Source organism: Desulfovibrio sp. JY, from assembly GCA_021730285.1.
Lineage (GTDB): Bacteria > Desulfobacterota > Desulfovibrionia > Desulfovibrionales > Desulfovibrionaceae > Solidesulfovibrio.
The window spans coordinates 514,541-572,211 of the sequence record CP082962.1; the positions used below are offsets into that span (position 1 = coordinate 514,541).

At 58.6% G+C, this 57,671-nt stretch carries 47 protein-coding genes, 1 tRNA gene and 1 pseudogene (2 of these 49 running past the window's edge); 30 read left to right on the forward strand and 19 right to left on the reverse strand.

The window, feature by feature from the left end; genetic code table 11:
• On the forward strand, window positions 1-1,446 hold the 3' portion of the coding sequence (locus K9F62_02205) for a sensor histidine kinase KdpD (GenBank protein UJX41535.1). The gene continues 1,224 nt to the left of window position 1, outside the view; the window shows 1,446 of its 2,670 coding nt (coding positions 1,225-2,670); its start codon lies beyond the left edge, outside the window; the stop codon is at window positions 1,444-1,446.
• Window positions 1,433-2,128 carry a response regulator transcription factor gene (locus tag K9F62_02210; GenBank protein UJX41536.1) on the forward strand — a complete coding sequence of 232 codons (696 nt, stop codon included), beginning with the start codon at window positions 1,433-1,435 and terminating at the stop codon, window positions 2,126-2,128. Before K9F62_02205 ends, K9F62_02210 begins: the two co-directional genes overlap by 14 nt.
• A 464-nt stretch (window positions 2,129-2,592) precedes the next feature.
• On the opposite strand, the gene K9F62_02215 is transcribed toward K9F62_02210, so the two are convergent.
• The 8 genes from K9F62_02215 to K9F62_02250 form a co-directional block, all read right to left on the reverse strand.
• A complete protein-coding gene (locus K9F62_02215) occupies window positions 2,593-3,630 on the reverse strand; it encodes a restriction endonuclease (GenBank protein ID UJX41537.1) in 1,038 nt (345 codons plus the stop codon).
• Window positions 3,631-3,918: 288 nt separating this feature from the next.
• Complete coding sequence (locus K9F62_02220) at window positions 3,919-4,152, reverse strand: hypothetical protein (GenBank protein ID UJX41538.1); 234 nt, start codon at window positions 4,150-4,152, stop codon at window positions 3,919-3,921.
• Between the two features lie 467 nt (window positions 4,153-4,619).
• Window positions 4,620-5,093, reverse strand: coding sequence for a hypothetical protein (locus K9F62_02225; GenBank protein ID UJX41539.1), 474 nt, complete (start codon window positions 5,091-5,093; stop codon window positions 4,620-4,622).
• A gap of 100 nt (window positions 5,094-5,193) precedes the next feature.
• A complete protein-coding gene (locus tag K9F62_02230) occupies window positions 5,194-7,272 on the reverse strand; it encodes a restriction endonuclease subunit S (GenBank protein ID UJX41540.1) in 2,079 nt (692 codons plus the stop codon).
• Window positions 7,269-8,711 carry a type I restriction-modification system subunit M gene (locus K9F62_02235; GenBank protein ID UJX41541.1) on the reverse strand — a complete coding sequence of 481 codons (1,443 nt, stop codon included), beginning with the start codon at window positions 8,709-8,711 and terminating at the stop codon, window positions 7,269-7,271. The genes K9F62_02230 and K9F62_02235 overlap by 4 nt, the downstream gene beginning before the upstream one ends.
• 3 nt (window positions 8,712-8,714) lie before the next feature.
• Window positions 8,715-11,165 carry a DEAD/DEAH box helicase family protein gene (locus K9F62_02240; GenBank protein ID UJX41542.1) on the reverse strand — a complete coding sequence of 817 codons (2,451 nt, stop codon included), beginning with the start codon at window positions 11,163-11,165 and terminating at the stop codon, window positions 8,715-8,717.
• Window positions 11,166-11,957: 792 nt separating this feature from the next.
• Window positions 11,958-12,233, reverse strand: a complete 276-nt coding sequence (locus K9F62_02245; GenBank protein UJX41543.1) for a hypothetical protein — start codon at window positions 12,231-12,233, stop codon at window positions 11,958-11,960.
• Entirely contained in the window at window positions 12,230-13,372 is a 1,143-nt protein-coding gene (locus K9F62_02250; GenBank protein ID UJX41544.1) for a hypothetical protein, read from the reverse strand. The genes K9F62_02245 and K9F62_02250 overlap by 4 nt, the downstream gene beginning before the upstream one ends.
• A 554-nt stretch (window positions 13,373-13,926) precedes the next feature.
• Here K9F62_02250 and K9F62_02255 point away from each other — a divergent pair.
• From K9F62_02255 to K9F62_02320, 14 genes and pseudogenes are all read left to right on the forward strand, one after another.
• A pseudogene (locus K9F62_02255) lies at window positions 13,927-14,148 on the forward strand (hypothetical protein).
• Window positions 14,149-14,187: 39 nt separating this feature from the next.
• Window positions 14,188-14,385: a hypothetical protein gene (locus K9F62_02260; protein ID UJX41545.1), complete on the forward strand. Its 198-nt coding sequence runs from the start codon at window positions 14,188-14,190 to the stop codon at window positions 14,383-14,385.
• 29 nt (window positions 14,386-14,414) lie between these two features.
• Entirely contained in the window at window positions 14,415-14,792 is a 378-nt protein-coding gene (locus K9F62_02265; GenBank protein UJX43106.1) for a hypothetical protein, read from the forward strand.
• 661 nt (window positions 14,793-15,453) lie between these two features.
• The gene (locus tag K9F62_02270) at window positions 15,454-16,905 is read left to right on the forward strand and encodes a hypothetical protein (GenBank protein UJX41546.1); all 1,452 of its coding nucleotides are present in this window, start codon (window positions 15,454-15,456) and stop codon (window positions 16,903-16,905) included.
• A gap of 192 nt (window positions 16,906-17,097) precedes the next feature.
• Window positions 17,098-17,301 carry a hypothetical protein gene (locus K9F62_02275; protein UJX41547.1) on the forward strand — a complete coding sequence of 68 codons (204 nt, stop codon included), beginning with the start codon at window positions 17,098-17,100 and terminating at the stop codon, window positions 17,299-17,301.
• Between the two features lie 157 nt (window positions 17,302-17,458).
• Window positions 17,459-17,959, forward strand: coding sequence for a hypothetical protein (locus K9F62_02280; protein ID UJX41548.1), 501 nt, complete (start codon window positions 17,459-17,461; stop codon window positions 17,957-17,959).
• 694 nt (window positions 17,960-18,653) lie between these two features.
• The gene (locus tag K9F62_02285) at window positions 18,654-19,280 is read left to right on the forward strand and encodes a hypothetical protein (protein UJX41549.1); all 627 of its coding nucleotides are present in this window, start codon (window positions 18,654-18,656) and stop codon (window positions 19,278-19,280) included.
• A 98-nt stretch (window positions 19,281-19,378) separates the two neighbouring features.
• Window positions 19,379-19,807, forward strand: a complete 429-nt coding sequence (locus tag K9F62_02290) for a hypothetical protein (GenBank protein ID UJX41550.1) — start codon at window positions 19,379-19,381, stop codon at window positions 19,805-19,807.
• A 120-nt stretch (window positions 19,808-19,927) separates the two neighbouring features.
• Entirely contained in the window at window positions 19,928-22,006 is a 2,079-nt protein-coding gene (locus tag K9F62_02295) for a hypothetical protein (protein ID UJX41551.1), read from the forward strand.
• A gap of 1,947 nt (window positions 22,007-23,953) precedes the next feature.
• Window positions 23,954-24,331: a hypothetical protein gene (locus tag K9F62_02300; GenBank protein UJX41552.1), complete on the forward strand. Its 378-nt coding sequence runs from the start codon at window positions 23,954-23,956 to the stop codon at window positions 24,329-24,331.
• Between the two features lie 272 nt (window positions 24,332-24,603).
• Window positions 24,604-25,161 carry a tyrosine-type recombinase/integrase gene (locus tag K9F62_02305; GenBank protein ID UJX41553.1) on the forward strand — a complete coding sequence of 186 codons (558 nt, stop codon included), beginning with the start codon at window positions 24,604-24,606 and terminating at the stop codon, window positions 25,159-25,161.
• A gap of 233 nt (window positions 25,162-25,394) precedes the next feature.
• Entirely contained in the window at window positions 25,395-25,622 is a 228-nt protein-coding gene (locus K9F62_02310) for a helix-turn-helix domain-containing protein (GenBank protein UJX41554.1), read from the forward strand.
• On the forward strand, window positions 25,623-26,720 hold the full coding sequence (locus K9F62_02315) for a site-specific integrase (GenBank protein UJX41555.1): 1,098 nt from the start codon (window positions 25,623-25,625) through the stop codon (window positions 26,718-26,720).
• A gap of 76 nt (window positions 26,721-26,796) precedes the next feature.
• Window positions 26,797-27,147, forward strand: a complete 351-nt coding sequence (locus K9F62_02320; protein ID UJX41556.1) for a hypothetical protein — start codon at window positions 26,797-26,799, stop codon at window positions 27,145-27,147.
• A 211-nt stretch (window positions 27,148-27,358) separates the two neighbouring features.
• Here K9F62_02320 and K9F62_02325 read toward each other — a convergent pair whose 3' ends face one another.
• Window positions 27,359-31,171 carry an SIR2 family protein gene (locus K9F62_02325; protein ID UJX41557.1) on the reverse strand — a complete coding sequence of 1,271 codons (3,813 nt, stop codon included), beginning with the start codon at window positions 31,169-31,171 and terminating at the stop codon, window positions 27,359-27,361.
• A 489-nt stretch (window positions 31,172-31,660) separates the two neighbouring features.
• A tRNA-Pro gene (locus K9F62_02330) sits at window positions 31,661-31,737 on the reverse strand.
• 142 nt (window positions 31,738-31,879) lie between these two features.
• Here K9F62_02330 and K9F62_02335 point away from each other — a divergent pair.
• Both K9F62_02335 and K9F62_02340 read left to right on the forward strand, forming a co-directional pair.
• Window positions 31,880-33,412: an SDR family oxidoreductase gene (locus K9F62_02335; protein ID UJX41558.1), complete on the forward strand. Its 1,533-nt coding sequence runs from the start codon at window positions 31,880-31,882 to the stop codon at window positions 33,410-33,412.
• Window positions 33,409-33,891, forward strand: coding sequence for a GNAT family N-acetyltransferase (locus tag K9F62_02340; protein UJX41559.1), 483 nt, complete (start codon window positions 33,409-33,411; stop codon window positions 33,889-33,891). Before K9F62_02335 ends, K9F62_02340 begins: the two co-directional genes overlap by 4 nt.
• A gap of 524 nt (window positions 33,892-34,415) precedes the next feature.
• Here K9F62_02340 and K9F62_02345 read toward each other — a convergent pair.
• On the reverse strand, window positions 34,416-35,519 hold the full coding sequence (locus K9F62_02345) for a CofH family radical SAM protein (GenBank protein ID UJX41560.1): 1,104 nt from the start codon (window positions 35,517-35,519) through the stop codon (window positions 34,416-34,418).
• A gap of 90 nt (window positions 35,520-35,609) precedes the next feature.
• On the opposite strand from K9F62_02345, the gene K9F62_02350 reads away from it, so the two are divergent.
• From K9F62_02350 to K9F62_02370, 5 genes are all read left to right on the forward strand, one after another.
• Window positions 35,610-36,149 carry a hypothetical protein gene (locus tag K9F62_02350; protein UJX41561.1) on the forward strand — a complete coding sequence of 180 codons (540 nt, stop codon included), beginning with the start codon at window positions 35,610-35,612 and terminating at the stop codon, window positions 36,147-36,149.
• Window positions 36,150-36,160: 11 nt separating this feature from the next.
• The gene (locus K9F62_02355; protein UJX41562.1) at window positions 36,161-36,718 is read left to right on the forward strand and encodes a hypothetical protein; all 558 of its coding nucleotides are present in this window, start codon (window positions 36,161-36,163) and stop codon (window positions 36,716-36,718) included.
• 261 nt (window positions 36,719-36,979) lie between these two features.
• Window positions 36,980-37,198 carry a hypothetical protein gene (locus K9F62_02360; protein UJX41563.1) on the forward strand — a complete coding sequence of 73 codons (219 nt, stop codon included), beginning with the start codon at window positions 36,980-36,982 and terminating at the stop codon, window positions 37,196-37,198.
• Between the two features lie 24 nt (window positions 37,199-37,222).
• A complete protein-coding gene (locus K9F62_02365; GenBank protein ID UJX41564.1) occupies window positions 37,223-38,056 on the forward strand; it encodes a prolipoprotein diacylglyceryl transferase in 834 nt (277 codons plus the stop codon).
• Window positions 38,057-38,571: 515 nt separating this feature from the next.
• The gene (locus tag K9F62_02370; GenBank protein ID UJX41565.1) at window positions 38,572-38,979 is read left to right on the forward strand and encodes a MucR family transcriptional regulator; all 408 of its coding nucleotides are present in this window, start codon (window positions 38,572-38,574) and stop codon (window positions 38,977-38,979) included.
• A gap of 186 nt (window positions 38,980-39,165) precedes the next feature.
• Here the strand turns inward: K9F62_02370 and K9F62_02375 are convergent, their stop codons facing one another.
• Window positions 39,166-40,320, reverse strand: coding sequence for a response regulator (locus K9F62_02375; GenBank protein ID UJX41566.1), 1,155 nt, complete (start codon window positions 40,318-40,320; stop codon window positions 39,166-39,168).
• Complete coding sequence (locus K9F62_02380; GenBank protein ID UJX41567.1) at window positions 40,313-41,527, reverse strand: HDOD domain-containing protein; 1,215 nt, start codon at window positions 41,525-41,527, stop codon at window positions 40,313-40,315. Before K9F62_02380 ends, K9F62_02375 begins: the two co-directional genes overlap by 8 nt.
• A gap of 222 nt (window positions 41,528-41,749) precedes the next feature.
• On the opposite strand from K9F62_02380, the gene K9F62_02385 reads away from it, so the two are divergent.
• A complete protein-coding gene (locus K9F62_02385; GenBank protein UJX41568.1) occupies window positions 41,750-43,153 on the forward strand; it encodes an FAD-binding protein in 1,404 nt (467 codons plus the stop codon).
• 541 nt (window positions 43,154-43,694) lie between these two features.
• Here the strand turns inward: K9F62_02385 and K9F62_02390 are convergent.
• Window positions 43,695-44,132, reverse strand: a complete 438-nt coding sequence (locus K9F62_02390; protein ID UJX41569.1) for a hypothetical protein — start codon at window positions 44,130-44,132, stop codon at window positions 43,695-43,697.
• Between the two features lie 41 nt (window positions 44,133-44,173).
• Window positions 44,174-45,550, reverse strand: coding sequence for an SH3 domain-containing protein (locus K9F62_02395; protein UJX41570.1), 1,377 nt, complete (start codon window positions 45,548-45,550; stop codon window positions 44,174-44,176).
• Between the two features lie 134 nt (window positions 45,551-45,684).
• On the opposite strand from K9F62_02395, the gene K9F62_02400 reads away from it, so the two are divergent.
• Complete coding sequence (locus K9F62_02400; protein UJX41571.1) at window positions 45,685-46,455, forward strand: M48 family metallopeptidase; 771 nt, start codon at window positions 45,685-45,687, stop codon at window positions 46,453-46,455.
• A gap of 15 nt (window positions 46,456-46,470) precedes the next feature.
• Here K9F62_02400 and K9F62_02405 read toward each other — a convergent pair whose 3' ends face one another.
• Window positions 46,471-46,821, reverse strand: a complete 351-nt coding sequence (locus K9F62_02405; protein ID UJX41572.1) for a hypothetical protein — start codon at window positions 46,819-46,821, stop codon at window positions 46,471-46,473.
• A gap of 131 nt (window positions 46,822-46,952) precedes the next feature.
• Here K9F62_02405 and rnr point away from each other — a divergent pair, with 131 nt between their 5' ends.
• Window positions 46,953-49,175: a ribonuclease R gene (rnr, locus tag K9F62_02410; protein ID UJX41573.1), complete on the forward strand. Its 2,223-nt coding sequence runs from the start codon at window positions 46,953-46,955 to the stop codon at window positions 49,173-49,175.
• On the forward strand, window positions 49,172-49,621 hold the full coding sequence (locus K9F62_02415) for a hypothetical protein (GenBank protein UJX41574.1): 450 nt from the start codon (window positions 49,172-49,174) through the stop codon (window positions 49,619-49,621). Before rnr ends, K9F62_02415 begins: the two co-directional genes overlap by 4 nt.
• Before the next feature lie 128 nt (window positions 49,622-49,749).
• Here the strand turns inward: K9F62_02415 and K9F62_02420 are convergent, their stop codons facing one another.
• A complete protein-coding gene (locus K9F62_02420; GenBank protein ID UJX41575.1) occupies window positions 49,750-51,042 on the reverse strand; it encodes an ABC transporter substrate-binding protein in 1,293 nt (430 codons plus the stop codon).
• Window positions 51,043-51,752: 710 nt separating this feature from the next.
• On the opposite strand from K9F62_02420, the gene K9F62_02425 reads away from it, so the two are divergent.
• Genes K9F62_02425 through K9F62_02435 form a run of 3 tightly spaced genes read left to right on the forward strand, consistent with a single transcriptional unit; the run spans window position 51,753 to window position 55,861 of the window.
• A complete protein-coding gene (locus tag K9F62_02425) occupies window positions 51,753-53,765 on the forward strand; it encodes a response regulator (protein UJX43107.1) in 2,013 nt (670 codons plus the stop codon).
• A 55-nt stretch (window positions 53,766-53,820) separates the two neighbouring features.
• Window positions 53,821-54,498 (forward strand): response regulator transcription factor, encoded by a 678-nt coding sequence (locus K9F62_02430; GenBank protein UJX41576.1) that lies wholly within the window; start codon window positions 53,821-53,823, stop codon window positions 54,496-54,498.
• A complete protein-coding gene (locus tag K9F62_02435) occupies window positions 54,485-55,861 on the forward strand; it encodes a HAMP domain-containing histidine kinase (protein UJX41577.1) in 1,377 nt (458 codons plus the stop codon). Before K9F62_02430 ends, K9F62_02435 begins: the two co-directional genes overlap by 14 nt.
• A gap of 832 nt (window positions 55,862-56,693) precedes the next feature.
• Here K9F62_02435 and uppS read toward each other — a convergent pair.
• Together uppS and frr are read right to left on the reverse strand one after the other, a co-directional pair.
• The gene (gene uppS, locus K9F62_02440) at window positions 56,694-57,398 is read right to left on the reverse strand and encodes a di-trans,poly-cis-decaprenylcistransferase (GenBank protein UJX43108.1); all 705 of its coding nucleotides are present in this window, start codon (window positions 57,396-57,398) and stop codon (window positions 56,694-56,696) included.
• A gap of 11 nt (window positions 57,399-57,409) precedes the next feature.
• A protein-coding gene (gene frr, locus K9F62_02445; protein UJX41578.1) for a ribosome recycling factor crosses the window boundary here: on the reverse strand, window positions 57,410-57,671 show its final stretch. It continues 293 nt past the right edge of the window; only the last 262 of its 555 coding nucleotides appear in the window; its start codon lies off the right edge, out of view — the gene reads right to left on this strand; it ends in the stop codon at window positions 57,410-57,412.

Consider the following 57,671-nt stretch of genomic DNA (forward strand, 5'->3'; position numbering starts at 1 on the left):
TGCACGGCGGCCTGCTTCGGCATGTACCCGCATCTCGAACTGGCGAACCTGATCATGGTCTATCTGGTCGGCGTGGTGGCGGCCTCGGTCTGGTTGTCGCGGCCGGCCTCCATCCTGGCCTCGTTTCTCAGCGTCCTGGCCTTTGATTTCTGTTTCGTGCCGCCCCGCTTCAGCTTCTCGGTGTCCGACGTGTCCTATCTGGTCACCTTTGCCGTCATGTTCCTGGTGGCCATGGTGCAAAGCGGCATGGCCTCGCGCATCAAGACCCAGGCCGACAGCGCCGTCCAATTGGAACGCCAGGCCTCGGAGTTGAGCGATTTCTCGCGCAATCTGGCCATGACCCGCAAAGCGGCCAACCTCCTGCGCGTGGCCCGGGAACATATCGCGAGCATCTTCGGCTGCACGGCGTTCGCCCTCCTGCCGGGCGACGACGGCAAGTTGGAAAACGCCTTCGTCGCCGAGGCGCACGAGGCGCTGGCCGACAAGGACGTGGGGGTTGCTCAATGGGTCTTTGACAATGGCAAGCCGGCGGGCCTGTCCACCCAGACACTGGCCGAAGCCGACGCCCTGTACCTGCCCTTGGCCGGGACCGAGGCCGTACTCGGTGTCATGGGCCTGCGCCCCGATGATCCAGGAGCGGCTGACGCCTTGGAACTTCCCGACCGCCGCCGACTGCTCGACGCCGTGGTGCGCCAGACGGCCCTGGCTCTGGACGTGGACCGGTTGGAAGAGCGGGCCAAGACGACGCTGGTCGAAGCGGAACGGGAAAAGTTGCGGGCAGCGCTGCTCTCCACCGTGACCCACGATTTCAAGACGCCCCTTTCCGCCATTGCAGGTTCGGCCGAGAGCCTTATGGTCCTCGGCGAGGCCGCCACGGCCGAGGTGCGCCGTTCCCTGGAGGAGAACATCGCCCAGGAAGCCTCACGCCTGGAACGCTTGGTGGACAACCTGTTGCGCATCGCCGCCCTGGAATCCGGGTCCGTCGTGCCGGACATCAAGCCGATTCCCCTCGAGGATGTGGTGGGCAGCGCCCTGGCCCGTCTCGACGCGACGCTGTCCGGCCATGCGGTGCGCCTGGACATCCCCGGCAACTTGCCTCCCATCCCCATGGACGAGGTGCTTATGGAGCAGGTGCTCATCAATCTGCTGGAAAACGCGGCCAAGCACACCCCGCCGGGGACGGAAATCCTTGTTTCCGCTGCTATTCGCGGCCAGAAGGCCGTTATCGAAGTCCGCGACGCCGGCCCGGGTCTACCGCCGGGCGATCCTGAAAAACTCTTCGAACGGTTTCAGCGCGGCGACAGGGTCAGCTCCTCCGGGTACGGACTGGGCCTGGCCATCTGCCGCGCCGTGGTCAAGGCGCATGGCGGCTCCATCACGGCCGACCGAAACAGCCCATCCGGGGCCGCGTTCACCGTCATCCTTCCCCTGTATGCGAACGAATAAGAAAACCATCCTCATCGTTGACGACGAGCCACCCATCCGCCGCTTCCTGACGCCGTTTCTGGAGGCCGAGGGCTACGCCGTCATCGAGGCTGGCTTGGGCCGCGAGGCCCTTTCCCTAATCGCGTCCCATGAACCGGACGTCATCCTCCTCGACCTGGGGCTGCCCGACATGGATGGGGAGGAGCTGTTGCGCGCCCTGCCCATGTGGGTCCGGGCCAAGGTCATAGTCCTGTCCGTTCGCTCAAGGGAGCGGGACAAAGTGACGGCCTTGGACCTCGGCGCATCCGACTACCTCACCAAGCCTTTCAGCCTAGCGGAATTGGCCGCGCGAATCCGGGTTTGCCTTCGGCGCGGGGGCGATGACGGGGAGTCGCCACCCACTCGCTACGTGTTCGGGGATTTATGGATCGATATGGAAGCCCATACGGCGGGCCTTGCGGCACAAGACCTCCACCTAACCCCGACGGAGTTCAAGTTGCTGGCCTACTTGGCCCGTCATGCCGGCAAGGTTGTCACCCATGGGCAATTGCTCAAGGCGGTCTGGGGCAAACAAAGCCAGGGACAGGAGCATTACGTGCGCATCCACATCCATAAGCTGCGACAGAAAATCGAGCAGGATCCTGCCCGCCCGCGCTATCTCCGGACGGAAACCGGCATTGGCTATCGGTTTACAGATGGATAGCGAAGACCATTTGGGATTCTGCTTGCTGTGGCCTCGCAGAACTACTGACCTGCCCGGGCCTTTTCGGACCATCTGAAACTTTAGAAGGTCGTTCTCGACGATGAAGAGGGGAGAGACCCAACGGTTGACCACCGACATTTGTGGAACCGACCCCCTGAACAACAAAAATGGGGTCGCTAGCATTTTTTTCAACTATCTATAATTACAAGATAAATACTTACACAAGGAGAGGATTTTAACCTCCGACCCTCTGGACCCCATGGGCCGGGCACCTGATCTGCGAGTTGAAATCATTGGATATTTTTAGGAAATGATAACATTTTTCCGACATACCCTGCCTGGCGACGAAGGGAAACGGTTCTCCAGATGTTATCCAGATTGCAGCGTTATCCATGGGGGAATTTGTGCAAAAATAGTTCGCAAGGATTTCACAAACTCCTCAGTATATAGCCAGCTATGTACCATCACTGATCTTGCGGAGTAACAGTCCATATCCGTTTTAACGGAAGCTCGGCCTTCAAATCTGCATCGAGTTTTTCATACGTTGAGAATAACTGCTCAAGTAATTCCTTCTGCGACCAAAGCCTTACTCGGAAGAAACTTGCGGCGAGTTCCTTTTGTACATTTGGCTTGAAACCTCCCCAAGACACGAAGAGTCCCTCCGTGGCTCCGAACTTGGTGACAGCTCCCAGCAACTTGTCGACGGTCGGCCGGTCGGTAGGCGTCGAACCAGACTTCACCTCGACGCAAAGCCGTGGCTGGCCAAATCCATGAGGACCGGCCCCGGCAAGAATATCAGCTCCGCCATCGGCCCCTTCCGGGCTGCGATAGGTCGTGTACCCCTGGGCTTCCAGAACAGCCTCGACAAGCCGCGTCAGGTCATGGCCCTTGAATTTCGCCTCGATGGCGCGGGCAATTTGGTCTCGTGCAAGCTCCTCAAGGTCCGCCGGACCTTCGGCGACACCCTCTTCATCCGTTGCCGTCGGCTGTACGGTCGCGGCCCGCAAGGACTCCGGCTGCCAATTATTGGCGCGCATGGCGTTGATGCGGGCTTCGGCGTCGTTGCGCTGCACCCGGCAAATCGTCATGAACGCACCGAAGGTGTAGAGGATGTCCTGACTGAAGCTCGACCGGGGAATAGCCTCGCCAACCCATTTCACCGATCGCCAATGGTAATACGGGTTCGGACCTTCTGGTTCAAAATGGTAATCGCTAACGACTTCACCGATGTAGATCACCCGTTGGGATTTGAAAGGAACTGCAACAAGATCGCCTTGCTTGATTTCATGGGCAAAAGGCCAAACTTGGCTCGCCCAGTTCTGGATCGTCCTGGGTTTGGCATCAGGATAGATACGCCCCATGAGATCAATAAGTTCCTTTCGCTCATGCAACTTGCTGAGATCGGCATCAAGTCCATCCCATGTTACGTAAACACGATTTTCCTGAACAAACTTTTGTTCGTATTCACCGTGGGAGCCTGCACGAACCAACCAAATTGCCATAGTATCCCTCTATTGTACATTTGCCTTGAAGCCTCCCTAAGACACGAAGAGTCTCTCTGTGGCTCCGAGCTTGGTGACCATTCCAAGCAACTAGCCTCTATTTTAAAATAATCATATTAACACCTGTTCGACCAATTGTAGAGGTATCAACTAGAACAACTGGAAGACCGACTCGTTCCAAGAACTTAGAAGTCCAGTCACGATGATCTTTATTCCGGAAGTTTTCTCTTTCATAAAAAAAGCCAACATAATATATCGCCCTGACAGTGTTGTAAAAACCAGCCTTCTTCAAACTATATATTTTTTATAATCCTTAGCCATACCGCCCAGACATGCTCCTCGACAACGGTCTACTTTTGTTTCAACCATCAAGTACTTATTCTTTGCGCATCGGGGCTTCCTTATAGCAAAATCAACTCTAGCATACATTTTTTCTATGGCTGCATTTTTTCTCACCGAATAAGTTTCTTCTCTTTTAACCTCCACCGTATTATTGTCGATTAAATACCTATAGAGCTCCATCTGAAGCCATCCTTCCCAGTCATTTATATTACGAGCTCGTAAAAACGAAAGCATTTTCCGCATAGACCTATTTTAAAAAAAATTATAGAAAACATCTTTTACAAACTGAGAATCTCTATCCATTATAATTATGCTCCTTTAAGCATGGAACCATCATTGGCATTGAAGAGTAACAGTCCATATCCGCTTTAACGGGAGCTCAGCCTTCAAATCTGCATCGAGTTTTTCGTACGCCGAGAATAACTGCTCAAGCAATTCCTTCTGCGACCAAAGTCTTACTTGAAAGAAACTCGCGACCAGTTCCTTTTGTACATTTGGCTTAAAACCGCCCCCAAGAGACGAAGAGTCCTGCAGCGGCTCAGAACTTACAATCAGGCAACCACATAGTGGCTATGTCAACTACAACACAGCAACTCACGCCACAATTCACAGAAAACTAGAAGACAATATATTTTCTTATAATTTTTCTATGAAGGACTATGCCTAACAAATCCCCTTTTCACCCAAAGGACAACCAACCCTAACAGGTATAGTACCGCTGGCACTAAAATGATTCGAAGCACTCCTATCATTATCTTATTTTTTATTGCATCTCTCCATTTTTTGACTTCATGAGGATAATTATTTATCATATTTAGGAGTTCAGTTTTTGCTATAGAATTCTTTAATTTATTACAGTCCAATACAAGTATTTTCAGTATATTTTCTTCTGACATGTTTTTTGGAAAATCGAGATTTGGCGGCTCTACACTTATACCTTCTTTCTTATTTCTTTCCATGTCTGCAGCAACAAAAAAAACAATATCCACTTCACGAAGAATATCTTCCAGGCGTGGCCGCTTCAATTCAACAGCAGAGTTATATGCTGCATATGAAATAAACAATGCATAGCCAACGGAAACAACAAGCCACAACCGTTGCCAACCATTAAGGTTTTTCATTATTCCTCAAACACCCTTCTAAGCATGCCATTTGGTTAGCTTCACTGACAAACCCTCGACATGACAGCTAGTAAGCCTTAAAGTATTACGCATCTACTTATCACAATACCCGGTATCGCGCCCCTCTCCTCTCCCCGGTCTGCACGACCCGCCCGCTCTCCTTAAGCTCCCGTATGGCCATGTTCCACTCGTAGACTGACAGGCCGAGGGCTTCGGCAAGCTGGGCACGCGAGTACTCCTGGCCGGGCTGCATCTGGACCAGGATCGCCCCTGGGATGTCGCCATTTGCCGCACGGGGCTTTCCAACCTGCGGCGTCGGCTGCTCGACCAGACTGCCCTGTACGGCCGCCGTAGGCGTCTCAACAGGGCCAGGACGCGGCGTAATGGGCCTAGGCGGCTGGTCGGTATGCGTGGCCGCCACTCGCGTCGGGGACAGCGCTGGCCGGGTCTGTCGGCTGACGGGAAGGCACGTGACGCCCAAGGCATCGCAGAGCGTCGCTTCGAGAAGTCGGGATTGATTGGTCTGGTTGGTGGCGAGATGAATTTCCAACTTGTCACAGATGGTCATAAGCTCGTCGACTTTGGCCACGATGCGATGTTGTTCTGCAAGGGGGGGTAACGGTATTAAAACTGAATTAAGTATGTTAAGATTGATATTTTTCTGGGCAGTTGCAGGAGCAAATTCAAGCAAATCAGCCTTTGCCGTTCGCACGAAGTACTCAAAATACCTCGCGTTGTCATAAACTCGAGCAGGAATAAACCCTACAACACTATCTGGAAAACATGCGTCAAAAGAAAGTATTCCACTGTCGGCGATATTCGCAGCTATAGTTATACATAGAGTTCCGGCGGGCCATTTCGCGCTTTGGGCAAGACCAATTTCGTTATACTTGCTTGTATATGTCTTTATAACACCGTTCGATCTTGCCACATCCCCCGTCTGAATAAAATAATGAGTTCCGCCATCAAAAAGCACTGCATCATTCCGAGGTCTATGTTTAGACTTTCCCCTGCCGAACATTCCAAGCTCAGGAAATCTCGCCCAAGACCATCCTATCGGAAGCTGAAAAGGACCATTTTTTTCATCAGTAGTACCTTCTAAATCAACTTTTAATAATTTTCTTGAGCTAATTAACTTAACTTTCTCTAAGTGAATTTTCTTCAACAACTCCGAAGCAGGCTCATCATTCGGGTCTTGCGGCACCAACTTCCCACGCACCGCCAAGTTGAGAATGGTTTGCCGAAGTTCCTTCACATGCTCGGGACGGGTCGCAAGGCGCGGCAGGTGGCGTAGGTGAAACCGCACGTTTTCACGAAATTCCTCGCCGTTGCCCACCCCCTCGGGCTGCCCGATGCGTTTCAGCGAGGCAGAGGCAAGCCTGTCCCGCCGGTTCTCCCGCTTTGCCTGGGAGGCCTCCAGCCGGTCACAAAGAGCCATAAGCTCATCAACTTTGGTGACAATGCGGTGTTGTTCGGCGAGGGGAGGAAGAGGAAAAGGAGATTTTGAAAAATATTCAGTTGAAACACGCTTTTGCCCAGCAGTACCGGTCATCTTTGGTATGCCAGCCATAATGAATTGCGGACTTTTCAAAAAGATCAAAACATAATCAGGAATCACCAAGAGAGGTCGAACCACATGAAGTTCAGTAGTCCCTGCGCCGAATCCCCCAGGAAGGTTGCAAAAGACTGTCGACTTACCATTTTCAAAGCAAGGAGTAATCTTTGCAAGGGCAACATCACCTTCTGCAAAGTGAGTAAATCCTGTTTTAATGTCGCTCCATAATTTTACTTCAATACCGTGTCGAGCACCATACTCTGAGGGTATGAGCTTCATCGGGACAAACGCGACCTCAATTTTCCCTTCGAGGTTATTTCTTGGACTAATCACACCAATTTCAGACAACTGGCTCCATTCCCACCCATGCGGCAGATCAAATGGGATATCATCATCCTGCAACTCGTTTGTTGAGCTAACCCTCTTAATGCGTCCATTCTTAAAAAGCCTACTTTTCTCAATGTGGATTTTCTTCAGTAGCTCCGAAGCAGGCTCATCATTCGGGTCTTGTTCCACCAACTTCCCACGGACAGCGAGATCAAGAATGAACTTCCGCAACCTGGAAACAGCATCAGGAGCTTCGGCGATTCGGTCGAAGTATTCAAGCAGACGGGCGGCATTCATCGAAGCAATGCCTCCGCCAGGATACCTTTCAGCTGATCCCGAAGTTGGGCGGTTTCCTGCTCGGACTGCTCCAACTTGGCAAGAAGCTCTTCGGGGTCGCCAAGGTCATCTTCTTCGGTATGGGGATTCTTGAAATCGAGGTTGTAGCTACGGGCCTTGACCTCATCGACCGAGACCTTCCAGGCAACCTCGTTTTCCTCGCGGTTGTCCCACCAGTCTCGGCATCCCTGGAGATGCTCGAACCGAATCGGCCGGGTCATCGAGTAGGCCTTCTGGCCCTCGGGAACACGGTGCTCGTAGAACCAGATATCCTTGGTCGGTTCGCCCTTAACGAAAAAGAGCAGGTTGGTGCCGATACTGGCGTATGGCTTGAACACGCTGTTCGGCAACCGCACGATCGTGTGGAGGTTGCACTCCTCCAGGAGGTGTTCCTTCAGCCGCGCCTTGACGCCCTCGCCGAAAAGGGTGCCGTCAGGAAGAACCACGGCGGCCCGACCACCTGGCTTGAGCAGCCGGATGATCAAGGCCAGAAACAAGTCGGCTGTCTCTTTGGTCTGAAAATGCTTCGGGAAGTTCGACTCGATGCCGTCTTCCTCGCGCCCACCGAAAGGAGGATTGGTGACGACGATATCCACCCGGTCACTGGCGCTGTAGCTGATGTAGGGCCGGGCCAGGGTGTTGTCGTGGCGCACGAAACTCGGGTCCTCGATGCCGTGCAGGAGCATGTTGGTCACGCAGAGCATGTGGGGGAGCTGCTTTTTCTCCACGGCACGCAGGGACCGCTGCATGAGCTGCTCGTCCTCCACCCGTTTCACGTACTGGTCGCGCATGTGCCGGATGGAGCAGGTGAGGAAGCCGCCAGTGCCGCAGGCAGGGTCAAGCAGCAGCTCGCCGGGCTTGGGGTCGATTCGGTCCACCATGAAGGCGGTGACGGCCCGAGGCGTATAATACTCGCCGGCATTCCCGGCACTTTGGAGGTCGTTTAGAATCTGCTCGTAGATGTCGCCGAAGTGCTGCCGCTCGGCCAAGTCGTTGAAGTCGACCTGATTGATCTTGTTGATGACCTGCCGCATGAGTTGACCGGACTTCATGTAGTTGTAGGCATCTTCGAAAACTTCGCGAACGACCCGACGTCGACCACCGGAAGCCCCAAGGACCTGAAGGTCCTTAAAGGCCGGAAAGAGTTCACTGTTGACGAAGTTCAGCAATTCATCGCCAGTAATACCCTCAGGATCGGCAGCCCAATTGCGCCATTGGAACTTCTCAGGGATCGGCGACTGATAATCTGTCTTGAGAAGTTCAAGTTCCTGGTCCTGATCATCGAGGATTTTCAGGAAAAACATCCAGCAGAGCTGGGAAATTCGCTGGGCATCACCATCAACGCCAACATCCTGGCGCATGATATCTTGGATGGACTTGACTACGTTGCGGACAGACATTCGTTAAGCAACCTCGTGGTACAATTCGACTTGAAGCTCATGGACAGCTTGCTCGAAGGCCGCACGTGACCCGAACTGCTTGATAAGCTGCATCGGGGTGCCCATGGCATCGAAGGGGGCGATCTTGAGTAAACTCGGGTCGTCAAGGGCAAGGACGCCGGCATCCTGATATTTTTCGAGAAGGGCTTCAAGCACGGCCCTGGCCTGGGGGCCATATTTCGTGAACACATCGCGTTTGCGGACGTTCTCCGCACGTTCGCGCCGCGTCAAGGGCGGCTGATCGAAGGCGACGTGGCAGATAAGATCGAAGGGGTCCAGGTCCTTGTTGACCTCCTCGACCAACGGTTCCAGGGGCAGGCCCTCGTTGGCAAGTTCTTCGAGGATGGCCTGCTTGCGCTCGGCCGTGTTCCATCGCTGCAAGAAGTTCTCGAGGCTGGCGAAGTGCTTTTTCAAGGCCTTCTTCGTGAAATCGCGCAGGCTCTCGGTGATGAGCTTCCCCTGCTCGTCGAGGTATTCGACCCGTTCGGCCACGATGGCGACGGCAACGCCATCCACGTAGATTTTGCGGGGAGGGTCAACAGGACCGTCACCCCCTGGCGGATCGGGATCGACCAGCACGTCCTCATCTTCACCCGGCTCCGGCGGCAGCGGTGTCTCGCCATCATCCGGCGGCGGCACGTCAATCGGAGGATCAACAGGGTCATCCTCGCCGGGCTCGTAAATTTGGACCGGAGCGCCGTCGAAGTCAGGATCGGCGAAGAGGTTGGTCGCACCCCTGAAATCGATGATCGTGAAGTAGTATTTCTTGGTATCCTCGTGGATGCGGGTGCCACGACCGACAATCTGCTTGAACTCGGTCATGGACTTAATTTCCCGCTCAAGCACGATGAGCCGGCAGGTCTGGGCGTCCACTCCGGTCGAGAGAAGACGGGAAGTCGTCACCAGAACGGGATACTTGGACTCGGGGTCGATGAAGTTCCCAAGCTGGGCGCAACCGTCCGTATCTCCGCCAGTAATGCGCATCACATACTTCGGGTTTTCATCACAAAGGTCTTTGTTCTCGTTGACGAGAGCTTGCCGCATACGGGCAGCATGTTCTTGATCAAGGCAGAAGATGATCGTTTTCTGAGATCGATCTCCACTTTCTCGAAGAAAATCTGAAACTTTCTTGGCAATCAGCTTTGTTCTGCCATCTATCACCAAGTTACGGTCAAAATCTTTTTGATTGTAGACCCGATCTTCAATTTCATTACCAAAGATATCGAGCTTCCCCTTTTCAGGACGATATCCTTGAACGTCTCGGTCGATATGGACCTTAACGACTTTATATGGAGCAAGAAAACCGTCTTTAATTCCTTCCTTCAGCGAGTAACTATACACAGGATCGCCGAAGTACTCGATATTCGAGACGTACTTGGTTTCCTTCGGCGTAGCAGTCAAGCCGATCTGGGTGGCTGAAGAAAAATGCTCCAAAATCTCGCGCCATGCAGAATCCTCAGCCGCGCTGCCCCGGTGGCACTCGTCGATGACGATCAGGTCGAAGAACCCGGGCGAGAATTCCCGGTAGAGTTTCTGGCGATCCTCGGGGCCGGTGATGGCCTGATAGAGGCCCAGATAGACCTCGTAGGCGGTGTCGATCCGGCGCTTCTTGTCGATGGCCGTGGGCAGTTCGGTTTCGGTACCGTCGGCGCGCTCGATCGTCTTGGTCCCCGTACTCAGCTTGGCCATGACCGAACCGAACGGGCGAAAGTCGTTGACCATGGTCTGGTCGATGAGCACGTTCCGGTCGGCCAAAAATAGGATGCGTTTTTTGCAGCCGGCCTTCCACAGCCGCCAGATGATCTGGAAGGCGGTGTAGGTCTTGCCGGTGCCGGTCGCCATGACCAGGAGGATGCGGTCTTGCCCCTTAGCGATGGCCTCAACGGCGGCGTTGACGGCATTGACCTGATAGTACCTCGGGGTCTTGCCGCTGCCGTCATCAAAATAATCCTGGAGGACGATTCGCTCGGCGTCAGGGGTGATCCCCTTCCAGCGCCGATAGATATCCCAAAGCTCGGCAGGTGCGGGGAAGGCATCCAGCCTCAGATTTACTTCCTTCTCGGGGCGAAGGCCTGTCTTGTCATGAAAAACGAACCCGTCGCCGTTCGAGGAGAAGACGAAGGGGATGCCGAGTGTTTCGGCGTATTCGAGGGCTTGCTGCACCCCGTCGCCAACGCAGTGGTTGTTGTCCTTGGCCTCGATAATAGCGATGGGGATGTTCGGCTTATAATAGAGGATGTAGTCGGCGCGTTTTCCTTTTCCCCTGGAAACAAGTTTTCCTCGAACGATGATGCGACCTTTGGTGAAGCTCACTTCCTCTCGAACTTGAAGCATTTTGTCCCAACCAGCCTTGACCAAGGCCGGGGTGATGAACTTCGTACAAACATCACGTTCGCTCAGGGATTTCTTGTCCATGCAGAACTTCGCCTTTACGCATCCGCGTTCTATAATAACATTCGACTTAGCGAGATAAAAAACCTCTCAAACTGAAATCAAAGCCCCTTTCCTGACCATCTTTATCAGGAAAGGACAAGACCAAGAGCACCAGTACGCCGAAACAGTATTAACTATCCAATTTCCTCGATATTTCGCAAGGAAAACCGTAACCCACCAAATTGATGCCCTTTTCATCTACCAGAGCAACTCCTGACAAACACTGCCGGCCGACGCCATCCGTCCCAGGGCTGCCCCAAGCCCCTGCCCCGGACAGCCCCCAGGCGCGCGACCACCTCCCCGCCCTGGGTCGTTCCCAAGGGACCAGGGCAAATCCCCGCCCGCTCCCCCAAATCGCAGGGTGACCCCGCCCCGGCCCAAAGCCCGTTTTCGCGGCCCCGTGACCGGTCCCTGGCCGAGGACACCTTCCCAGGTCCCATCCTGGTCCATGTGGTAAACACATCCGGCCGATGCAACATCGTACGGAATTACTCATGAAATCCTGGAGGAGAGGTTCTTCGGGTTGGCAGCAGGGTCAAAAGCTTCGTCGTGACAGCCGGGAGAAACCAGTTGAAGAAGACTACAGCTGGTGCAGCTAGAGGAGGCTGGTCTCTAAAGGCAGAGTGTCATACACTATTGTTACAGCAATAAAGTCAAGCAAGTCCAAGCAAGTCTACCAAAACAGCGATCAAAATTTTGTCAAAAAATTTGGTCAAAACCAGCAAAACAGGAGATCATCGATACATATAGCCCTAACAGAAAAAAACTTCGGTTTTACAAAAACAACTTACAAAGTTCTGCTGACAAGTTCTTGCCGCCCCGCTTACTATCACTAGGAGACCCAGAGATACCATGTCGAAACCTATCACTGCCTGAAAATTGTATAAATTTATGCCCTTCACCATCAACTTCTACTTCAAAACCGATAGCTTTCAGCCGGGAAATTTTCTTTGAATCCAAACCAGCCTCGGTCTTAAAAATTGACTTCAACTCTTTGCGTTTTTGTTCTCGTACGCCTTTAATTTTATTATTTTCAATAATATCTTTCACAATACAGCTCTCCCTCGAAACAAACCTAGCCCCCCACCAAATTGACTTTGATACTTGGTCAGGACCTCTATTATTGTATCAAAAATTTCATCATCAAAAAAATCAGATTCATCACCATAAAACAACAGAGGCTCAGCTTCAGGGTCTATTCCTTTATCGAGTTTATGCGAGATCAAAGCTTTAGACTCAGATTCTTGCTTCAATATCAAAGCATTTTTTTCATCGATACGACGTTCATATTCTTTTCGAATTTGGGCTATAGTCGAACGATTTGCATCACATATAGCATCAATATTGTTTTGAAACACCACATCTTTGTAATGCTCAACAGAACACGAAACAGGTATTTGCCTTGCTATCCAAAAGAAACGCACCCTATTAAAAATTCGCTTTACGGAAATCTGCTCAAAGTCGCCATCTTTTGGCAAAAAAACCCAAGGAACTGACGCACATCGATCAAAACACGCGATTGCACCTCCATGAGGAATTTCAGTACTTGCACAGCAGTCTCTAACAAAGCCAACTCGGGGAGCGACCACCACATGAGCCATCCCGTAAGTCAGGGCCGCCAATGTATCGGGATTTACAAAATATTTATCATCACGGCTTTTACTGATATAGACGACAGGCAAAGAAAAAGAACATTCTTGGTTTATTATTTTTCTAGTAACATCTTGACCAGTAGCGTCATCATCTAGATACTTTGCTTTTCCATCTATCAAAAAACAATAGTCCGCAGCCGATTTAAGCTTTTCCTTCCAGAGTTTAAAAACATATGGCTTCTTAACGTCAGGAACTGTAAACTGGACAGAAGAGTGTACGTAGTCTGTTGTAAAAGAAATTATAAATTTATCGGCATTTTTTCTTGCCAAACAAACGGAGGTCCAAGCTTCCTCTCCAACAACCATAACACTAGAAAAATAACCAAGTTCATAATCATTTTTCCGCATCAAATGGATATCAACCTGCTCATTATCACAAGACAGACTAACTTCACCTTCTGTATAGTCTCCAACAGCATCAATCTCTTCGCCTATCGCAGTGGCAGTATTATTCTTACGCCACAGCAAACAGATACCCAGAACTTCCGCAACAGAATTCTCTTTAGATATTTCAAAACTCACTGAGAAGACGCGCATAAATATCCCCGCGAAAAATTTCTATTGCGAAAAAGAATCAATACCACATGCCACTAAAGATTAACAACGAACACCACTCACACTTCACCTCGAAAATTTCCATTAAGAGGAATACTTTCCGAGAAACTCCACAACAAAACTCATCTAAGCAATTATCGCAATCAAGGTCATTGACCATATCCATATTGCCCAAAAATGGAAAGAGATTTTCAGCGTGTACCAGCAGATACCGACATAGCCAAGTCACCAGTGGACTGGCATTGACCGTGGAGAAATATTTTTTTGGAGCAACACGTTACTAAACAGCGAGTCGCGGACGAAGGCGTGGGATGGTCGAATGCAGGCAACCCCCTGCCTTGGACAGCCCCCAGGCTCGCGTCCTCCTCCCCGCCCAGGGCCGTTTCCAAGGGACCAGGGCCAAATCCCCGCCCGCTCCCTCAAATCGCGGGGTGACCCCGCCCCGGCCCAATGCCCGTTTTTCACCGCCGCCTCGTGACCGGCCCCGTGGCCCAGGATACCTTTTCCGGGTCCCATCCCTGGTCCACGAGGTGAACATGCCGACCGACGCAAAACCGCACGAAATGTCGCCTGAAATTCTGGAGGAGATCGCCCAGCGGTTCCGGCCGATCGAGCACCTGTTCGACGTCATGTGCGCGGCGGATTCTGGCGTACAGGGCGTCTTTGTGCGCCGATGAGCTGAAATCGGCATGCATCTCGCGACAAGCTTTCGGGAACACCTCGAACAAATGGTTGCAACAGCCAGGAACGACGACTGAAGTCCTGGCAAGTCATCAACTTCAACGGAGGAATAGAACATGATCGTTTTGGAATTCATCGCCGGAATCGCCTTAGGTGCTGTCGCTGGCGGCGTCATCAAGATGATCACCCATGGCGGCGGTGTCATTGTTGGTCGGGACAATGTTCGTAATGCAATCAACAAAGAAGAAAAGAACGTCCGTGGCCGGTTCAACGACCTGAAGGTCACCAAGGACGACCCGAAATTCTACGAGTAACCGCGAACTTGCCCCGAAGGAGAACTCCCATGGACGACTGGCCGATCATTTTCAGCTACACCCGGGCCCAGGCCATCACCGACGGTGTCCTGATCGACGTCACCGCCCAAGCCGCCGAGGTGGGCTTCAAGGTGCACACGGTGGTCACCGACCATCTATATAATAGCTATCTGGTGCCGCCGGCCGGGCTGGAAGGCGAAGGGCAGTCCGTCGAGGGCCGGCTTCACGACCTCCTGTTTCGCGCCCTGCTCGCGGCTAAGGCTATCAAGAATAGCGACCGCGCCGAATTCGACGTCCTTTTCCTCATGGCACCGGGGCGGTGGGACACGGCCCATGTTGTGGCGGTCATTGGCCCAGGCGACCAGGGCGAGCCGGTCCTGACGATCATGCTGCCCGAGGACGATTAGCCCCAGCCCAGGCCCTGGACCACTCGACGACACATTTTTTCCCTGGCGGGCCATTTGGGCCCAGGCCCTCTTGACATGCGCGCGGGGTTCCGGGCACAAATTTGATTCTCCCCCTCGGGGAGGCCCGTTCCTTGACAATCAAGAGCCCCGGACAAAACCGCTCGCGCTTTCGAAATGCCAAGTCACTACGTGGACTTGCCTTGCCAGTGAGTTTTTTTGTTCGGTGGTTCCAGAGACAGTGTTCCCGGGCCCGAGTGCCGGATGAGCCGCATCTCCAGGTGCGGCGGCGTGTATCGTACGGCAGAAATCGGCCATGAGGAATAACAACATGGCGATTTCCTTTGATGATTTCAAACGGAAGAAAGAGGCTGCCGAAGCAGCTGTCAACGAGTCGATCAAGGAAAAGTTCGTAGCGGCTGCCCAGAAGCTGAAATCGTTAGAGGCCAGCAAAAAGCGTGGCTCTGCACCCCAGCAGGTCACCCCTCAAGGCAACGCCCAGACTTCCAACTTCGACGACGCGGACGATGACCACGAAGACCCGTTTGACACCATTCTCCGTGACCTTGACCTTTTTACCGACCCGAACGGTGTCGGGTACGCGACCATAAAAATAGATCGTATTTATCGTAATTGCAAAATTGGACAGTCGAGCCTGAAGAGAATGATCAAGGGCTCCTATTTTGACCTTACTGGCCGCCCTCCTAAGGAGAGCGAGCTGAAGACATTCTGTGACAAGATCGAGTACTTAAGCGAACGCCAAGGCATCACCAAAGAAGTCTATGTCCGCTTCGCCCATGTCGATGACGAGATTTACATCGACCTCGGCGACAAGCTCGGCCGGGCCGTGCATATCACCTCGGCCGGCTGGCAGGTAGTCACGAACCCGCCTGTGAAGTTCATCCGGTACGGCCACATGCTGCCGTTGCCGGTTCCCCTTCGCAACGGCGACTACCGCAACCTCCTAAAATCCTTGAACCTAAAGACCAAGGACGACGAACTGCTCGTTTTGACGTGGCCCTTGGTGGCCGCCATCTCGAGCATCTCTCATGCCCCCCTGATCTTCCACGGCGCGCCCGGAGCTTGCAAATCCGGGTCGATCTCCGCCTTGCGAGGACTGCTTGACCCGTCGGCCCCTATGCACACCTACGTCCAAAAAAACGTGGATGATGCGGCGCTGTACATCGAGCAAAACGCCATCCCGGCCTTCGACAACCTGACGACCATCACCAAGGACGTCGAGAACGTCATGTGCTTGGCAGCGACAGGCGGGGCCTTTACCACGCGGCGTCTGTACAAGAACGACGAGATGGTCGCTTACCAGCTCAAGCGGGCCATGCTCATCACGGCCCTGGAACTCCCGACAAGAGCCCCCGACTTCTTGGACCGGGCCATCGTGGTGGCCCTCGACCGCGTGACACCGGACAAGCGGCGGCCTGAAAGCCAAGTCAAGCGGGAATACGCGCAAGACCTGCCCGGCATCCTGGGCGGCATGTGCGACCACCTCTCCAAGATGCTCGACCTGTACGGCAAGGTCATCTTGCCGGCCGACCTGCCCCGGATGGGCGACCACGTCATCTGGGGGTGCGTTGCCGCAGTGGCCCTCGACTATAGCCAGGACGACTTCATCAAGGCCTATAACCGCGCTGCGCTTCGTGCCCAGCAGAATGCCCTGGAGGACGACGACTTCGCCACCGTGCTGGTCAATTTCCTCTACGACACCAAGTTGTCCGAGATGGAGAGCTATGTCTCGGAAGTTTTGGAGGCCCTCAGGGACTACGCTGCCAAGCGCGGGATCGGCCGGGGAGTCTTGCCCAAAGCGCCCAACGTCTTCTCGCGACGCCTGAAGGAGATCACCAAATACTTGGAGCTCGCGGGCTGGCAGTGCGAGCTCTTGCCTTTGGACAAGAGAGGGCGACCGGTGTCGTTCACCCAGCTCAGCCCTGCGGAACCGGACGTCGACCAGGAAGTCGACTTGGCCCCAGCCTCCGAGCCCATGCTGGAGGACTTCCCCCTGACGCTTGACCGGGACGAGTGGAGCCAGGCCTTAGAGGCTGACGCTGGCGACATCGACGGCGCGGCCGAAAACAGCGCGCCCATTCTGGCGCAACCCTAACCGCCCCTTTCTGCCCACATACACGCCCCCGCACCTGGAGATGCGCCCACACTGCGCGTCCGCCCTCTCGCCCTTCGCCGGCTGCCCTACGGCACCGTTGCGGTCGGTGGACATCGGGTGGAGATCGGCTTCCATCGCCTCCACCGACATAACCGCCTATATTTGCGGCACTTCGTCGACAGAGAGGAGATAGTGGAGATATTTTCTGCAAAACCTTCTCGCGCGCTGAAACCCAAGGTCGAGGCGGGAGGGAGCGGCTGCCAACGGCAAAAAGTTCTGAAAATTATCTCCACCATCTCCACCACCTCCACCGGCAGACCGACGCCTGCAAAATCGGAGGTGGCGAAAAATCTTGCCTATCAGAGAAGAATCGACGATAATAAAAAATTTTCTTGACGTGGTCTTTCAGCCCGCGTACCAAGAAACCGTCGAGCCCAAGCGGTTCTTGCGTTCGACCCAAAACGATGGGCCATCATTATACGCCCGGCAACGAACGAGAGGGTCTACATTTGGCCCAGATACCCGATCGTTCGCGCCGACCCAAGTAAGAACTATGGAGAAAATCATGGTTCAAACTCCGGTGTCGGCCCCCTCCGACAATACGCCCACCCCGCCTCTCGCTCACCCGGCCAAGGCCAAGAGCACCACTGCTAAGTCGAGCAAGTCCACCGAAAAGGCGGCGAAGCTCCGCAAGCTGACCGACGCGCAGATCGCTGACTACGCCCGCGCATTGGTCGACGCCGCCAAAGCGGGTGCGTTCCCTGGGAAGATGATTCCCGTGGCAACCTGGGCTGAGGAGATGCAGATCTCCGCCTACTGGATGGAACGCATCTTTCGCTGTTCGCGGCTGCAGAAGGACGACTACGACCTCGACTTCGACAAGGGTATCGACGACAAGCGCCCCTACAGGGACGATCGTGGCATGGTCATGATCGCGAACAGCGCCATCAATGCCCACAACGCGACCGCGCCCGCTGATCAGCAGTTCGCCATCGGGCAGCGCTTCGATGTGACGTTCGAACCCGACCGCATCATTCTGACCCGGTCCCGCTAACTCATTACACCTCGCAGCCGCTTCCCGGGGAGCCGACAAGGCTCCTTGGGAAGTTCCCGAGCTACCGAAGTTGATGACCATGCGTACTTGGGTTTTGTTGCGCCACGCACAGATTCTATACCAATTTAGTATAGAATAGCTACTTGTCGCTCCGAACCCGAACTTGCGCACAGTCTGGCAACATGCACCACGAGGAGCCGGCCTGGGCGCGCAGCCACCCATTGCGGCCGAAGCGACACGACAAGGCGCAGCAACCGGCCCCCCCCCCCCCCCCGCAGGATACGCCCAAAGCGTCCACGGGAGCCAGGGGGCCGAGAGACCAAGGGAGCGACAGCCGTGGGCCAACTGGCACCCCTCACGGCCGAGGCACCACGACAAGGCGCGCAAACCGGCCAAACAAGACGGGGTGTCGCCCAAGGCACCCACGCGGGCCGGAGAGGGTCAAGGCGGCTGAGGCGGCCCGAATCGACGTCGCAGAGGCCCAAACGGCGGCGGCCAGGCGGCAGAAAAAATATTTTTTTACCAAGGAGGGGTTGTGTAAAAAAGTCTCATCACGCCTGGGTAGCACCTGGGTAGCGCCTGTAGAAGACCTCATTCAGAGATTCGGCAACTAGCTAGAATAAAAGAAAAAACCGCTTGCCATTCCCCAGAAACCCGTTAAATCCGTTCGCATACCGCTCAAGGAGGGCTCACCATGAGCCGAACCCCGAAAAAGACGTCCAAGGCCAAAACCGCCGCCCCTGGCAACCACCCCTCAACCCGTCACCTCGACACAGACGGCGACGTGCTGCTCCCGCTCTTGGGCGCACAGCTCGAACCCATCGACGCCGACGGCACCGACACCCCGCTTCGGTCGCTCCCCTGCGACGAAAACGACAACGTGTTCCTCCCCCTCTTGGGCGACGAGGAAGAGGCCCCGCCCCCTGGCAACACCAACTTTCCTACGAACGAGTACCAACCGATGAACAACTGTGACTATGCTGCGAGCTTCCTTGACCTGCCGGGAAACCTGGTGGTCGTCAAAGTATGTAAGACAGATCGCGGATTACGCTTCGCTTGGCCGAAGATGAGCAGCTCCAAAATCTTGCCGAGCCTGCGTGACCACTCTAACGCCATCAAGCTGTGGGGCATCATCGACGGCAACTTCGAGTCTCGAGAGCTTCTTGTGACCATCTATCACGTTGATGCTTCTATCCTGAAGAAGGGATACATGAATCGCCTTATCGAGTCCATGATCAAGCACCACACGAATGCGACCACCATCAGCCTGCCCAAGTTCGACGACCTTCAGGCCTATATCGCCTGGAATACGCGAGCCTAAACAGCAGACGCCGAGAAAAGTAACTGACTGAGAACGAATGAGAAAGACGGGAGGGCTGAAAAGCCCTCCCGAAAATAAAAAAGGCAAGGAAGATAGACATGGCAACAAACAGTCTCTCTGCTGAAAACGGCAACACCCACAACCAACCCGCAACCCCAGAAAGGCTCACCACGAGATACTACTGGACCTTTACCTACGAAGTCGGCGGCGACATCATCGTTGCTGAAGTGCTTGACATGTACACCGGGAAATACCGGGTGATCGAGCACATCGCCTCAGACCTTTGCGACAACGACATGCCCGGACATTGCCCTCATGCCTTTCTCCGCAGCGTCCAGGAACGCAAAGGGAAAGTCATCTCCAACGAGCCCATGCACATCGTCACGGACTTTGACTTTGACGGCGTAACTCGTGCTGAGCTTGAAAGTTTCATCTCAGCTTTGATTAACCACGTCGAGAACATCATGTTTACGACGATGTCTACCAAGCACGACTTCAACGAGTTCATCTGCGAGAACAGACCGTAGGCACCATCCTGGCCTCGCAGAGATGGGCAAACAATAAAAGCTCCAACAACGTGACCCACTAAGAACGAATGAGAAAGACGGGAGGGCTGAAAAGCCCTCCCCAAATAAAAGAGAACACAAATGACCCAAAACAACAAAAATAACACGCCGAACAAACAGACTAATGCACAAACCCTCGTGAACATCTTCAAGAAAGCAAATATCGTCAGGGACGACGCCAAGCAGGTATATATTGCTGCGATTATCCCTTCGAAGATCAACAAGGTCACGCCCTTGGTCTCTGGTTTTACCCAGGGCTGGCTCCTTGATGAATTCTTCAAGGCGCGCGGCACCTTTCCTTCGCAAAGCGACACAACCAGCTCCATCGGACACGCTGACTTCCTCGCGCAGCAACAGCCGAGCATCGGAAACGTCTTCTTCCGATTTGGCTTCGCCAACAACAACCACTACATCGACATGTGCAATGATGCCGATGAGGTCATCGAGATCACCAACTCGAACTGGAATATCCTCCAGAAATCACCTGTCTACTTCAGAGAGTTCGAGACCCAGCGCGCGTTACCAACTCCCTCCAAGAACGGTGATGCTTTTGGCATCTTCAACTACTTAAACCTCGAGCACGAAGAAGATAGAATACTTCTCCTACCAACTGTTTGCACCTTTCCTCTCGCGAACATCACGAAGCCGATCATAGGCCTGCTCGGTCAAAACAACAGCGGAAAAACGACTGCTGCTCGGGTAATCCGCAGGCTGCTTGATCCTAGTGAACCAGCCGAGAACGACTTCCATCCGACTAAGCAGAACCTGTGTCTTGTGTTTTACCACAACGCGGTTCCATTGTTCGACAACCTGTCAGCCATTTCGCAAACGGTCTCTGACATGTTTTGCCGTGCCTACTCTGGAACTGGATTCCAGAGCCGCAAGCTCTATACCGACTATGCGCTTATTTCGTTCTCGTACAAGCGCAGCTTCATCTTCACGGCGATCAACCCGCCAACTGAGGCGAAGGACTTCAACGCCCGGACCATCACGATCCAGTTGAGCCAGATAGCTGGAAGTTGCCAGATAGGCGACGGAAAACTGTTCGAGCAGTTCGATCAGGACATGCCGAACATACTTGGCGGCATGCTCGATGTCCTTGTCGAAGCCAAGCGTATCGCCCCCGGCCTCAATCTGCCCTGGAAGCCCAGGTGGGCCGATGCGTTTCAATATGCCGCTGCCGCCGCTGAAGTCCTCGGCTACGGGGCAAGTCGCTACCTTGAAGCTTGCCGCGCCAACCTTGCGGAGAGACTGACCCAGGAACCGAGCAAACCGGCGGCATACAGCAAGCAGGAACCGACCCTGGAAGCCATCCTGTCCTTGATGTCCGCGCTGCAGGGGAAATTCGAGGGGACGACTTCAAACCTGCTGACGGCCATCGCCCCACACTGCCCGAGCAACCTGGGACCTGCCGCCGCAAAGAACTGGCCGGATTCGCCTGAAAAACTGGGCATAGCTCTCAGACGTATCAAGGCCGCCCTCGAAGAGGCTGACATGGCTATGACGAGCAAGCCAAGCAAAGTGGGCACCTGGGTCACCTTAGAGTGGATCACCACCGCCGCCCCCACTGCCCAGGAAGCCGCCGTTGCCGACACGAAACCGAGCGAATCGGATGTGTCTGACGCGGTCACCTTCGAGGCCGACGAACTTGGCGGCGTGGCGTTCGAGGACGTCAACTACGACGCCATAGGGCTGATCCCGGAAATCGACCCTGCCGACCTCCCTGACGTGGTTGACCTCGACATCGCCGAGCTGGTTGTCCCTGTGATCGACGAGTTGCCCCTGACGGGCACCACGGCAGCCACCGACAGCGTCCAGGACGCCCACGAAGCCGATGACGCTGAAAATGTCCTGGGTACCGAGTCGACCGATGCGCCGGCCACGTCCATCACGACGGCCCCGGTCATTCCCATGGCGACTTCGACCGTAGAACTGAAACTTCAGGAAGTTGAAGAAGTTGATGATGATGCCTGCAAGTTCTGGAGTATGGGCGACAAAGAAGTACCATGCTGCTCCGCAAAGAACGGCAAAGCCCTGTGGTCAAAGTCTGAGTGTGATTGCTGTGACGAGTTCATCGCAAAATACCCCCACCGGAAAATGTCCGTCAAGGTCGATGCAAAATCTGAAGAGTTCGGAATGTACCAGAGTGCCTTCAAATAACAGGCTGTAGTAAGAAATGAAAAGGGCGACTTCGGTCGCCTTTTTTATTTTCGAGAATAATCGCCTGCAAGACTGACCAGTACACATTCAGGACAATCTAGGCCAAAGCAATGTCGCGTCAATGAACTTTGCATTTTCTGTAGCAACACGCATAGTTACATTAAGAAAGTATCAGGCGAGAAGTCGACTACTTTTAACACATGCAGCCCTGCAAAGCGACAGGGGGGGGATGGGTGCAGGGTGGAGGGTGGGGAGGGTAAAAAAATCCCGGGTGGAAGGTTAAGGGTGGAGGGTGGTAGGTAGTAAAATTTTAAATTTATATTATAACTACATATATTTATTAGAAAATATAAAAATAAATATTTTCCAACCCTCCACCTTTAACCCTTAACCCTTATATTTTAAAAGTATGTTTTCCAACCTTTAACCCTTAACCCTTCACCCCAAAAGGGCAAAGGGGACCGATGATCAAACTTGAACAACATACTCCTGAACAAAGATCAATACGTCCTAGCCGGATCGTATAAAAACATACTCTGATATATCGTACAGTCCATTCAAGATGATCGACTTCGCCGATTCATCACGAAAATCAACATTCGGACGTCTATTTTTAGATCGTCTTCAAAAAATAAGTTAAAATACTTTACTTCAACACATTTCTTTTCAGGGATGCCTCAAAAGACAATAATCGAGGTTCGTAGACAGAAATAAGTTGATCATATCATCGTATATCGCAGAATACATATCAGACTATTTTGAATTTTCAACTTGCGTTTCTAACACGAGTTTTCGAAATCGTTTCATGTCTTTCAGAATTTACGAATGATCTTTCAAATATAAGCGTAGTTAAATCGCCATGGGTGCCTTGCATCAAGTCTGTGGTCGAGTGTTGCTGATAGTACAACCATTATATATGACCTAGATATATACTGCGGTCGAAAAATGTACTTGACTCAGAGTCATCAAACCTCTTGTCGATCTCCATCGAACAAGACTTTCTGAGCACGATCTACTCGATATGAAATAATTCAGTCGGGGGAGGGATTGAGACCGAATGACTGGCCCGTATTCATGATCTTTCATGAAGAAGCTATGGTGGCGCATGTGGTGAACGAGGTTCATGGCAAACCGAAGTTTATTGGAAATTCCAATTCCGAAGATATAGTTAGGTGACGTATCTTCTGACCATATGCAAGCGATTAGGCGTGGGACTGTCAGAAATGACCAGACTTAAGACCAAGGGAAATCCTTAGAGGATGCTTTTCAGCAGAACGTTGGAGAAGTTCATGTCCTATAAGGATGACTGCGTATCCGTAAGGGATACGGCAAGAGATGTAGCTATTTGAAAATCATTCAGAAATCTGAGAACAACATGGAACTTCGTTTCGAATCCTCAAGATACACCTGTTGGAAAACTTCGAATATTCCTGATCGTTCTGAAACTACAATGAACTTTCAATACATCTCTTGCTTCAGCCCAATACGGGGAAACCGTACGTTGGGTTGTGAAGGACGCTTGATCCGGCGACGAATCATTCGATCCTAAAGTCGCTGTCCTCCCTGGTGGTTTAGACCATCGGGGACGACGGCGAGACTACGCGATTTTGCTGAGGACCGCGCCTTCGGGCATGGTCCTCTTTTTCGATCAGAAAATGAACTGGACGGTGGCCCCATGCCCCGCCCTCGATCCTGGCCCCGGCCGGCCCACAAAACCGGCCCTGTATCCTCCCCGCCCTGGGACGTTTGGACCCCGCCTCATAGTTTACTCTCCCCCGTGACCAAAGCCCCCGGAAAATTGATTCTGGGCCCATAGCCTGTTTTCCACCGGGGCTCTCGCCGCCGTAACGGGCAACTTACGAGAGGAAGTAAGAAAGCAACACTACTTTTTTAAGTATCTTCGAGCAAATACAGAAATTATCAATTAAACCAAACAAAGGAGCTTGTATGAGCAAGAAGACTGATACTGCGGCTGTGGAAGGACAGGATGGTTTCGACAAGAAGAAGATCGAGTCGAAGTACAATCCTTCGCTTCTTCGCGAGTGCATCTTCAACGGCATGGACGCCTCGGAGATCATGGTCAAGATGGATGTCAAGCATCGTCAGACCTTGAAGCAATACGTCTTGAAGCTGATGAGCGATGACAAAACCTATTACGAGGTCAAGGGCCTTTACCTCAAGAATTCGAGGAGGCCCAAGGTGAACAACAAGATGGAACTGAAGATCTATCTCAAGAGCCTTGACCTACAAGGCCTGTCCATCGGCGAAGGCGACGAGTTTTCCATTCTGGTCGAAGATCAGAAGATCATCTTGACCAAGATCTAATACGTTTGGACTCTAACATAGTCATATCGTAAGATGTGACTATTTTTCGATTCTTTCGCGCAATATCGAGAAATATATGCAACTTCATACAGAAATTACACTTATAGCGAATGTACGTTTTGTAGGAGAAACGTACATTGGAGGCATTTACATGGACTTCTGCAAGAAATCGAAGGTGTTATCTCCAGGGGCTTTGGAGCTCAAGGGGACAGGACCAATTTAAATGCACGTTTCCGACATGGTCGGAAGAAAAACAAGCATTGGAGGTAACGATGAAGGTCGAACCCATTATTGACGTGAAGAGCATCAAGAGCATCAAGAAGATACTTTCTGACAATCTTCGCGATAAACTGCTCTTCATCATGGGCATCAATTCTGGACTTCGTGTCCAAGACTTGCTTGCCCTCAAGGTCGGCGATGTTCGGGAAGCCAAGGTCGGTGACCGGGTGATCTTGCGTGAAAAGAAAACCGGCAAGGAGAACGTGTTCATTATGAACAAGGAGATCAAGCTGGCGCTTGACGACTACCTCACCGAGTTCGGATCGGGGGACGACCATTTTCTGTTCAAGAGTCGTAAAGGACGCAACTATCCTCTTACGACCTTTGCCGTCACCAAGTACGTCAAACGTTGGGCCGAAGCTGTGAACCTTAAGGGGAACTACGGTGCCCACACGTTACGAAAAACTTGGTGCTATCACCAGCGCAAGACCTTCGGCGTCTCCTGGGAGGTCCTGGCCAAGCGGCTGAACCATTCCAGCCCGTCGATCACGCGCCGGTATCTCGGCATCCAGGAAGAGGAAGTGGAGGAGATACTGCTCCACGTCATCTGAACCCTTACCGACGGGGCCGCCCCCGTCTTTTTTTGGTGGCACGGAAAATATTTTTTTGCCCATCAGCGCCGGTTATGTCGAAAGATTGTGTTTTGCCTGAGTAAGGAAATCTCATTGCCCTGTAGAAGCCCTCATCGCCCTATGCATCCGATTTTACGCGACATCCATTTGATTTCACGGTTTTTTTTCGTTTATACCGGGGCCGATTCCATCGACGAAAGAGGCACCCCAGCATGAGCGAGAGCATCGGTCCGTTTTTCAACTGCAAGGAGGCCGCTGAGTTTTGCGGCTACTCCCACTCCTACTTCGAGAAAATGGTCAACCGCTTCAAAATCAAGCGGTACGGCCCCAGCAAAAACCGGTTCGCCCGCGCCGACCTTGAGGCGTTCATGGCGAGCCCTGAACGGTACGCCACCGGGGCCGCGCAGAAGACCCGCCGCCCCATCACCCTGGAGGTATAAATGTCTGTCCACAAGCGCGCCAACAACGACACCTACTACGTGTCCTACCGGGATGCCGAGGGCCGGCAGCGCACCAAGACCTTCGGCAAAGGCCGTGAGGGCAAGCGTGACGCCCAGCGGTTCGACGAGGAGATCAAGGCCCGCAAGCTCATCGAGGCCCCACTGCCCATCTTCGCCCCGGGCCAAAAGGCCTACATCGACCAGCTGACGCAGCTCTACATCAACGCCAAAAAGGCCGAGGGCAAGTCGCTGCGGTGGATCAGGGAGCTGGCCGTGCTGGTGAAGACCCATTTCATCCCGGTGTTCGCCCAGCGCCCTGTCGACGAAATCCGTTTCGAGGAGATCGTCGAGATCATCGGCAAGGCCTACGCCGACCGCAGCCAGACGACCCGGTCGCGCTACCTGTCCTATCTGAAGATGGTCTTCCAGTACGGCGTCGACTACGAGCTGACCACCAAGAACCCGCTGAAACGCTGGAAGAAGCCGAAGGAGCGGCCCCGGGACACGAAGCTCACCTACCCAGACCTCATGAAGCTCAAGGAAGCGGCACGGCCCCATCTCGCCTGGGCCATCGAGGTCGCCTGGAACCTTGGCGTGCGCACCGGCGAGTCCGAATTGCTGGCCCTGACCTGGAACGACATCGACTGGGACGACAGCAGCATCAAGGTCTACGCCACCAAGACGAAGACCAACCGCGTCATCCCGATTGCGCCGGAATTTCTGGAGCGCCTCAAGGCCATGCGGCAGAAGGCCCAGACCGGCTACGTCGTCGAGTACCAGGGCAAGCCGCTGCGCAAATTTCGCCGGTCCCTGAAGACGGCGGCGGAAAAGGCCGGCCTGACCTACCCCGTGGTCATGTACGACATCCGGCACCTGTTCGCCACGACGCTCCTGCGCGAAGGCGGCGACGTTGCGGCCGTGAGCAAGCTCATGGGCCACGCCAGCGTCAAGATGACAGTCGACCAGTACTACCACCTGCTCGGCGGCGAAAAACGGCGCACCATCGCCAAGCTGCCGAGCCTGAGCAAGCCCGAGGACGCCCCTTGCCCTGAAGCGGCTTCCTCTGCACCTCAACCCCCGACCTTTGCCCCGGCATAGCCGGGATCGAGCGATACGACGGCCCTGGCCCATGACAACGCCACAGCCCAACCCCAAACGCTTCGGAGAACGAACGATGAATACTTTCTGGGTATTTGCGCACATCGACGGCGACGGCATCAAGCACTACCGGCAGTTCGAGAGCCCGGCTGGCCCCTACTACGCCACTGCGCGGCAGGCTGGCGGCACCAAAGCCGTTGGCGGCAAGGGCACGATTACCGGCAAGCTCTTTCGCGCCCAAGAGCATGACGACCTCACCGTCTCCCATGAGCTGGTCCGGGAAATCGCGGGCATCGACTTCGACCGGCTCCGTGAAAAGACGGCCGCCAAGTTCATCACCGCGCTGACGAAGTACGCTGGCACCGAGAAGACCATGACCTTCGCCTCGAAGACCACCTTCGAGCGGTTCATCAGGGACCATGCCTAACTCACCGAATGAAAACTACTTTGACGCACTGAGAGCGTATTAGACACGGGGGGGCCGAAGGGCCTCCCCATTTTTGTTTTGAAAAGAACTTCCGGCCAGTATTACCTTCTGCTTGACGACAAGAACGGGGATGCAATCGAAAAGGTGCCCACTCTTGGCAAGTACAAAAATATTTTATACTTTACAATAATTCATTTTATTTACGTAAATTCTATTCTGATCCATATCTACGGATATATTCCGCCAGACGTTGAAATCGAGTATCTTGCCTAGCTTCTGGCCAAGCTTTTGCTACTGCCGCAAGACAATTACTTAATTCCTGAGATGGCCATGGTTGATTTGCAATGATTGCTGTTAAAAGTTCCAAAGAATCTTGCGGAAACTTGTCACAGTGGCTTGATTCTTGTAATAGACTTACTACATAATGAGGATATTCAATAGGCACTAACCAATCACGCAGAGTTCCTAGTGCCCTTGGAAACATATCGCCAGAAGCGATGACTAGTTGGACAAGGACTTCTGCTAATACAGGAGATATTTTTTCATGCGATTTTGGCCAAAGCATCTGCCAAAATAGTTGAATACGATTTACAAAATGCATCTCTCTTTGGTTACCAGCACCATTAAGTGAATATAGAAGCGCACGGGCAGACTCCACCAAACCTTCCTGTGGCAACGAACAAATGGCCCCATGGAGTTCTTTTAATGAAAAAGTGTCCGTTTGACCTAATGCAGCATAGGTAATTATGGCAGCATACTGCCTACCATAATCACCGAGATCAGTGTAGTGCTGGGCTGTTTCGATAAAATTATATTTTATCTCTGCAAATAATGGCCAATACAGGCGTGGCGACCAGAGATATCCTTTCCATGCAGATTGAGCTTCACGCTGAGAAACGTTCCAATCAAACAAAGGTAAAATATTTTTTATCGTCCATTGTGAGTCTACGCGGAAAAATGTAATAACACGAGCAGCTAACAACAACCTAGCATGGCGATAGATATAGACGTCAACATCACAAAGCTTCGTAAAAATAGAAACTAAGTCGGCGGGCAAGCCTTGTTGATCTTGAGGCTTACGCTGTAACCAGAGATTCAGAAGAGCTTTCGTAATATGTCCTACCGGATGATTGATAGAGTCCGACACAACATCTTCAGTATCACTATCATACAGACTTGGCATATCCAAAAAACGGAGGCATATTTCGAGAAAAATATCTTCATAAGAGTCGAGAACATTTGATACATTTTCTAGCCAACAAGACGCAGCATGCGCAATTTTTAGCAAGACTGCATCAGGCATTTGCTTCAACAATAGCGCAACATGCTTCCAAGAGAAACATATTAATTTTCCATCGTCCCATGCTTGCAGCGCCTCACGCCATCGATCGCTGGGCCATCGCTGCTCATGTGCGAGAACACAAAGACCATAAATAGCCGTAGGACATTTCTTTTGGCAATACTCCCTCCAGTCGTCTTCGTGTAAGGGACCTTGGAAGGGGGGACGTCGCAGCCAGTCCACTAGCTCGTTCCGTTGACGTGGTACTCGTTCGACTACTCTTCGCTCTTCATAGTCTGGATCACCAGTACCGCTTATCCAGAATGGAAATTCATCACTCTCGTTGATTGCGAGCTCCCATTTGGGATTGTTAATTTTAAGTCTTGCTATTTGTAATGCTGCTTCTTTACCTAACATAACACCACTAGACGACAGTTTTGCTAAACGCAACCATATCGAATGGTCCACATTCCATTGCCAATCTTCTGGTGTTATCTCATCTCTATACATCATTCGTGGCGGCCCAGCAAGTATCCCTAGCTCCAATCGCTCTCGGACAACATCCGTAAGTCGTATTCCTTGCAACACAAGCAAACGCAAAACTTCGCGTTTTGTCTCTACCGACCAAAGCCACCACCCCTCGTCAGCCAGCAACCAATCAACCCATCCAATATGTGACGATATGTCTCCTTGCGACGCCGCGAACAACGCCAGCCTTTTGAAAACTGGATACGGCTGAAGCCACCACTCACTAGCGACGTGTATCGCTTGGGATAAATTTTGCTCACGCAATACAAGCCAAGCATCGCGCAACAACTCGACAAGCGCAACCCAATCGCGATGCCTACCATTCTGACTATGCGGGCTCACAGATGGAAGATCTAAATACGATCTATCAAACATAGAATCTGCGTCACCCAACTCATGAAGTATATCTAATGCATCGCGTAATAGTTGCTCAAATTCATTCAGTAGCAACGGCAAACTATCTTTCCATTTACCACATTCAACCTTTTCACATAAAGTTAAGTAGACATGATCACTGGCCAAAACCAACTCCCAAGTCAGCTGGCGCTTAAAGTCGTTAGCGCTATTATTATCTTCTATATCTTCGCTCCACACAAAGGGTTTCTTCAGGGATATACATGGAGAAAGTAGTTTACGTAACTCTAATCGAAGCGTTGGTGTTAACCCATCGCAATTGAATCGCTTTTTCCACAGATACAAGTCAGTACGATTCCATGGGGACTTTATACGTCCGGCAAGTAACAAATTCCAAATTGACCGCATTATTGGCCGTGGAATCGCATCCGGTGCGTTAATTCTAATATTTTGCAACTCGTCAATCTTGTCATTATGCTCTAGAGATGAAATATCATTCAACCTATTGACCACTAAATAAATAAAATCCTCATGCAATTTACCACCGTTGCTCGCTAACCACAGAACTAGCTTTGGATTATCAAGATGACGAATTAACCAATGCGCAATATGATGCATAACTGCATCCCACTGGCTTCCCATTTTACTACATTTTAATAGCATCATAAAAGGCGCAAGACTATATGGAGCTGGGCGTTGTGCAAAGCTAAAACACAGTGCACTATCTTCTGAAGACTGAGGCATTACACCAAAACGAGGCAGATCAAAGTGGCAATATCGATCCTCTATCAATGGTTTTAACCAGTCCAACGACGGCACAGGATTAAACGTAGCGAAATGTTTGGCGGGCAAGCCCGAACTGTCAGAGAGTGCCCAGAGCATTCGACCAACAAAATCATCCTGAGGTGTACTGGCCATAGGCCTGGTCAGTGCATATTCAGAGACAATTCGCTCGTTGCCGAGCACACCATCACGATAGGTACCAGCCCAAGCCTTGAGAGTTCGATGCAGAGCCGAATGGTCATTAGTGCCCGTAGGTACTTTATATAGTATTGGCACCACCCCTTTGGCTTTCCATTCTATTTCTTTTTCTTTTTCTGCCCCAGAAGCAAAATCGCCTAGTGCGTAAGACCGGGACATGCTTTCGCCCATCATCCGATCTGCCGCAAGCGCATCCATCATATAGCGCAACACCGGATCGTTAATACTATATCCAACAAAACACACAATATAATGACGAAATAACTCACTGACAAAACGGGCTGCCCAGCGCTCTGTTAGATATGCTAGACCGAAGTCTCCGCTTGTAACAACAAGTCTATTAAGTGCATACTCGTCATTTGCTTCGGGTAGCAGTCCATGCAAGTACACCACACCATTCCAACGACTATTTTTAGGAATTGGCAAGAATGGTGCTGGATAAGCAGAAATACTGAGTTTATATTTTTTTCTAACTCGCTCAAATATTCTATCAAAATTCGTTGTAACCAATCTCGTTGCGCCTTTGCGATCATTCGACAACTGCAGCAGGGCACGGTGTGTTTCAGTAGCGATTTTACGTCGAAAATTTGGTTTCAGCACGGAAAATATTGCTTTGCGAACTACAAGACGTTGTCCTGGGATACGATGCTCCAGTAAATCTAATGTAGTATCAAATCTATTGTTTTCATAAGCTTCTTTTTCCCTATCATCGTCATACGGATTAGTCCCTAATTCATTATATATACTATCTACCAGACCTTTAAAGTCTGGCAAGCCTGCAGGATACGATATCCCTGCTCCGCAGAAGAATACCACTTTTCCCTCTTCTTGTGCTTGAAGCAGTACCTCAGGAATATCTGGTCCATCCTTGACAAACTGCATTTTAATACCTCGGCATTCTAAAGTAAAATATTAGTGCGCTATTTACTTATTCGTCCTGAATCCTATTCTAGTCCGTCTTAAGATGCCCGAAACAGTATTGCGATGTCGAGCGCTAAAGCTCATGTGACAATTTGAACAAATTTGCAAATTATGGTGACCACAATGGACGCGCAATAGTTAACTAGGGGACTTCGCTGATGGCTCCTATCGGAGCGCATGTTGCCTTCAAAGGACGAGCCCCCCTGACCTCCCTAACGGCGAAGCTGCCTGCAGGACGACACCAAGATCAAATATTCCTGAAAAACAAGATAGATGCCAAGATCAAACGGGCGACCGGCGGGACAACGTGCGGTAGCCGACCCCCTGACTTTTAGGAATTGGGTCGCCCCGGATAACCATTCCCCTAGAATCCCAGGCCAATAGGTTATCCAGTCGGTTATCCAACGAGAAAAGGGCCTACGGTTATTCACCGTAAGCCCTTGAAATAACTGGTCGGGATGAGAGGATTTGAACCTCCGACCCCCTGAACCCCATTCAGGTGCGCTCCCAGACTGCGCTACATCCCGACGCGAAGGAACCGGAATCTAGGAGTCATCCGCCCGTTTGTCAATCCAAAATCGCTTTTTTTTCCAAATATCCCCTCCGCGCGTTGCCGGCCCCGCCCCGGACTGCTATCCAGGACCGATACCAGGAGAACGGACAATCGCCATGCGCCAAGCCCCCATCCTCGTCACCGGCGCCACGGGATACGTGGGCGGCCGCCTCGTGCCAAGGCTCCTTGCCGCCGGATACCGCGTACGCGCCGTCGGTCGCTCTCTGGAAAAACTGCGCTGCCGTCCCTTTGCCGGCCATCCCGATCTGGAACTGGCCCAGGCCGACATCCGCGACCTGCCCGCCATGCGCCAGGCCGCCACGGGCTGCCAGGCCGCCTACTACCTCGTCCATTCCATGCACCCGGCCAACAGCGACTTCGCCGCCGCCGACCGCCAGGCCGCAACCGTCATGGCCCGGGCCGCCCATGATGTCGGCGTTGCCCGCATCATCTACCTCGGCGGCCTTGGCGACGCCGACGACAATCTCAGCCCGCACCTGCGTTCGCGCCACGAAGTGGCCAAAATCCTCGGCTCCGGCCCCGTACCCGTCACCCACCTGCGCGCCGCCATGATCCTCGGTTCCGGCAGCGCCTCCTTCGAGATCATGCGCTACCTCGTCGACCGCCTGCCGATCATGGTCGCCCCGCGCTGGGTGCGGGGCCGCTGCCAGCCCATCGCCATCTCCGACGTGCTCGGCTACCTCGCCGGCTGTCTGGACGCGCCCGAAACCATCGGCCAGACCTTCGACATCGGCGGTCCGGACGTGCTCACCTACGACGCAATCTTCCAACTCTACGCCGCCGTGGCCGGGCTGCGAAAGCGCATCATCATCCCGGTGCCGGTCCTGACCCCGCGCCTTTCCACCTACTGGATGCAGCTCATCACACCCCTGCCCCGGGCGCTGATCGTGCCGCTGGTCGAAGGGCTGCGCAACGAGGTTGTCTGCCGCGACACGCGCATCCTGGACATCCTGCCCCGAAAGCGCCTGACCTGCCGCGAGGCCATCGCCCTGGCCCTGGAAAAAATCCGCCAGAACGCGGTGGAAAGCACCTGCGCCGACGCCGGCTATGCCGCCCCGCCCGAATGGACGGCCTGCGGCGACGCTCCCTATGCCGGCGGCACGGTGCACGAATGCGGCTGGCGGGCCGTCATCGCCGCGTCGCCGCAAGACGTCTGGCGGGCCGTGGCCCGCATCGGCGGCGATACGGGCTGGTATTGGGGAAATTTCCTGTGGCGGCTGCGGGGTTTTCTCGATCAGCTGGTCGGCGGCGTGGGACTCCGGCGGGTGACCATCCGGCGCGACGGGCCCAGAGTGGGCGATGCCCTGGATTTCTGGCGCGTTGTGGCCGTGACGCCCGAAAAGCGGCTCCAGCTTTTGGCCGAGATGCGCACCCCGGGCGAAGCCCTGCTGGAATTTCGCCTGCGCCCGGCCGGCGACGGGGCCACGGAACTGGTCGTGCACTCCAAATTCCTGCCCCGGGGACTCGCCGGGCTGGCGTACTGGTACGCGTTGCTCGTGCCGCACAACCTGGTTTTCGCCGGGCTGTTGCGCGGCATTGCCGCCTCGCTCGGGGTGCGGCTTCTCAGCCCGCCCCGGCGCTTCACGCCGCACCTGCCGGCCGCCTGCCGCCTGGGCCCACGACAATGAGCGCGGACGACATCGCTATCCGGCCAGCGCTGCCCGCGGACGCACCCCGGCTGTCCCGCATCTTCGCCACAGCCATCGAAACCAAGGCCCGGGACAGCTACGGTCCGCGCGAACGCGCGGCCTGGGCGGCCCGGGGAACACCGGCCAAATTCGCGTCCATGCTGGCCGACTCCCGAAACAGCCTGCTCGTGGCCGCCATGCCGTCCGGCATCGTGGGCGTCGGCAGCCTGACCGGCAGCGAAGTGAGCCTGCTCTACGTCGCACCCGGGGCGGCCCCGGGAACGGGGGGCAGGCTGCTGGCCGCCGTGGAGGAACTCGCCCGCGCCGCAGGCCTCACCGGCCTGACCCTGACCGCCTCGCGCAACGCGCTCTCGTTCTACCTGCGCCACGGCTACGCCATCGTAAGCCCGGCCCGGCGCGATCTCGGCAACGGCATCTCCCTGGTCGTGTGCCTGATGGCCAAGGGGCTTAACGCCTGACGCCCCACGATCCCTGGAATCATTCCACGGCTTGTGGCGCCCCGGTCCAGCATCTCTGGAACGTATGAATACCGACGGCCCTGGCCGGCCCCGGTTTTGCGCTAAATTCCGGCCTGTTGCCTGGGCCGCCGTTCATTTTGAGCGACAGGGTGACACAGGCATGGCGAATGCATCGCCCGAAAAGACCATCGCATCACGCCGAGTCGCCAAACGGCAAAGAGATGGGCGCGCCCGAGTCAGCCACCACGCGCACCTATCCCGGACACAGTTCCCGCCGAAAGATAGAAGGCCGTTTCCTTACCCCGAGGGAAACGGCCTTCGCCTTTTTATTGAGGAGTAAAAGAAAGAGAAGACTGTGCGAGAGGGGAAACCCTTTAAAAAGGGTTCTCCCCTCTCGCGCTCTCCCCTTCCTAAATTTTATAACCATGCTGCCATGTTACAATAACATGGCAGCATTATTAAAAGTCTTTGGAAGGGGGTCCGGGGGAAACTTTTCTCCAGAAAAGTTTCCCCCGGCTCTTCCCTCAACCGATCGGTTGGAAATCGGGCGTGCGTTCGACCGGAACCATGCCGGCGGAGGTGATGGCGTGGCGCAACTGGGCCAGGGTCATGCCCTTGGGGCTGTCCGCGCCGGCGGCATGGCCGATGCGTTCCTCCACGATGGTGCCGTCGAAATCGTCGGCCCCGGCCCAAAGCGCCATCTGGGCCGCCTTGATGCCGAGCATGGCCCAATAGGCCTTAAGGTGCGGAATATTGTCCAGGAAAAGCCGGGACAGGGCGATAAGCCGCAGCACGGTCGTGCCGTCCGGGCCCTTGGCCCCGAGTTTGTTGTTGGCCGGCTGGTAGGCCAGGGGAATAAAGCAAGCGAAGCCGCCGGTCAGGTCCTGCAGGTCGCGCAGGGCCGACAGATGGGCCACCCGGTCGGACCAGTTCTCGATGTGGCCGAAAAGCATGGTGGCATTGGTGGGCAGGCCCATGCCATGGGCCGTGGCGTGCACCTGCAACCAGCGTTCGCCGGAAATCTTCTCCGGGCACAGCTTCTCGCGAAGCGCCGGGGAAAAAACCTCCGCCCCGCCGCCGGGCAGCATCATGAGCCCCGCATCCTTGAGCGCGGAAAGGATCTCGAATTCCGAAACGCCCATGGTGTCGGCCAGGTGGGATACTTCCACGGCGGTGAAGGCCTTGATGCCCGCGTCCGGCCGAGCCCGGGAAATAGCCCGCAGCATATCCACGTAATAGGAAAGCGGCAGGTCGGGGTTGAGTCCGCCGACCACGTGGATTTCCCGGATGGGCGCGTCCCCCCGGGCATTAAGCTCGGCCACGATGTCGTCCACGGAAAGCGTGCGCGCCCCGGCCGCGCCCTTGACCTTGGAAAAGGCGCAGAAGCGGCAGGCGTTGATGCACACGTTGGTGAAATTGATGTGCACGTTGTGGACGTAATAGGCGTTCTTGCCGTGACGGGCGAGGCGGGCTTCCATGGCGGCGGCGCACAGATCGTGCAGCGGCGCGGCCAGGGCCAGGACCAGCGCGTCGTCGGGGGTCAGGCGCTGGCCGGACCGGGCCTTTTCCAGGATCACGGCGGGGTCGCCGGCGACCTTTGCGGGGATAAGCGGTGTCATTGCATTCATGGCTGTGGCGCGGTAGAAATTATGGGTTCGCACCCCCTGTACCCCTTTTCCCCGCCGCCCGCCAGGGCGGAAAATCCTCGGAGGCCGGCCATGCCGCAAGCGAGAATCTGCGTCCTTGTCACCCTCCTGCTGGCGCTCGGGATATGCCCGGCGGGCGCGGCGGACGACGCGGCCCAGTCGCTGACCAGATTTTTCAAGGGCACCACCCGCTCCCTGCCCTCCCCGGACATCGACTTCCAGATCACCGCCGGCTACGCCGTGCTGCGCACCGGCAAACCCGACAGTTCCGGCCGCTACGCCATGACCTCCATCAACGTGGCCCGCATCGCCCCGGACATCTACCGTCTGGACCTGGAGCTGGAAAAGCCGCTGCCCCGCGACGTGCCCACCTTCGAGCAGCCCTATTTCTTTACCGAAAAACGGACCTATTATTTCTGGTACCAAAACGGGGAGCGCATCATTTTCAAGCTCGGCAACAAGAAGGTCACCCTGCCCCTGGGCCGCAAGGAGGTGTTGCGGGTGAACATCCATTCCACGGACACCTACACCCTCGACCGGGAAACCATGCTCAAAAACCTGAGCTTCGACGACGGCACGGCCACCATCCACCTGCAACTCAAATTCAAGTAAAAGGGAAACCCATGGACCAGTCCGTGACGCCCGAGTTGACGGCCCTTTTGACCACCCTGCGCGACGCCGGCGGCATCCGGGTCCTGGTCGAAACCGGCGCCGGCCGGGGCGACCTTTCCTTTGCCGCCGGGGACATCTTCGATACCGTCATCACCTTCGAATCCGACAAAGCCCTCTACGACGCCGCCCATGAACGCTTAAGCGGCCGCAAGGGACTGCTGCCCTTAACCGGCGACACCCGGGAGCTTTTGCCCCAGCTCATGCCCCGCCTCGCCGCTCCGGCCGCCTTCTGGCTGGGCTCCCACCTGGCCATGCGCCAGGGCGGCGACGCCCCGCTTCTGGCCGAAATCACGGCCATAACCACCGTGCCCATGGACCATGTCATCTGCATCGCCGGGGCCGACATCCTCATGTCCGACCGGCATCGCCCGGCCGGCTGGCCCACGCCGGCGGAAATCCTGTCCCTCCTCGGCCAGGGAGCGGCCCGCAAGGTGGAACTCCGCGACACCACCCTCATCGCCGTCCCCGACGCCAACACCAAACTCTGGGGCGCATTGTTTTCCGAGTAGTGAGGAAGAGCCGGGGGAAACTTTTCTGTAGAAAAGTTTCCCCCGGGCCCCCTTCCAAAGACTTTCAATAAAATAATCTTGGTTCGGTACACGCCGCACCTTTTAAAAACTTTAGGAAAGGGAGAGCTCGAGAGGGGCTACTGCCCTTTTTAAAGGGTTTCCCCTCTCGCATGATCTTTTCCTCTCTTCCCTCTTCGCCCCCATTGCGCCGTGGCCGGACAGGGCGTACACGGGCCGCATATTTCGTTACCGGAGGATCGCATGAAGTTCGTCTTGGCCTTGATCTGCGCCCTATGCCTGACGCTGACCGGCGCGCTTTTCGCCTTTGGCCGCGTCACGCCCGGCGAATCCTACGCCGCCTATGCCGACGCCGTCCAAAACGCCACTTCCTGCGAACTGACCTCGTGCGGCTGCCTGGGCATGAAATGCTCCTGCTTCGAATGCGGCAGCGGCTGCGGTTGCGGCGGCAGCAGCAAATAACCCGTCACACTTTTCCTTACCGTCATGGGTGGACTGCTGGCCTTCGTGCTGTCCCGGGCCACGGGGATTGACGCCTTCGCCATTCTCCAGGCCGGGTACCTGTTTCTGTCCCTGGCCGGAATGGCCGTGGTGTTTTTCTGCACCCGGCGGGAGCTTTCGACCGATCCGGCGCGCGGGCGCTATCTGCTTGTCTTCCTCGCCAGTCTTCCGCTGGGGCTGGCCGGGGCGCGGCTGATCCCCATCATCCAGGACGCCTTTTTGGCCGACCGGCTCACTTTCGGCATCATCGCCCGGGGCGGGCTCGTGTTCTACGGCGGCGCGCTAGCGGTGCTTCTGGCCATGCGCCTGGGCTGCCGGCTGTGGCGGCTGTCCCCGTGGCCGCTCGTCGACGCCGTTTGCCGCTACGCGCCCCTGGGCCACGCCTTTGGCCGACTGGGCTGTTTTTTCGGCGGCTGCTGCTTTGGCGCGGTGACAACCGGGCCGCTGGGGGTGCGCTTCCCGGCCGGCTCGCCGGCCTTCCTCCAGCACAAGGCCGCGGGGCTGCTGCCGCCCGGGGCGGTCGCCTCGTTGCCGGTGCACCCGTCCCAGCTCTACGAAGCCGTGGGCAACCTGATCCTGTTCGCCGGGCTGCTCGCCGTGTCCAGACGCCCGGGCGGCCTGCCCCCGGGCCGGGCCGCCACGCTCTACCTGCTCGGCTACGCGGTCCTGCGCTTCTGCCTGGAGTTCTGGCGCGGCGACGACATCCGCGGCATCTATTACGGCCTGAGTATGTCCCAATACGTGGCGCTGGCCGTGGCAGCCGGCGCGGCGCTGGTGCTGTTGCTGGCCAGGTTTCGAACGCAACACCCCCGTTCATAAAACGTATTCCCTTCGTCGGCGCGACATTTCAATATGAAAGAACGTCACGATTGAAACGCCTCTATGCAAGGCCGCGCTTTTGTTGTATCCAGGCCGCCGTGCGCCAAGGCCATGCTGCGCACAAGCATGCAAAAAGAGGCCGAAAGCCACATTCGGAACGCGCCTGCCGCCTGGACGGGCGGGAGGCGTACACGCAACGATTTTCGGCCGAGGGTTTGCGTCGGCAAGGGCCGGAAACGGCCAGGCGACATCCGTGCCCCTGCCCCCCACCGTTTCGGGCGCATTGCAGCATTCCGCCGCCCAGGCCGAACAAACCGGCGGCATCACCGTATTGTATTTAGTGTAGCGAGGCATGGGGCAGGATTGGGGCGGCGCGAAATGATTGTCCAAACAAAGGACTACGCCAGCATGACGGCGCACGGTTTCAATGACTTTGTCTCTTATTTTTCAAATTCAGTTGCAATCATGCGTTGCCTCACTTATATGTATTGAAAGCCATCTAGCAGGAGCGAGAAATGGAAGACTATTTGAAAGCTGCCTTGGAGATCGTCAAAGCCCAGGCCTCCGTTCGGACCATGACTGATGACGAAATCACCTCCATGTTGAAGAATGTTGCCGCCGGCATTCAGGCCGCCGCCGAAGCCGACGCCGCCCCGGCCGAACCCGCCACGCCGGCCATTGATCCGGCCAAGGCCGTCAAGGAAAGCAGTGTGATTTGCCTGGAATGCGGCAAGTCCTTCAAGGTGCTCACCAAGAAACACCTTGCCGCCCACGGGCTTACTCCGGAAGAATACCGGGCGAAATACGGCTACAAGAAGGGCGCTCCCCTGGCGGCCAAGTCCCTGCAACGGGAACGCCGCAAGAAGATGAAGGACATGCGCCTTTGGGAGCGTCGTCGCAAGCCCGCCGCCGTCACCGAATAGTCGGCCCGCTGGCGTTGCGCCAATCCGCTTCGCGGTAGCTTTTTCCGGCCGGTCCGTCCCCGGGCCGGCCGGAAGCTGCGCGGATGCGCCAAAGGCGGCCTCGGACCATGCGCCCGAGGTCTGCGGCCGACACGTTCGAATACCGTGTTCTCCTAAAAACTGCAGTATCTTCCCAGGGACGCGCCGTTATTCGTCCGCAGGGATGATGACCTTGACCGGGTCGGTGACGCTCTCGTAGCGGGCCAGCTTGGAAATGTGGGCCAGGGCCACGCTCGACAGTGCGTAGCCCTTGGGCAGAACCTTGAGCTGTTGCCCACCCCGCGTCACGAACATGTCCTCGGCCAGAATCATGTTGTCGCGCAGGCTCTTGACCGGCATCGGCACGATGACGAGGTTGCTCTCCTCTCCCAACACCTCGCCGAACGCCGCCACCACATCCGGGTCGTAGACCCCTGTCGCCTGCTTGATGGCCTTGTAGGCCTCGGCCTTGGCCTGGCCGGCGGTCAGAAGCCGGTCGAATTCGAGCAGCACCCGCAGGATGCGCGCCCCCATCGGAATGTCCTTGCCCCGCACGGCATCGCCCGGAAAGCCGCCGCCGTCGAAATTCTTCTCCTGATAGGCGATGGCCTTGGCCACGCCGCCCATGCGCGGGATGTTGGCCACGAGCTTGGCCGCCACCTCGGCGTGCTGCTGGTAGTTCGCCGCATCCTCGGGCGACAGCGCCCGCCCACGCTCCACCCGCGAAATGAGCGAATCGGGCAGGGTGATGTAGCCCATCAGACACAGCATGGCCGCCGCCTCGGTCTGCCAGGGGCTCGGGTCGCCGCACAGCTTGGACAGCGGCCGCACGTACGGCGCGATGCGCGACACCCGGCCGTAGACCTCGGGGCGCAACAGCGACAGCACTTCCGAAAGCATCTTGAGGCTGCCGCGAAGCGTGCCCTCCAAAAGCTCCCGCTCGGCCATGACCAGCCGGTACTGCTCCACGGCGGAGGTCAGCGCCCCGATCAGGTAACCGGTCTCGCACGGCTTGGTCAGAAAGCGGAAGATGTTGCCCTCGTTGACCGCCGCGATGGCGGCCTCGAGATCGGCGAAACCGGTCAACATCACCCGCACCGAGTCCGGGCGCATCTCGCGCACCTTGGACAGCACCGCGATGCCGTCCATGCCCGGCATGCGCAGGTCGGAAACCACCACCGCATACGCAGGGCTGGCCTTGACCTTGGCCAACCCCGCCTCGGGCCCGACAGCCGTATCCACCTCGAAGGCGCTATGCAGGTTGCGGCGAAACCCGGCCAGAATCCGCTCGTCGTCGTCGATGAAAAGCACCCGCTTATTCACCGTCCCCTCCTTGCAACACATCCCGGCAGGCCTCGCGCCAGGCCTCCGCGCGTCCGCCATACCCCATGGCGTCGAGGGCGACCGTATCCAGGGGATGGGGCGCGTAGGAACCGTGTATGACCACCAGCTCGTGGTCCAGGGCGTTGGCGGCATGGACCAGCGGGATGGCCAGCGGCGGCCCGTCCCCGAAGGTTCCCGGCCGGTGATGCCCGGCCACGCCGAAGACCACCGCCTCCTCGAATCCCCACAGCCCGAGCAGGTATGCCCCCACCGCGGCATGGGAGACGGCCAGAATCCCCTCCTCGGCCTCGAGGGGCGTGACGTTTCGCGTCTGCATGTCCGTCAGCACCTCGCGATACTCGGTCTCGAACAGCTCGGCCAGCATCAGCTTGCCCACGTCGTGGACCATCCCGGCCATGAAACAGGCCTCCTTCTCCACCTTGTCCGCGTCCTCGAGGGTGGCCAAAACCTTGGCCATCCGGGCCACGCGCAGGCTGTGGTCCCAAAGCCGCCCCAGACCGAAGCCCGGATAGCGGTCGGCGTCGAAGCGGGAAAAAAGCCCGTGGGCCAGCACCAGGGCCCGGATCGTTTCGAGCCCGAGCAGGGTCACCGCCTGCCGGGTGGAGGACACCCGCTGGGGCATGCCGAAAAACGAGGAATTGACGAGCCGCAGCAGCCCGGTGGCCATGCCGACGTCGCGGGCGAGGATGTCGCCTATGGTGTTGACCGAGGCGTTGGGCGAACGCAGCTCCTCGGTCAGTTCGGCGAAAATCGACGGCAGCACCGGCAGGGTCTCCACGCGGGCGACGGCGTCGCGCACCCGCTCGTCGGTGAAGATATCGGCCAGCCGCAACACCCGATTGATGGCGGTGGTCAGTTCTCGTGGCGAACAGGGCTTGCTCAGGAACTGATGGGCCGGCTTGACCGAGCGGAAGATGAAGTCGCGGTCGGAATGCCCGGACAGGATCAGCCGCACCGTGCCCGGCCAGCGCTGCCGCACCGCTTCCAGAAATTCCGGCCCGTCCATGCCCGGCATGCGCACGTCGGAAACCACCACATCCACCGGGGTCGTTTCCAGAAACGCCAGCGCCTGGGCGCCGCCCTCGGCGAAATGCATGTCCCAGACGTCACGCTTGTCCCACAGCATCCGCCGCAGCCCGCCAAGCAGCTGCGGTTCGTCGTCAACGAAAAGAATGCTTCGACGCATGAGTCGGCCTCCCGAAATAGCCGTCCCGCGGGCCAAACGCCCCGGAAGGCGGGCACGGGGCGCTTTTCCATCGTAGCCGATCGTGGGAAAAAGAAAAAGGATATTGGCGCGCCGCCACGGTATATCATCCCCGGCCAACGCCGCGCCTTGCCAGCCGGCCCGCCCGGCTGTAGGCAGAGACTCTATCTCCCGCCCCTCGGGGCGGTATCACAAGGACCAGCCGTGGCAAACGATTCTCAAAAAAAACATGACGTCATCATCGTCGGCGGCGGCCCGGCCGGGCTTTTTGCCGCCCATTACCTGTCCCGCAACACCGACTTGTCGATCCTGCTCCTGGAAAAAGGCCAACCCGCCGGCAAACGCCGCTGCCCCATGCACGGCAGCAAGGATTGCCGCAAATGCGCGCCCTGCAACATCCTCTCCGGCATCGGCGGGGCCGGGCTCTTTTCCGACGGCAAGCTCAACTTCATCCCCAAGCTCGGCAAGACCGACCTGACCCAGTTCATGCCCCTGTCCGAGGCCACGGCCTTGATCAAGGAAACCGAGACCCTTTTCTCCAACCTCGGCATGGACGGCCCCGTCTACCCGACCGATATGGAAAAGGCCCGCCAGATCCGCAAGGAGGCCCGCAAACTCGGCATCGACCTGCTGCTCATCCGCCAAAAACACCTCGGCAGCGACCACCTGCCCGGCCATATGGCCGCCATGTCCCAACGGCTGGCCGACCAGGGCGTCACCATCCGCACCGGCGAGGAAGCCCGCGACGTCATCATCGAAAACGGGCGCGTGGCCGGCGTCGCCACCAGCAAGGGCGAATACCGCGCCCCGGCCGTCATCCTCGCCCCGGGCCGCGTCGGCGCCGAATGGATGGGCGCGCTGGCCCGCCGCCACGGCCTTTCCTACAGCCAGCGCGGCATCGAGGTGGGCGTGCGCGTCGAGGTGCACAACGAAATCCTGTCCGATATCACCGACGTCATCTACGACCCCACCTTCTTCGTGCGCACCCGCAAATACGACGACCAGACCCGCACCTTCTGCACCAACCAGGGCGGCTACGTGGCCCTGGAAAACTACCAGGACTTCGTGTGCGTCAACGGCCACGCCTACATGGACGCCAAATCCGACAGCGCCAACTTCGCCTTTCTCTCCAAAGTGGTCCTGACCGACCCCGTTTCCGACAACCAGGCCTACGGCGAAGCCATCGGACGCCTCGCCACCATGATCGGCGGCGGCAATCCCATCCTCCAGCGCTTCGGCGACCTCAAACGCGGCCAGCGCAGCACCTGGAGCCGCATCCGCAAAGGCTCCGTCGAACCGACGCTCACCTCCGTCACCTGCGGCGATATCGCCATGGCCCTGCCCGAACGCATCATGACCAACATCATCGACGGCCTGGAACAATTAAACGCCGTGGTGCCCGGCGTCGCCAACGACGAGACCCTGCTCTACGCCCCGGAAATCAAATTCTTCGCCACCCAGATCGACACCACCCCTGACCTCGAAACCACCGTGGCAGGCATGTACGTGGCCGGCGACGGGCCGGGCGTGGCCGGCAATATCGTCTCCGCCGCCGCGACCGGACTCATCCCGGCCAAGGCCATCCTGCGGAAGCTGGCCAGCCGTTAGCCGCTGGGGGCTAGGGCTGGGGCTCCGCCCCAGACCCCGGCGGGGGCTCTGCCCCCGCACCCCCGCCGGGAGGCCACGGGCCCCCCGGTCCCCCCGTTCGGTGTGCTTTGGTCGGGCGGAGGGTGGGTTGGCTGGCGGGAAGGCGGAGAGTGGAGAAGATGGCAGCGGAATTTGTCGGGACGGTGCATGTCGCTTCGCGACAAGCTCGTCCCAAACAAATTCCGCCGCCACCACGCCGGTCGCCCCTGCGGGGCGACATTCGGAGAAACAACTTGTCTTAAAATGCGGCGCTTCGCCGCTGGCGCGGTTGTTGCCGCAATCGTGTCCGGCGTCGAGGCGCAAAGCGCCTCGTGCCGCCGGGCCGATTGCGGCGACAAAACAGAGGACGTCCCGCCGTCTCCCCCATGGCCTTCCACCATCCCAACCCGGAAAAGGGAGGTCCGGAGGGCATAAGCCCTCCGGCGGGGTCCGGGGCAGAGCCCCGCTCCCGTTCCCCCTTCCTCCTGGCCTACTCCTCTCCTGCTACTCCTGCCCTGCGCCGCTACCGCAGGCGGCTATAGCTGCCGGCGGGGATATCGTCGGCGAGGCGCACCCAGATGGCGGTGGCAACACCCCAGACGATATTGGCGACGATGACGACGACAGGGGTGAGCAGGCCGAGATCCAGGCCCCAAAGGCCCTTGTCGAGCATATTGGGGAAGACGATCAGCAGTTGGAAGAGGGTCGGGGCGATGCTGGCGATGACGCCGCGCCAGAAGATGGAGCCCGGCATCCAGCGGGGGGTCAGCAGCAGCCCCCACACGCCGCCCCAGACGAGTCTGGGGTAGAGCCAGGGCAGGGTCCATTGGGGGGCCATGGCGACGTTCAGGCTGCTGAACGCTCCGTAGGCACCGGCCAGGTAAATAAAAATGCTGTTGATGAGGCCTCCCACGAGGCCTCCGGCAAAGCAAACGCTCACCCAGGCGAAAAAATTGCGCATCCTCTTTCCTCCCTCCTCGCTTGGATGCCGGGCGCGGCGATTTAATAGGGACTGACCAGAATAGACAGAGACCGCACGCGATTGAGCAGAATATGGGTCGGCCCCACGGCCGGCACTTCCTCGCCGGCGCGCAGTGTGGTGACGACGGCGCGTCCGATCACGAGCCGGCCGTCGCGTCCCGTTTCACTGAACGTGTGCAGCCCCCACATGTCGTGGTAGACCACGGGATGTCCTTTGTACTCGCCGACGTAGACGAGAATGTGACCTTTCATCCAAATCAGGCTGGCAAAGGGAACGCCATGGCTGAGGATGGTCGTTTCCTTCTGGGCGTTGTCCATGTCGCCAAGGGGAATGGCGCCGCCGTAGGCGGCCTGGCTGGCGGAATTGCGCGGCAGGTAGATGCCGAAGGGCACGAAGAGGTCGTGGGTCAGGGCCGAGCAGTCGCGTTTGCCGTCGATACCGCCCCAGCCGTAGATTTTGCCCATGAACTGGTTGCCCACGGCGGCGACGTTTCGCGGCGTCATGGGCATGGGCATGGGCACGGCGGCCGTGGCCGGCAGGTGCACGCGCACGGTCTCGGCCTGGCCCGAGCCGCCCCGGCGCGGCACGAGCACGGTGACGCCCGAGGCGTCGGCCGGTCCGGCCAGGGGGAAGAACGCGCCCACGTCGGCGGTGATGCCGGCCTCGGGCAGCGACGTCTGGTCCTTGACCACGGCCGCGAGGCGCGGCGTGGAGAATTGAGCGATGGTGGCCTCGTCGACGTAGGCCACGTCCGTGGCCGGCAGCCAGCCGAAGGTCAGGGCGGATTCGGCCAGCACCCAGGAGCCGTCGCGGCTGGCGTGGGTGACGAGGATGGGGGTGCCCGGCGGCAGGGCGGTATGCTGGAGATAGTCGAAGGGGTAGCCTTCGCCGGGCAGGCTCGGGTCGGCAAAGCGCGGGGCCTTCGTGGGCATGCCGCGCAGGTTGGTGTTTTTGACGGTCAGCGCCTTGCGCATGACGTTGGGGTAGGAGCCGAGTCCGGCGGCGGCGTGGAGCGAAGCGGCGAAGGACGGGCTGTTCGGCTGTCCGTTGGCACCGAATCCCGGGGATTTTTCGAAGCGGCGGAAGATCGTCTCCACGGCCCGGCGCGAATATTCCGGCCGGCCCAGGTTCCAGGGCGTCAGCCAGGTCTGCAGGAAGGTTTCCATGCGCAGTCCGGCCTGTTCCTTGGGATAAAGCAGCCGGTCGGCGGTACCGGGCCGCAGGTAGGCGTTTAGGTCCTGGGGCAGGACGCGCAGGTCCTGGACCTCGCCCTTGCCTGTCGGGACGGACGGCGGCGTGGGGGCAAGGGGAATCTGTGGAGCCCGGGCGCAGCCCCAGACCAAAAGCAGGAAGACGCAAAGCGCGGCGAAACGCAACCGCCGTGACATGGACTGCATGGCGCAAAGCCCCCCTTCCCCAACTTGACGGCGGACGCGGCCGCCGACTATCCGGCTGGCGGGAGGGTAGACGTTGGCGCACGCGAACACAAGCCCGATAAGGACGACAAGGATGAAAGGTTGCGGTTGTGGGTATGAAACAGGCTAAGGCCATGGACGCGGCCGAGACCGCGCGTCTGCTCGCCTCCCGGGTGCCGGAGACGGTGCCTGTTTCGGTGCGGGTAAGCGCCCGGGCCCGGGGCATCGTCTTGCGCATGCTGCCGGGCAAGGGGCTCGAGGTGGTGGCCCCGGCCGGGGTGGGGGCGGGATTGTTGCTCCAGGCGGTGGAAGCCAGGCGCGACTGGATCGACCGCATCTCGCGCCGCATGGCGGCCGAGGGCGGGCTTCCGGGCCAGGGACCGGTGGCGCCGCGTCCCTCCATGCTCGTGCTGACGGCCTTTTCCCGGCAGTGGAAGCTGTCCTATCTGGCCCGGGAGATGGCCGGCTGCCTGGTTTCGAACTGGCGTCCGACGGAACTTTTGGTGTCCGGGGCGGTTTCGGACCCGGCGGCGGTGTCCGAGGCGCTGACGGCGTTTAGCCGTCGCCGGGCCGGCGAGTTGTTGCGCCGGGAACTGGCCCGGGTGTCCGAGACCATCGGGCTTGGCTACAGCGCCGTGACCATCCGGGCCCAGCGCACCCGCTGGGGGAGCTGCACGGCCAAGGGGCACATCAACCTCAATTACACCATCGCCTTTTTGCCGCCGGAGCTGTGCCGGCTGGTGCTGGTCCACGAACTGTGCCACACCGTCGAGCTCAACCATTCGGCCCGGTTCTGGGACGTCGTGGAGAAATACGTTCCGGACTGCCGGGCCATGGACGCGCGGCTCAATAGCGCCCGCCACTATCTGCCGCTGTGGTTGCCGTAACCGGCCAAAGCCCCCCTACGGCTGCTCCAGCGTGACCTCGTCGAGCTTTTCGCCGGAAAAATAAAACACGGTGATCGGCTCATCCACGCCCCGCACGACGACCAGACGGCCAGACGGCCCGTCGCCGGCGAGATCGAGCAGCGCCTCGGCCACCGACGCCCCCTCCTCGGCCGGACACTCCTCGCAGGCCACCTCGAACCGCAGCGACTCCGGCCCCGGCATCACTTCGAGGCGGGCGACATCCAGACCGGCCAACGCCCCGGCCAGCACCTCCCCGGCCTCGGACTCGATCTCCCCCACCCGTTCGAAGGAATATTCCTCGGGATAGCGTATTTCGCCGAGCAGACGACAGGGCGCATCCTGCATACCGCCTCCGCATGTTGACTTTTTGGCGAAATACCACGCCCGAAAGCCCCTCGCAACGCGCAGCGGGCTTGTGTCGCGCCGCGCGGGGCTGTAGAGGGTGAGGAGCGCGACTATTGGAGGACAGAGGATACATGACAGCAAGAAGAAGAAAAGGACGTTCCCCAAAGGGACCGGGGGCCGGACTCGACACGGCCGCCATATTGCGGATCTTCCGCGAAAGCGGCAAGCCCCTGTCCGACAAGGAGGTGGCGCGCAGCCTCCAGGGCACAGCCTTCAAATTCCACGACCTGCGCCACATGCTCGAAAACCTGCGCGAGGCGGGCAAGCTCATCCGCGTCCAGAAAGGCTGGGGACTTCTGGAAAGCATGCGGCTTCTCACCGGGGTGCTTGAGATAAGCCGTTCTGGCGTGGGCTACGTGCTTCCCGACGACAAACGCCGCAAGGACATCTTTATCCATCCCAAGGATATCGGCGATGCCTGGCACGGCGACCGGGTGGCCGTCGCCGTCACCCGCGAACGCAAGGACAAGAACCACGAAGGCCGTGTGGCCAGGGTCATCGAGCGCGGCGTTTCGACGCTGCCCTGCCGGGTGATCAAGCGCATGGCGCCCGACCTGTTCCTGTGCCGTCCGACGGATGCCCGCCACTCCATGAGCTTCATGGTGGACTACATTCCCCCGACGCCGGAGGATCCGGTGCCCGGCCCCGAGGACATCATGAACGTGGGCGTGGGGGAAAAGCTCGAATACAAGCTCTATTCCGGCAAAGGGTTGGAGCTTCTCGGCGCCCAGGGCGACGTGGCCGTGCAGGAACGCCTGGTCAAGCTCAACCACGACATCCCCGGCCCCTTCCCGCCCAAGACGATCAACGAGGCCGAGGCGCTGCCCGAAGCCCCGGGCGAGGCCGATTTCGCCGGCCGCAAGGACCTGCGCGACCTGACCTTCGTCACCATCGACGGGGCCAAGGCGCGCGACTTCGACGACGCCATTTACGTGAAAAAACGCGGCCGGGCCTATACCCTCTGGGTGGCCATCGCCGACGTGTCCCACTACGTGCCCGAGGGCAGCGCCCTGGACGCCGAAGCCCTGGAACGCGGCAACTCCTACTATTTTCCCCAATCCGTGGAGCCCATGCTGCCCGAGCGGCTCTCCAACGGGCTTTGCAGCTTAAACCCCAACGTGCCGCGCCTGGCCATGGTGGCGGAGATCGATTTTTCGGCCAAGGGCCTGCCCGGCCGCACCGACATCTACCCGGCGGTCATCGAGTCCAAGGCGCGCCTGACCTACGCCCAGGTCAACCGGGCGCTGCTGCTCGGCGACGAAGCGGAACGCGAAAAGATCGCGGCCGTCCTGCCCATGCTGACCACGGCCGAGGTGCTGGCCCGGGCCATAAACGCCGTGCGCACGGAGCGGGGCAACCTGGACTTCGATCTGCCCGAACCGGAAATCCTGTTCAATTTCCAGGGCGAGACCCAGGACATCCGGCCCAAGGTGCGCCATTTCGGCCACCAGATCGTGGAGGAATTCATGATCGCGGCCAACGAGGCCGTGGCCCGGTTCCTGACCGAAAAAGACGCGCCGGTGCTCTACCGAGTCCACCCCGAGCCCGATCCGACCAAGCTCGAAGCCTTTTTCAAGCTTCTGGCCACGACCGACCTGGCTCCCCAGCTCCCCCCGACCCCCGGCCCCGGGGATCTGGCCACCATGCTGCGGGCCGCCTCGGGCACGGACCTCGACTTCCTGGTCAGCCGGATCGCGCTGCGCACCATGATGCAGGCCTCCTACTCGCCCAAGCTCGACGGGCATTTCGGCCTGGCCTCGACCTGCTACTGCCACTTCACCTCCCCCATACGCCGCTACGCCGACTTGGTGGTGCACCGCTCCATCAAAAACGTGCTGGCCGGCAAAGCCGTACCGGAGAAAAAGCTGGCCCGGCTGGCCAAGGTGGCCGAGCACATCAGCCGCCGGGAACGGGTGGCCATGGAGGCCGAGCGCGAAATATTAAAGCGCGTCACCGTGCTTTTCCTGGCCGACAAGGTCGGCCGGCGCTTTACCGGCGTGGTCAGCTCCATTGCGGATTTCGGCTTCTGGGTGGAACTCAAGGAGGTCATGGCCGAGGGCATGGTGCGGCTGTCGTCGCTTTCCGACGACTACTACACCTATTTCCCGGAACGCCATGAACTTATCGGCGAGCGCACCGGCCGCCGGTTCCGGCTGGGCCAGCCGGTGGAAGTGGAACTGACGGGCGTGGACATGGGACGGCTGTCCGTGGACCTCGGCCTGGTCGAGGGCGGCGAAGCGCCGCTGGCCCTGCCCACGGCCAAACGCAAAAGTTCGAGGCGTCGCCGCAAATGAACCGCTTTCGCCGCCGGGACACGCTCCTTGCCGCCCTGGCCGTTATCTGGCTCGTGGCCGCCGCCGGGGCGGCCGCGATCGATTGGCCCACCCCGCTCAAGCTGGCCAAGGAGCGGCTGCAACTGGCCTATCTCGCGGCCAATGCCGTGGACAAGGATTTCCGTCCCTACGACCAGCCCGAGGCAAGCGACCCCGACGCCCAGTACCAGCAGCTCGTGGCCGATTACCGGGACCGGTTCGGGGAGCGCTTCAACATCGCCGCCGTCGAACGCCTCCATGACGACACCGTTGCCGGCATGGCCCGGGAGCGCGCCGGCATCGTCGTCTTCACGGTCGCCGCAACGGCCGTGGTCTGGTGGCTGCTTATGACCATCGGCCGATTGCTCGGCCCGGGCGACGCGGCCGGGTCGCGGAAGCAGCCGTGCCGCGGCAAGGGCTACGCCTAAGGCCGGCGGCCATGCCCGCCCCCTGTCCCTGACGCCCAAGGCCATCGCGCCGGAGCCCGAAACGCAACCGGCCCGCCGGGGATGAACCACGACGGGCCGGGAAAACCGAGCCGATGGACCGAGCCCGCCTACTTCTTCTTGCCGGAACTCAGGAAAAGCTCCTTGGCCGTGCCCGGCTCGAACTGGTAGCGGGCGGCCTTTTCCCAGAAATACTTGTCCTTGTCGTGCCCGAGCACCCAGAAGTCGAAATCCCAGTCCTCGCGGCGGTCGCCGTGTTCGTTTAGGGCCAGCCAGCCCGTCACGCCGTACATGCGCTCGCACACCCGGGGCAGCATCTGCTTGAACCGTGCGGCATCGCCGGTCCCACCCACGGCCTGGGCCGTGAAAAAGGCCGCCCAGGCCCCGTCGTAGGCGGCCAGGCTCTGGGTGTCGGGAAAAAGGTCGGCCTTGTCCTGGATGCGCTTTTCCGTCAGCGCATACACGTTGGCTCCGCCCTCGCCGTAACGCGGGCTGGCCAGGCGGACCTTCATGGCGAAGGCCGCGCTCTCCGGGTCCTTGGCGATGGGGTCGAACATGGCCGTGGCGTCGCAGCCATACCAGGGCACGGCCGCCAGTTCCGGATACTTGGAAGCGCCCTTCAGGAGGGTCACGACCTCCGGACCGCCGGCGAAATAGATCGCCACCTTGCCGTTTTTGCGCTCGCGCGAAAGCTGGCCCACCTGCTTGGCCAGATCGCCGAGGATCTCGGCGAAATCCTTGCGGTCCGGGGCGAACCGGGCCCCGGGCAAAACCTCGCCGCCAAGCTGGCGAAAGCGCGCCTTGACATGGACGACCATGTCGTCGCCGTAGCGGTCGCCCTGCCACAGCGGCACCACCGTGCCCACGCCTTCCTGGCGCATGAGGCTCGTGACCGCCTCGGCCTGATAGGTGTCCGACGGCGACAGGCGAAAGAGGTTGTCGCCCTTCTTGGACAAAAACGGCCCGGAACTGCCCTGGCTGATGAGCACCATGTTGTTTTTGTCGGCGTATTCCAGGCAGGCCTCGGCCTCGTCGTCGGAAAAGGGGCCGATGACGACCCGGATGCCCTGTCCGGCCAGGGCCTTCAGCTGCTCCACGGCCGTGGCCGGCTTGCCGCCGGTGTCTTCCAGGACGAACCGGGCCTGGCCGCCCGCGCCGCTGGTCGCCAGATAGTTGTTGATGTCGGTCTGGGCCAGCTCCAGGGCGGCCTTGGACGTCTTGCCGCGCTCGGCCAGGGGCCCGGTCAGCGGCAAAAGCGCCCCGAAGGTATACCCGCCGCCCTTCTGGGCCGCCGCCACGCCGACAAGGGCCAGCAGCGCGGCCACAGCCAGACACGCCACCGCCAGACGCCGCAGGCCGGACAAGCCGACGCGCCGTTTTCTCCCAACCCCATGCCCGTTCATATCCTCTCCTTGCCGCGACAGCGCCATGGCCGCCGCGCCGTATGTCCGCGGCCCGCGTCGAAACGCATGCCGCACTTATTGGCCCATACCCTCAACCGGGACAAAAGAAAACAGATCGCCGGCCGCCAGGCGCGCCCTTTCCAAACCAGGCCCATTGGCATACAGTACCTACGCGGCTTTGCCCGCCGCCTGTTTTGCCCCCCCATTCCCTACAAGGATTGGCCATGAACGACCCCCTAGCCTCGGAAGACGTGACGCCGAGCCCGGGCCGAGGCGCCACGTCCCCCGCAACCGGATCTCCACCAGCCATGGACCCCGCGTCCCTGTCGCCGGAAACCGTCGCCCGACTGCGTGAAGCCCTGCGCGCCAGCCAGGAAGCGCTTTCGCGCCAGGACGAGCAGTTGCGGGAGACCCGGGCCGCCCTGGCCGAAAGCCGCGACCGCTACGACAACCTCTACGAGTGCGCCCCGGTCGGCTTTCTCAGCCTGGACACGACCGGCAGCATCGTCGCGGCCAACCGCCAGGCCTCGGCCATGCTCGGCCATACGCCCGAAACCCTGCGCGGCCGCCCCTTTTCCAGATTCGTGGTCCGTGTCGACCAGCCGCTGCTGCGCGCCCTCCTCAACCGGACCAGACAGACCGGGGAACGGCAGGTCGTGGAAATACGGCTGTCGCGTCCGGACAGAACCGGCCTTTACGTGGAAGCCGTCATCACGCCCCACGGCCGGTCGTCCGACCCGGACGGGGGCCAGGGACTCCACCTCGCGCTCTCCGACCGTACCCCCCGGCGCGAATCCGAAGAAGCCCTGCGCCTGGCCGACCTCATCCTCGAAACCAGTCCCGCGTTCCTCCTGCGCTACCCCGTGTCCGACGGCGAACCCGGCCCCCTGGAATACGTCTCTGCCAACATCGCCCGCCTCGGCTTTTCCCGCGAAAAGCTGCTCAGCGGCACCGTGCTCCCCCGCGAACTCGTCCACCCGGGCGACCTGCCCCGGGTCGAGGCGACCCTGCGGGAAAACGCCGCCGCCGGCAACGACGCCTGCATCCTGGACTACCGCCTGCGGACCCGGGACGGCCAGACCCGCCACGTCACCGACCACGTCCGGCTGTTGCGCGACGCCGCCGGCCGGGTCAACGCCGCCCAGAGCCTGGTCCTCGACGTCACCGACAGCACCCTGGCCAGGCAAGACCTGGAAACCGTCCTCGACAGCGCCCCCATCCCCATCGTCAAGGTGCGCGTCGCGGCAGGCGGCGACCGGATTCTCGAATACCAGAACCCCGCCGCCGCCCGCCTGTTCGGGAAGGACGCGCTGGGGAAATCCTGCAAGGGCTTTTTGTGCAACAAGGAGACCTGCCCGGCCCTGAGTGCCGATTCGGGCGTGGTGCGCGACCGGGAATGCGCCATCGCCACCCTGCGCGGCGAACGCATCATGTACAAGACCGCCCACAAGCTCCCCGACGACTCCTGCATCATCGAGGCCATGGTGGACGTCACCGAGCTTATGCGCACGCGCCAGAACCTGACCCGGGCCATGGAGGCGGCCGAGGCCGCCAACAAGGCCAAATCGGAATTCCTGGCCACCATGAGCCACGAAATCCGCACGCCCATAAACGGCATCATGGGCATGACCGAGCTGGCCCTCCAGACCGACCTGACCGGGGAACAGCGCGAATACCTCGATCTGGCCCGCCAGTCGGCCCTGTCGCTGCTCGACATCGTCAACGACATCCTGGACTTCTCGCGTATCGAGGCCGGCCGGATGGAGCTTGCCGCGACGCCCTTTTCCCCGCGTCGGATACTCGGCCGCTGCCTGCGGCTGTTCGACAGCCTGGCCGCGCGCCACGGCAACACCTTAAGCCTCTCCGTGCACCCGGACGTGCCCGAAACCGTCATCGGCGACGCCGGACGGCTGGGGCAAGTCGTGGCCAATCTGGTTTCCAACGGGCTCAAATTCACCAAGAACGGCGACGTGCGCCTGTGCGTGGAGCCCGGCGAGACGACCGACGCCCCCTCCGCCGAGGACCATATCCCCCTGCGTTTCTCCGTTTCCGACACCGGCATCGGCATCCCCGCCGCCAAGCAGGAACGCATCTTCGAACCGTTCACCCAGCTCGACGGGAGCCTCACGCGCGACGTCGGCGGCACGGGGCTGGGGCTTTCCATCTGCAACAGCCTGGTCGCGCTCATGGGCGGACGTCTTTGGCTCACCTCCCGGCCGGGAAAAGGCAGCACGTTTTATTTCACCGCCTTGTGCGGCAAAAAGGTCGGAGCGTCCCGTCCCAGACCCGTGGCGCCCGCCGCCCGCCCGCCTTTGCCGCCCCTGTCCATCCTGCTGGTCGAGGACAACTGCATCAACCAGCTCGTGGCCAAACGGCTGCTGGAGCGACGGGGACATGGCGTCACGGCCGTGGATTCGGGGCGGGCCGCCCTGGTCCTGCTTGCGGAGACGGACTTCGACTGCGTGCTCATGGATGTGGAGATGCCGGGACTAAACGGCCTGGAGACGCTGACCAGGCTGCGCGACCCGTCCCTTTACGGGGAGCGGGCCGACACGCCCGTGGTGGCGCTCACCGCCCACGCCGTCAAAGGCTACCGGGAACAAATACTCAAAGCGGGCTTCGACGACTACGTGTCCAAGCCCATCGACATGCGCCAACTCGAGGCGGCCCTGCGCCGGGCCCTGGCCAAGCCCCGCCGCCCGGGCGACGGGCCGGCCGCTTAACAAGGCGGACCAAACAGGGTAGGCTTCACCAATTCGGCCAAACCGGAGGTGCGCCATGCGCGTGCTCATCGTGGAAGACGATCTGGAAGCCGCCGCGTACATGATCAAGGGGCTCAAGGAATCGGGCTACGTCGCCGACCATGTGGCCGATGGCCGCGAGGCGCTGTACCGCGTGGCGGGGGAAACCTACGACGCGCTGGTGGTGGACCGGATGCTGCCCGGCGTCGACGGGCTCACCATCGTGCGCACCATGCGCACGGCCGGCAACCATACCCCCGTGCTGATCCTGTCGGCGCTCGGCGACGTGGACGACCGGGTCAAGGGCTTAAAAGCCGGCGGCGACGACTATCTGGTCAAGCCCTACGCCTTTGCCGAGCTGCTCGCCCGGCTGGAGGCCCTGCTGCGCCGGGGCCGCTCCGAAGCCCCGGACACCACACTCAAAATCGCGGATCTGGAGATGGATCTGGTGGCCCGCACGGTCCGGCGCGCCGGCAAGCCCATCGAACTCAAGCCCAAGGAATTCGCCCTGCTCGAATACCTCATGCGCCACGCCGGACACGTGGTCACCCGCACCATGCTGCTCGAAAACGTCTGGGACTATTCCTTCGATCCCCAGACCAACGTCATCGACGTCCACATCAGCCGCCTGCGCCAGAAGATCGACAAGGGCCACGACAAGCCCCTGCTCTCCACCATCCGCGGCGCCGGATACAGCCTGCGTGATCCCAACTAAACTGCTGCGTTCCTCGACGCTGCGCCTGTCCATCATCCATATGGCCGCCTTCGGCCTGTCGGTGCTGGTGCTGCTGGGGTTCATCTACACCTCCACCGCCGGCTTCATGGAGCGGCAGACCGACGAGACGATAAACGCCGAGATCCAGGGCCTGGCCGAACAATACAGCCAGCTCGGCCTCACCGGGCTTATCCGCGTCATCAAATCCCGCGTGGCCAAGGACAAGGCCGGGTCGAGCGTCTACCTGCTCACCGACTGGAAGTTCAACCCCCTGGCCGGCAATCTGGCCGACTGGCCCAAGTTCAAGGACACCGGTTCGGGCTGGTTCGACGCCACGCTGGAGGACACCGAAAATTTCGAGCCGCGCCGGGTGCGCATGCGCTACTTCCTTTTGCCCGGCAACTTCCACCTCATCGTCGGCCGCGACGTGTCGGAACGCATCAAGGTGGAACGGCTCATCATGGACGCGCTCATCTGGGGCCTCGGCATCACCGTTGTGCTCGGCGGGCTGGGCGGCCTTTTAACCAGCCGCTGGACCCTCAAGCGCATCGACGTCATCAACAAGGCCAGCCGGGAAATCATGCGCGGCGAGCTGAACCGGCGCATCCCCACCCGGGGGGCCGGCGACGAGTTCGACCGTCTGGCCGAAAACTTAAACGCCATGCTCGACCAGATCTCCAAGCTCATGGACGGCGTCAAGCAGGTGTCCAACAACATCGCCCACGACCTGCGCGGGCCCTTAAACCGCATCCGCTCGGGCCTGGAAATGTCCCTGACCCGGCCGGTCGACGACCCCGAGCACTATCGCACCGTGCTGCGCCAGACCATCAGCGAAATCGACAACCTGCTGATGACCTTCAACGCCCTTTTGACCATCGCCCAGGCCGAATCCGGCACCCGCCGCCAGGACTTCACCACCGTGGACCTGACCAGCCTCGCCGCCGACGTGGCCGAGCTCTACGAGCCCCTGGCCGAGGAAAAAGGCCTGGCCTTTTCCGTGGCCCTCGCCCCGGACGTGTCCGTCCCCGGCAACCGCCACCTGCTCTCCCAGACCCTGGCCAACCTGCTCGACAACGCCGTCAAGTACACCCCCGACGGCGGGGCCATCACCGTGACCCTCACCGCCACCCCGAACGGCCCGGAACTGACCGTGGCCGACACCGGCCCCGGCATCCCGGCCGAATACCGGGACCTCGTCCTCGAACGCTTCGCCCGGCTGGAATCCAGCCGCAACACCCCGGGCAGCGGCCTGGGCCTGTCCCTCGTCGCCGCCGCCGCCGGCCTGCATCAGGCCGCGCTCCGCCTGGAAGACAACCACCCCGGGCTGCGGGTCACCCTGGCCTTTCCCCGTCCCCGCGCCTGACCTCGGCCGAAAATGAATTTTAGTTCATAAAGCGGCCATTTCACCTCCATGCTGGCAGCCTATCCAGGCAGCGTCGGATACGGCGTAGTGGCTAGGCTCACACAAACGTGCCCGAACCATACCCTCTTTGTTACATCCGCCGTCCGTACGGCCCCTCCCGTCCGGATGGCCCAAGGTCGCCCTCCCCCTCCTTGAACGAAGCCCCCGCCCCCACACGGCGGGGGCTTTCGTTTCTCCGGCATCCCCGTTTCCTAAACAACGTTCATGTTCCGGTCATGCCGGGTCCACCCTTCCGCCCTATCTTCCATCCCGACGGCAACGCGGCTACCCCCCTCCGGCCGCGCCGTCACCGCCCTTTGCCAACAAACCAGGGCCCGGTCCCCGCTCCCTTCACCCCACCCGGGACCGCAAGCCGAAACCTCCTCTCCTCGAACGCGAAGCCCCCGCTCCCCCGGCGGGGGCTTCCTCTTTCCTAACCAAAGTTCATGCGCCGGCCATGCCCCTTTCATGATCCCTGTTTATATACATCATGACGGCAACCCCGGCTTCCCCTCAAGCCGGCCCGTCAACGGCTAAGCGGTGCGCACCACGCCGCGACGGCCACAAGACCACTCTCTCTCCTCCCTCCTTGAGCAGGCCCCCGCTTCCCCGGCGGGGGTCTGTGTTTTTGCGACGTAGCTTGGGTTGGCAGGGGAGAGAGAGAATAAGCCGAGAGGGGGGACCGGGGGGCATCAAGCCCCCCGGCGGAGTGCAGAGGCGGAGCCTCTGCCGGGGTCCGGGGCAGCGCCCCGGGGCAGCCGGCACCCCGGCAACCCGCGCCCCGGCAACCCGGCTACTCGGTGATCTGGTCGCCGGTGAGGCCGAAGCGGCGGGAGCGGTGCTGGTAGTCGCTTATGGCGGCGTCGAGATGGTCGGGGGTGAAGTCCGGCCACAGGGTATCGGGGAAGGCGAACTCGCTGTAGGTGGACTGCCACAGCAGATATCCGGACAGGCGCTTCTCGCCGCTGGTACGGATGATGAGGTCCGGGTCGGGCTGGCCGGCAGTGTAGAGCTCGGCCGAGAGGCGCTCTTCGGTAAGGTCTCCGGGGGCGAGGCCCTGGCGCATAAGGCTGCGGCAGGCGCGCAGGATCTCATCGCGGCCGGAGTAGTTGAGCGCCAAGTTGAGGGTCATCTCGGTGCAGTGGGCGGTCTTGGCGATGACGTGGCCAAGGACTTTGCGCGTGGCCAGGGGCAGCGCGTCCATTTCGCCGAGCACCTTGAAGCGAATGGACTGTTTGACCAGGGTATCGAGTTCGCGGGTGAGAAAACGCACGAGAAGATCGAACAGAAACTTGACCTCGTCGGCCGGCCGCCCCCAGTTTTCCTTGGAAAACGTGTAGAGGGTGAGGTGGCCGATACCCAGTTCGCGGCAGCGCGTGACAATCCCGCGCGCGGCTTCGGTGCCGGCCCGGTGGCCTTCGCTGCGGGGCAGTCCGCGCATGGTGGCCCAGCGTCCGTTGCCATCCATGATGATGGCAACGTGCCGGGGAAGGGACATGGAATCGGGCACTATATCTCCATGATTTCCTTTTCTTTCTTGGCAAGCGCATCATCGGCCTTGGCGATGTAGGCATCGGTGAGCTTCTGGATGTCCTCCTGGCCCTTGCGCTGGTCGTCTTCGCTGATCGCCTTGTCGTTTTTCTTTTTCTTGAGGACGTCGTTGGCGTCGCGGCGGATGTTGCGAATGGCGACCTTGGCCTCTTCGGAATATTTCTTGGCCACCTTGGCCAATTCCTTGCGGCGGTCCTCGGTCAGGGGCGGGATGACGATA

Excerpts from the sequence above, each read along its gene's own strand:
- K9F62_02210 (UJX41536.1), top strand. The coding sequence starts at position 1,433 with ATGCGAACGAATAAGAAAACCATCCTCATCGTTGACGACGAGCCACCC.
- K9F62_02215 (UJX41537.1), bottom strand. The coding sequence starts at position 3,630 with ATGGCAATTTGGTTGGTTCGTGCAGGCTCCCACGGTGAATACGAACAA.
- K9F62_02220 (UJX41538.1), bottom strand. The coding sequence starts at position 4,152 with ATGGAGCTCTATAGGTATTTAATCGACAATAATACGGTGGAGGTTAAA.
- K9F62_02225 (UJX41539.1), bottom strand. The coding sequence starts at position 5,093 with ATGAAAAACCTTAATGGTTGGCAACGGTTGTGGCTTGTTGTTTCCGTT.
- K9F62_02230 (UJX41540.1), bottom strand. The coding sequence starts at position 7,272 with ATGAATGCCGCCCGTCTGCTTGAATACTTCGACCGAATCGCCGAAGCT.
- K9F62_02235 (UJX41541.1), bottom strand. The coding sequence starts at position 8,711 with ATGTCTGTCCGCAACGTAGTCAAGTCCATCCAAGATATCATGCGCCAG.
- K9F62_02240 (UJX41542.1), bottom strand. The coding sequence starts at position 11,165 with ATGGACAAGAAATCCCTGAGCGAACGTGATGTTTGTACGAAGTTCATC.
- K9F62_02250 (UJX41544.1), bottom strand. The coding sequence starts at position 13,372 with ATGCGCGTCTTCTCAGTGAGTTTTGAAATATCTAAAGAGAATTCTGTT.
- K9F62_02260 (UJX41545.1), top strand. The coding sequence starts at position 14,188 with ATGATCGTTTTGGAATTCATCGCCGGAATCGCCTTAGGTGCTGTCGCT.
- K9F62_02265 (UJX43106.1), top strand. The coding sequence starts at position 14,415 with ATGGACGACTGGCCGATCATTTTCAGCTACACCCGGGCCCAGGCCATC.
- K9F62_02270 (UJX41546.1), top strand. The coding sequence starts at position 15,454 with ATGATCAAGGGCTCCTATTTTGACCTTACTGGCCGCCCTCCTAAGGAG.
- K9F62_02280 (UJX41548.1), top strand. The coding sequence starts at position 17,459 with ATGGAGAAAATCATGGTTCAAACTCCGGTGTCGGCCCCCTCCGACAAT.
- K9F62_02285 (UJX41549.1), top strand. The coding sequence starts at position 18,654 with ATGAGCCGAACCCCGAAAAAGACGTCCAAGGCCAAAACCGCCGCCCCT.
- K9F62_02290 (UJX41550.1), top strand. The coding sequence starts at position 19,379 with ATGGCAACAAACAGTCTCTCTGCTGAAAACGGCAACACCCACAACCAA.
- K9F62_02295 (UJX41551.1), top strand. The coding sequence starts at position 19,928 with ATGACCCAAAACAACAAAAATAACACGCCGAACAAACAGACTAATGCA.
- K9F62_02300 (UJX41552.1), top strand. The coding sequence starts at position 23,954 with ATGAGCAAGAAGACTGATACTGCGGCTGTGGAAGGACAGGATGGTTTC.
- K9F62_02305 (UJX41553.1), top strand. The coding sequence starts at position 24,604 with ATGAAGGTCGAACCCATTATTGACGTGAAGAGCATCAAGAGCATCAAG.
- K9F62_02310 (UJX41554.1), top strand. The coding sequence starts at position 25,395 with ATGAGCGAGAGCATCGGTCCGTTTTTCAACTGCAAGGAGGCCGCTGAG.
- K9F62_02315 (UJX41555.1), top strand. The coding sequence starts at position 25,623 with ATGTCTGTCCACAAGCGCGCCAACAACGACACCTACTACGTGTCCTAC.
- K9F62_02320 (UJX41556.1), top strand. The coding sequence starts at position 26,797 with ATGAATACTTTCTGGGTATTTGCGCACATCGACGGCGACGGCATCAAG.
- K9F62_02325 (UJX41557.1), bottom strand. The coding sequence starts at position 31,171 with ATGCAGTTTGTCAAGGATGGACCAGATATTCCTGAGGTACTGCTTCAA.
- K9F62_02335 (UJX41558.1), top strand. The coding sequence starts at position 31,880 with ATGCGCCAAGCCCCCATCCTCGTCACCGGCGCCACGGGATACGTGGGC.
- K9F62_02340 (UJX41559.1), top strand. The coding sequence starts at position 33,409 with ATGAGCGCGGACGACATCGCTATCCGGCCAGCGCTGCCCGCGGACGCA.
- K9F62_02345 (UJX41560.1), bottom strand. The coding sequence starts at position 35,519 with ATGAATGCAATGACACCGCTTATCCCCGCAAAGGTCGCCGGCGACCCC.
- K9F62_02350 (UJX41561.1), top strand. The coding sequence starts at position 35,610 with ATGCCGCAAGCGAGAATCTGCGTCCTTGTCACCCTCCTGCTGGCGCTC.
- K9F62_02355 (UJX41562.1), top strand. The coding sequence starts at position 36,161 with ATGGACCAGTCCGTGACGCCCGAGTTGACGGCCCTTTTGACCACCCTG.
- K9F62_02360 (UJX41563.1), top strand. The coding sequence starts at position 36,980 with ATGAAGTTCGTCTTGGCCTTGATCTGCGCCCTATGCCTGACGCTGACC.
- K9F62_02365 (UJX41564.1), top strand. The coding sequence starts at position 37,223 with ATGGGTGGACTGCTGGCCTTCGTGCTGTCCCGGGCCACGGGGATTGAC.
- K9F62_02370 (UJX41565.1), top strand. The coding sequence starts at position 38,572 with ATGGAAGACTATTTGAAAGCTGCCTTGGAGATCGTCAAAGCCCAGGCC.
- K9F62_02380 (UJX41567.1), bottom strand. The coding sequence starts at position 41,527 with ATGCGTCGAAGCATTCTTTTCGTTGACGACGAACCGCAGCTGCTTGGC.
- K9F62_02390 (UJX41569.1), bottom strand. The coding sequence starts at position 44,132 with ATGCGCAATTTTTTCGCCTGGGTGAGCGTTTGCTTTGCCGGAGGCCTC.
- K9F62_02395 (UJX41570.1), bottom strand. The coding sequence starts at position 45,550 with ATGCAGTCCATGTCACGGCGGTTGCGTTTCGCCGCGCTTTGCGTCTTC.
- K9F62_02400 (UJX41571.1), top strand. The coding sequence starts at position 45,685 with ATGAAACAGGCTAAGGCCATGGACGCGGCCGAGACCGCGCGTCTGCTC.
- K9F62_02405 (UJX41572.1), bottom strand. The coding sequence starts at position 46,821 with ATGCAGGATGCGCCCTGTCGTCTGCTCGGCGAAATACGCTATCCCGAG.
- rnr (UJX41573.1), top strand. The coding sequence starts at position 46,953 with ATGACAGCAAGAAGAAGAAAAGGACGTTCCCCAAAGGGACCGGGGGCC.
- K9F62_02415 (UJX41574.1), top strand. The coding sequence starts at position 49,172 with ATGAACCGCTTTCGCCGCCGGGACACGCTCCTTGCCGCCCTGGCCGTT.
- K9F62_02420 (UJX41575.1), bottom strand. The coding sequence starts at position 51,042 with ATGAACGGGCATGGGGTTGGGAGAAAACGGCGCGTCGGCTTGTCCGGC.
- K9F62_02430 (UJX41576.1), top strand. The coding sequence starts at position 53,821 with ATGCGCGTGCTCATCGTGGAAGACGATCTGGAAGCCGCCGCGTACATG.
- uppS (UJX43108.1), bottom strand. The coding sequence starts at position 57,398 with ATGTCCCTTCCCCGGCACGTTGCCATCATCATGGATGGCAACGGACGC.